Here is a 57671-nt window from a genome sequence, read left to right on the forward strand (position 1 = left end):
ACCGGCCAGCACCGCATCCTCACCGTCGACGGCAGCATCGCACATACGGTGCTCCCACAACCCCCGCGCCGCCAGCACCTTCCGGTGACACGCGACATTCTCGATCCGCCGCGCACTCTCGAGATCGGTCAGGCAACTCTCAGCGCTACCCGGATCACGCGGATCCGGGTAGGCAAGAATGCTCAGCGAGGTCTCGAACACATCTTCGATACTACCCGATAACCCATTACGCCAGAAGCTATTTCACATTCGATATCACCTCGCCAACCGACCCCGACTTCACCGATCCCGAATCGCGCTGCCGCCAGTGGATTCTCAACAGCATCATTCTGGCAACTAATCCGTTGACGCTTACTATTGCCACCACCCTCGATGCCGCAGCCGGGCAAAAGCGGGGTGGACTCAGCCGGAGGAGCGCGACCTGCTGGCGAGTATCACGCCGAAGAGAATGGAGTCGAGCACCGTGATCACCACGCTGTATATCAGTTTCGTCCACTGCCCCAGGGGCATTTCGGCCTTACGATCTCGGCGGGAATGCTCGTTTCAATCGCTATCATCACGTTCGCTGATGTGCTCGAGTCCACGCTGATCCGCCGTAGCGTATTCACGGGTTTGAACGTGCGCCCGCGGCTTACGGTTTCCGCAGGATTCCACCGTATTCGTAGACGATGCTGTGGTGTTCGGTGGCGCCGACGAAGCGGCGGAGTTGTTCGGGGACCGGTTCGAGTGGGGGTTGGCTGGGATCGGGGTGCCAGTCGGCGAGGTTGACGAGGCCGGGGGCGATGGGGTCCAGGCCGTCGAAGAATGCGTCTACTTCGGCGGGGGAGCGGTTCTGCCAAGGGATTCCGGCGCCGTCGATGCTCGCGGCGAAGACGGCGCCGAGTTCGGGGTCGTCGCTGACGACCTGGGAGAAGGCGAGGTGGCTGCCCGGTACGGCGACGGTATCGATGATGTGCCGCACGGCATGTCGCGCGCCGAGTCCGACCTCGTCGACGTCCTTGAGGTGGTGGCCTACCGAAAGGAACAGCACGGCAACCGGTTCGGTGAAATCGATCAGCGCTCCGACATCGGGGTCGGCGAGAACCATTTCGGGGATGCGCATGTCGGCGGTGACGACGGTGGTGGTCGGCCCGTGCCCGGCCAGTAGTGCGCGACCGTGTGCCAGGACGATGGGGTCGATGTCGACGTAGACGACGTGCGCGTCCGGGTTGAACCGCTGGGCGACTTGATGGACGTTGTTGTCGGTCGGCAGCCCGCAGCCCATGTCGAGAAACTGGGTGATGCCCGCTTCCCGAACCAGATAGCGGATCGCGCGATACAGGAACAGGCGGTTCTGGCGGGCGATGTCGACGCATTCGGGGAAGCGGCCGAGCACATAGAGCAGGATGTTCTGGTCGACCGGGTAGACGTCCTGCCCGCCGAGCATCCACCCGTACGCGCGTGCCGAGGTGGGCCGGTCGAACGGACTCGCCGGATCGCCCCTGCCCGAGCTCATCGTGACGTCCTTTCGCCAGCATTCTGCGGCGGGACGGAGGCTCCGACGTGACACCGGCTCCGAGTCATCAGCCGCCGCACACGTCCTCCACGAATATATTCCGGGCTCAGATGTTCTGGACCCGATGCGCCGATATCACCATCCGCCGTTGAAGAAGCCGAGCAGAGCCGACGCCGAATGCACGGCGGCCATCGTGTTCGCCGCCACGACACCGCACATGGCCAGCGACGACAACACCGAGAGAGCGCCGAACGACCCGAACACCCACCGCGCCCGCCTGTCGGACGTGCCCGCGAACCGCTTCCACAGCAGCACGCTCGTGCCGAGGAAGACGACGGCCACGATAGCGGCAATCACCGCCATCGCCACGTGATATCGGGCAAAATCACCGATCATCACATCGAGTGGCCGCCCATCTGACGAGTCGGCCAGCCGCTGCCTGACTTGATCGACCGTCTCGCCGAGCTCACCCTCGGCTTCGCCAACCCCCAGCATCGGCAACAGCGAAGAGAACGGCGCCGCCACCCCCTGAATGTTGGCCATCACCGCCAGCAGCGACAACACCCCCACCGCCGTGACAACAACACCGCCCGACCCGAGCGCGACCTTATCGCCCACCCCGGCGGCCCGGAGAAAACCCCGCCAGAGCAGAACGCCGAGCGCAACAAGCACGATCAACAAGACCGCCGCGATCACGCCCTTGACCACGTGATACCGGAACCAGTAATCGACAACCCGCGCCAAGTCCGGCGGAAAGCCCCGCTCGCCCGCTCGCCAATACCCGATGAACGCGTCACGAAGTGCTCCACGCAGGTTGCTCTCATCGATGGAACCGCCCGACCAGCGCGCCGCCAGCGTGCCAGGGGCGACGACGAAGGCGGCGACAAGTGCCGCGGCGAGCGCGGTGAGTGCGCCACCGGAGATGACTGCGGGTCGTGCCGGGCTGGCCATCATGAAGCAACTGTATGCGCGCACGCACCGGAGTGGCGTCCCTCGGTCCGCACGCAGGAACGACTAGCCCGAAACGCGCTGCCCGCCAACGGGCATCAACTTTCGAGTCTGGTGAGGAAGGCGTTGATGTTTGTGCGTACACGCTCGGCTTTTTGCTCGGTGGTGAGGTCTTCGCGGTATCGGGCGCCGAGGGGTGGGCGGATCTTGTTGCGGGCGTAGAGGGAACAGGCCAGGTCGGTGCAGATGTAGGTGCCGATCGAATTGCCGAGGCGGCCGGACTCGCCGGTTTTGGGCGCGGTCATGAGGGATACGCCGTGGCCGGTGTGGGTGGTCAGGCAGATGGTGCACATCTGGGCGCGGCCGGAACCGCCGGGTTGATAGCGCATGGCCACTCCGGTGAGCCGATCCTGCTGGGGGACAACGAGATAGCAGCGGCCCGGCAGAGATGGGTCGCTCCAGCCGAGGAAATCGAGATCGTCCCAGGGTTTCTCGTTCAGGTTTCGTGGCACGTGTAGTCGCTTGGCGTCTCCTTTGGAGCAGTTGACGAACGACGATCTGATCTCGGGTTCGGTGACGGGATGCATAGCGAGACTCCTTATGGGTGATGGCATGCGGAATGGCCATGCGACAGAGTTCATTTCGTCGCAGAGCAGGCAACATTGATGAGGTACCGCCATGCGGCGGCACGGATATCAGCTGGATTCGGTATAGGACGGCCAGTTCGACAGCGTCAGATGCAACGCGTCGAGGATGTGCGGCCAGGTGACATCGGTCGGGCGGGCGTGCGCGAAGCCGCCCGCGGCCTCGAGTGTGGCGAAACCGTGAAAGGTGCTGCGTAGCAGGCGGGCCGCGTCCAACCCCTCGTCGTCCGCCAACTCGTAGCCGCGGAGCACTGCCGCGGTCACATCGATACTGCGCAACAGCACGGGCTCGTCCGCCATCTCGGCCGGGTCCATCCGGATCTGCGTCGCGGCGTACCGTCCCGGGTGTTCGAGCGCGTACGCACGATAGGCGTCGGCGAACGCGATCAGTGCGTCCTTGCCGGAGCGGCCCGCAATCGCGGTACCGATCCGATCGTTCAACTCCGCACCGGCCAGCAGCGCCACCCGCACCCGCAGGTCGTGCAGATTGCGCACGTGCACATACAGGCTGGGGTCCTTCACGCCGACCTTGCGCGCCACGGCCGACAGTGTCAGCTTCTCGAAGCCGATCTCGTCGGCGAGCGCCGCCGCGGTGGCGACGACCCGCTCCTTGGTCAATCCGACCCGAGGTGACATCCACCCTCCTTCCTGACCCTCTTAAGATAAAACCTAATCTCAATAGGATCAAGTGGGCGTGGACGGTTCAGTCGGCCGTCCATGGCCGCAGCTTCTCCGGATTCCGGATCACCCAGATGCGAGTGATGCGGCCGTCGGCGATGTCGAAGGCGTATACCGACACGATGGTGTCGCCGAGCTGTGCGACCAAGCCGGGCTGGCCGTTCACCGTGCGCTCTGTCAGGGTCAGCTCGGCGCCGCGGGCGGCGATTTCCATCCAGGCGCGGGCGATCTGTTCGCCGCCGGTGATCGGGTCGCGGAAGGCGAGTACCAGGCCGCCGCCGTCGGCCGTCGCGGTCGCCTGCGGGTCGAGCAGGGCGATCAGCGCCTCGATATCGCTTGTCTCCCAGGCTCGTTTGAAGTCACGCACCACCTCGGCGCGTTCGGTGGTGGACGGGCTCCGCGAAGCATCGATGCGGCGGCGGGCGCTGGAGGCGAGCTGGCGGCACGCCGCGGGAGTGCGGCCGACGACCTCGGCGATCTCGGCGAAGGAAAAGCGGAACACGTCGTGCAGGACGAAGGCCACTCGCTCGGCCGGCGTCATCGAATCGAGCACGACGAGAAAGGCCATGCTGATCGACTCGTCGAGGGTGACCCGGTCGGCGGGATCGGCCGGGACGGGACCACCGAACCAATCGGAATGGCCGGGCACCGGCTCCGGAAGCCATTCGCCCACATAGCGTTCCCGCCGGGCGCGCGCCGAGCCGAGCAGATCCAGGCAGATACGGCTGGCGACCGTGGTGAACCACGCGCCGGGCGCGGCCACCTCCCGCCGCTGTCGCTCGGACAGCGCGTACCAGCGCGCGTAGGTCTCCTGCACCACATCCTCGGCCTCGGCCAGCGAGCCGAGCAGCCGGTAGGCGAGATTGATCAGCTGACGGCGTTCGCTGATCACCGCGGGTAGATGCGGGTCGGTCATGGTCGGCTCCTCCGGTCTGTGTATCCCTCACCGAGTCCGACGAATCAGGGCCCCGAAGTGTGAGCGACGCGAAGCGTCTCGATGAGGGGTGGTGGTCGGGCGACGGGCGGGCGAGGCCTGACATTCCCGGCGGCTGTGTCGTCGGAAGGTCGTACACCCGTTCAGCAAAGCAGGAGTTCCGGACATGACCAGAATCGCCATCATCCTCGGCAGCACCCGGCCCAACCGCAAAGGCCCGCAGATCGCCCAGTGGGTGCTGGATTCGGCGGCGCAGCGCGGCGACGCCGAATTCGAGCTGATCGATCTGCGTGACCACCCGCTACCGCATCTGGACGAGCCGACGCCGCCGATGTTCGGCCCCTCGGCCGATGAGCGCGTCCGCGCCTGGGCCGAGCGGATCGCCCCGTTCGACGGCTTCGTCTTCGTGACACCGGAATACAACGGCGGCGCACCAGGAGTGCTGAAGAACGCCATCGATCACCTGTTCACGGAGTGGACCGACAAAGCGGTCGGCTTTGTCTCCTACGGCGTGAGCGGTGGAGTCCGGTCCGTCGTGCAACTGCGGACGGTCTGCGGCACACTCGGCATGGCCGATGTCGGCTATCAGGTCGCGATCTCGCTGCTCACCGATTTCGAGAACCACGCCACCTTCATTCCGCGCGACCACCATGCCGCCGCGCTCGGCAAAACGCTGGATCAGCTCATCGCCTGGAGCACCGCGCTCGCGCCGCTGCGGCGCGGCGCCGAAACCACGCTCGAGTCGGAGGAAGCCGCGCTTCGCGGGCAAATCGAGAAGGTGGTCGAAGGACTACGGGCCAAGGATCTCGAGGCCGTGCGGCGGTTGTACACCACCGATGTCGTGTCCTTCGACGTCGAGCCGCCGCTCCAGCACGTCGGGGCGGCGGCGAAACTCGAGAACTGGGCGAATGTGTTCCTGTTCTTCGAGAGCGTGACCTACGAGATTCGCGACCTGACGTTCACCATCGGCGATGACGTGGCATTCGGGCACGCCTTCGCTCGTCTCAGCGGAACGCTGAAGAACGGGGCGGCGACGAGCGGCATGTGGGTCCGGGTCACCTACGGAATGCGCAAGATTCACGGCACCTGGCTGATCGCGCACGACCAGGTCTCGGTGCCGCTCGACATCACCAGTGGCAGCGGCGTGGTCGATCTCGAGCCGGAACCGGTGCTCACCGCAGGCAGGTGATCCAGTAGTCCCCGTCGGAATCCCGTGCGACGCCGTGGGTTTCGCTGGGGAAGCCGGGGAAGTGGCGGTCGAAGTCCTCCAGGGCGCGCAGGTAGCGGAGGGTGGGGTCGTCGTGGTCGCCGGTGTTCTCACCGGGCATGAGGACCGGGATGCCGGGTGGGGTGGTCACCACCTGGGTGGCCACCGTGCGTTTGGCGAGATCGCCGAGGCGGACGGGTTCGGTGCCGCCCCTGAGCAGTCGCTGGTAGGTCTGCGCCGGGGTGAGTTCGGGCTGGGGCGGGTGGGTGAAGGCCTCCTCGAGCAACGGGATCAGCTCGCTACTGCGGAGCTGCTCGTGCATCTGGTCGCACAACCGGCGCAGCGTGAGGCCCGCGTAACGTTCGGGGAAGGTCTTGACGAGGCCCGGCAGGACTTCGTCGAGGGAGGCGCCGGTGTCGTAGAGGAATTTGAAGTCCATCAGCCCGTCGATGAGCGTGCCCCACTTGCCCTTCGTGATGCCCATGGAGAACAGGATCAGGCAGGTGTAGGCGTCGGTCTTCTCCACGACGATGCGCCGGGTCTCGAGGTATGCCGTGAGAATCTTTGCGGGAATGCCCATTTCGCCTTGGCGCCCGGTGGCGTCGGTGCCGGGGCAGGTGACGCTGACCTTGATCGGGTCGAGCAGGCAGTAGCCGGCCTCCATGCCCGGAAATCCGTGCCAGGCCGCATCGGGTTCGAGGCTCCAGCACGAGGGTTCGGTGCGCAGCAGATCCAGCGGCGCGTCCGCGAAGGGATAGGTTTGCCCGGTGCCCGGATCGGTGACTTCGTCGGGTTGCCATGTGCCGAAGAACCATTCGGGCCGATCGCCCGCCGTGGCGATTCGCCTGCCGATGCGGGCCACCGCCTGACGGAATCGGATCGCCTCGGTGATGGCTTCGTCGGTGAGCCACTGGCCGCCGGGGCCGTCCATCATGCTCGCGGCCACATCGAGTCCGGCGATCATGGGATACAGCGGTGAGGTCGTCGCGTGCATCATGAAGGTTTCGTTGAATTGCCGGTGCTCCACCGGCGACCGCGGCGAATTCTTCACGTGCACCATCGCGCTCTGCGACATCGCCGCGAGGAGTTTGTGCGTGGACTGGGTGGTCAATATCGTCGGCCTGACATCGTCGGGCACCGTGCCCGCGTCCACCGACATGCCGTAGCGGCGGGCGTAGAGGGGGTGGAACCGCGCGTAGGCGAACCACGCTTCATCCAGATGCAGTCGTGGCACGCTGGCGCCGAGCAGTTCGGCGAGGCGCACCGCGTCGTAACAGAGGCCGTCGTAGGTGGAGTTGGTGATCACGGCGTAGACGGGTGACGGGTCCGCCGCGTCCGCGGAAAGTGGGTTGTGCGACAGTGATTCGGCGATCGCGTCGCGGGTGAGCGCCGCCGGTGGGATCGGGCCCATCAGCCCGTAGCCGTTGCGCGTCGGCACCAGATAGGCCGGGCGACCGCCGGTGAGCGTCAGTCCGTGGTAGATCGCTTTGTGGCAGTTCCGGTCGACGAGCACGAGCTCGTCGATGGCGACACTGGCGTGCAGTGCGATCCGGTCGGAGGTCGAATCTCCGTGCAGGACAAAATATGTCAGATCGGCGCCGAAGATTCTGGCCGCGTTGCGTTCGGCGTCGCCGATCGGTCCGGTGTGCTCGAACAGCGAGCCGAGCTCGGCCACGGAGATCGACAGGTCGGTGCGGAACAGTCGTTCTCCGTAATAGTCGAACAGCGCGCGCCCGACCGGCGACTTCAGGAATGCCACACCGCCCGCGTGCGCCGGTGTGTGCCAGGAGTATTCGTGGGTGTCGTCGAAGCGGCGCAACTCCCGGAAGAACGGCGGCAGCAACTCGTCGCGGTAGCGGCGGGCCGCGACGCCGATACGACCCGCGATGAAGCCCGGGGTGTCCTCCAGCAGCCACACATACCCGCACACCACCTCCGACACCCACAGTGGCAGGTCGTCCACCGATACGGCGGTGGTCACCAGGAACACCGGCAACTGCGCGAACCGCGCACCGAGCGCGTGCAATACCGCTTCGGCGGGCCGCTCGCCGTCCGTGCCCTTCAGATCCCAGCTGACCAGTGCGGCCATCAGATCGGCACGGCTCTGCACGAGCGCCAGCGCGTCCTCGTCGGTACGGGCCCTGACCACGTCGTGCCCCTCGCGGGTGAGGTGCTCGCAGATCCGCTCCAGCTGGTCCGCCAGCACCGAACCGGGGGTGATGTCGTTGACCGCCAACAGAATCGTCGACCCGGGCATGGCGAACTCTCCTCCCCGGAGCGTGGGATTCCGCCCCGGCGGCGGATGTGACGTCCGAGCCCGTACCGCTCCAGTCGGTATTCGAGACCGTCGACGTGCCGGATGGAGCCGTGCGCCGCGCTACTGCCGCGCCCGACGCGAGCTTCAGTCGGTGGTCGAGGGTGTCACCTCGCGGAGATAGGTTGCCATGGGGTCGTTTTCGAGGTACTCGGCCCAGCCGAGGGGGGTGGAGTTGTGGTCGGCGTCCTCGATCGTAGGGTCGGCGCCGAGGGCGATGAGGGTACGCACCATGGGTTCGTCGTTGTTCCAGACGGCGGTGTGCAGTGGTGTGGTGCCTCGGCGGTGGTTGACGTCGAATCCGAGTTCGGCGAGTAGGCGGACGGCGGCGAGATTGCCGTGTTCGGTGGCTCGATCGATCAGGCCGGGAGTTTCGGTTCGCACCTTCGCGATCAGTTGCGGGTCGGCGGACAGGACCGAGGTGTCGGCGCGTAGGCAGGCGGCGATGAACGCGTCGGATTCGGTGAGGTCGGCCGAACCATCCTTGGCCGCAAGGAGATTCGCGACTTCGGTGTGGCCGTTGAGTAGCGCCAGCTCGTAAGGGGTGCGTCCGCCGAACAACGGGTGCTCGCCGATTCCGTCGACCTCGGCCCCGTGTTCCAGCAGCAGAGCGGTCCGGCGCGGGCCGCCGCGGAGCGCGGCCGTCGCCAATTCGTCGCGGATCAGCTGTCGGGGCGAGGCGATGGTGTGGCCGAGGCGGGCCCGCCATGGCCCGCCGTCGCCCTGGCCGAGTCCGAAGGCGAGGAGCAGTTCCAGATGGGCGGTGTCGTCGGACCAGGAGCCACCGAGGCCGAGGTTGTACAGCGCCTGACTGTCGTTGGGGTCCGCGCCCGCCTCGAGGAGCAGTCGGGCCAGCGCCATGCCATCGCGATGCGGAGGCTGATCACCTTCCCCGCCGCCGAGCGCCCCGGTGAGGGCCGTGAACGGCGAGGGCAATCCCTCCCAGAGGAAACCGGCGTTCGGGTCGGCGCCGGATTCGAGCAGCAGCCGGGCGGCGTCGAGGTACCGGCCCGGCGTATCGACACGCGAATAGCACAGATAGAGCAGCGGTTCCCAGCCGAAGGGCCCGCCTTGGGTGCGGGCGAGCAGGGGATCGCCGGCGAGCAATGACCGGAGCGCGTCGGCGGATCCGGTCGCCGCCATGGTGAAGACATCGACGGTCGCCGCCGATGTCAGCAGCTTGTCGGCGCCGCGGATTCGTTCGCGGTAGTCGTCACCGTAGGTGAGGCAGGCGAGGCGCAGGAATTCACCCGCCAGGCCGTCACCATGCTGAACCTCGTGTGGTGACCGACTGTATCGATGCACCGTTTCGATGTGCTGTACGAGCTTGGGCCAGCTGCCGAAGCCGTACATGCGCGCCGTCACCAACTGAGCATCCGACAGGCCGAAAACCACGGGCGGATTCGGGTGATACTCGCCGACCAGCGCCACCGATCCCGGCTCGCCCGCTCGAACGCGGCGTCGTAACGCTTTGGCCTGCTTGCGCAGATGCTCGAGATTCGGCTGCTGGGGGAGTCGACGAACAGGCACGATGGCCTCCCTTCCGTATGCGCCTGGTGTCCGCATCATCCGGGCCGGAAAAGAGGATCGGTCAATGATGGTATTCGAATTCAGGTGGGCTGAGCCCTGCCCGCGGACCGGTCGCACCCTGCGTGCGCGCTCCCCAGGCTAGCACCGGTTCACGCGATGCCGGGCCACGCGGTGTGATCGGCGGCCAGCCACGGTTCGGCGGCCGCGGCGGTGGGGGCCGTGCTGGTGAAGGCGCGGACTTCGCGGTGGAGGTGGGATTGGTCGGCGTAGCCGCCGTCGGCCGCCACCCGCGCGGGAGTGTGCCCGTCGGCGAGGCGGTGGATGGCGCGGTCGAAACGGACAAGCATGGCAGCGCGTTTGGGGGTCAGGCCGATCTGTGCGCCGAAGCGTGACCACAGCCGCTGGCGGCTCCATCCGGTCTCGGTGGCGAGGTCGCCGACGCGGCTTCGGCCGTGACTGAGCTGCAGTTGACGCCAGGTCCACGCCACTTCGGGATCGACCGTCCGGCCATTGCGGAGCCGATCCGACAGCGCCGCGTCGACCAGCGCGAAACGCTCCTGCCAAGTCGGCGCGTAGTGCAGTCGCTCCCGCAGGCGTGCCACGTCGCGCGCCCACAGATCCTCGAGCGCGACGATGGTTCCACCCAATTCGGCGGGCGGAACGCCGAGCACGGCGTGCGCGAGCACCGGCGACACGCGCACCTGCACACAGTCGAGGCCGACGGCACGGGCGTTGATGCCGTCGAAGGCGAGTCCGACGGCCAGGCTGCCCGAATGCGTCCGGCCGGACGCGTCGGAGACGGCCAGCGGGTGGCCACCGAACTCGACGACCACGGTGACGGCCGGATGGGGGATGGCCCGCAATTCGGTGACGCTGTCACCACGAATACTGAACCCCGCCATGTCGATACCGGGTGGCACGGTGGTCCGTGCCGGTCGCGCGATCTCCCAGCCGGTAGTGAGATCTGCCTGTCGGCCGGTGGAGCGCACACCACGATTGTATGAGCGGTGTGTGGCACGGCGCGAAACGCGCGATGCCGACATTTCTTCAAGACGCGGTGGGCGGGTTTCCTGGAAGGTGAGGGGAGGACGGATCGACCGCAGGAGGGCCCATGAACGAAATAGCAGTACCACCAGGAAAAGACGGCGACACGGCGGGCGAGCGGATCGTGCGGCTGAGCGATGGCGACATCCACGTCGTGGAAAGCGGGCCGACGAGCGCGACCACGGTGGTGCTGATCCACGGCCTTGCCGGTTCGACCGCGAGCTGGGAGCCGATCATGTTCGCCCTGAAAGACTTTCACGTGGTGCGGGTGGACATGCTCGGGCACGGCGAATCGGCGAAACCCGCCGACGGCTACGGCATCGCCGAGCAGGGGCGCCGGGTCGGTGCCGTGCTCGACCGGCTCGGCGTGCGTCGCGCGATCGTCGTCGGGCATTCCACCGGCGGGTCGGTCGCCACCGCCCTCGCCACCCAGCGCCGCGAGCTGATCACGGCGATCGCACTGATCGACACCGGCCCGCGGATATCCGCGTTCATCGGTAACACCCTGGCAGGCCGCCTGCTCTACGTGCCGGTGGTGGGTCCATTGGCATGGCGGCTGCGCTCCGACAGCACGATTCGTGCCGCCGCGCGCACCGCGGTCACCCGCGATGTGCGGATTCCGGACCAGATCATCGCCGACGTCCGCGGCATGACCTATCGCGCCTTTATCGCGACATCCGATGCGGCGCGCGCATTTCTGGCGGAGCGGCCCGTGCCCGACCGGCTGACCGACCTCGGCCTGCCGGTCCTGGTGATCTTCGGCGCGCAGGACCGGCGATGGCAGCCGTCCTCCGCTGCGGACTATCGTGTGGTCCCGCATGCCCGGGTCGAAATCCTCGACGGCGTCGGTCACACACCGATGCTCGAGGAACCCGAGGTCACCGCGGCTCTACTCCGCGGTTTCGTCGCCGAGTGCCCGCAGTGAGGGTATCGAGCGTCGCGGGGAGCGCAGGAGCACCGCGGGACGCTCACTGCGGATCGCGCGCGGCCAGCGGCCAGCGGTCCACGGTGTGCAGGGGTGAGTCGGCCTGCTGCGCATAGTGTTCGGCGTGCAGGGCGTCGGGGTGCATAGCACGGGCGGTCGCGAGCCAACCGCCTGCTTGGCGCAGGACCTCCGCGCGAGTCAGGGGCGGGTCGAGTAGGAGACCGCCGTGTTCCGGGGCGACGGTCATGGCGGAGCCGAGGTGCTGGAGGCAGCGGGCGATGCCGAGGTCGTCGGCGAGGTCGCGGTAGGCGGTGAGGGCGCGTTGCCAGCAGCGCAGGGCGCGGCGGGGTTCGCCGCGGGTCCACCAGAGAGCGCCGAGGGTTTCGAAGGTCTGGGCGCGGCCTGCGGGGTCGCGGCCGCCTCGGGTGCGGGATTCGGCCAGTTCCAGGCGGTCCTGGGCGGCGTCGAGACGGCCTTGATGCAGATGGACGACGGCCAGGTTGATCAGGGCGCAGACCTCGCCCGCCAGATCGGCGTGGGGCAGTAGCCACCATGCGGCTTCCAGCTGATCCGCCGCGTCGACAAGCACCTGCGGGCTGGGCGAGGAATCCAGCCGCCGCAGCGCGGTGTAGTGCGCCCACCGCGCCGACAGGCTGGTGGACAGCCCGCGCGGGCGATACTTCGGCGGACGCTGTGCGAGCCGCCCGGCCCGCAGCACGGTGACGGCGTCGCGTACCGGGAAGTCGCCCGCCGACTGGTCCATCAACCGCCTGAGCGCTTCGGCCACGCCAGAGGTGTTCTCCAGCAACCCTTTTCGTGCATACCAGATGTCGAGTGCGTCGGCGATGCGCGCGAGTTCATGTACCGCGGCCGCCGGTGGACGCACCGACGGCGCCGGGAACAATGTGCGCAGATACGGTTCCTCCGCGTCGAACCACCGGCGGGCCCCCTTGGCGAATCGATCGGTGTCCAACGCGATCGCCCAGCGGGTGGCGCGGTCGGCGTAGTGGCGCAGCAGCGCGGGCAATGCCGCCTGCCAGTGCGGACCGGCGACGACCTCGGCCGTCGACGGCAGCTTCGGCGTTCTGCGCAGGCAGTACCGGTCGGCCCCGAGATGGCTCACGATGCCGCGCACCTCGAGATCCTCGAGCAGCACCAGCGGGGTGCGCCGTTCCGCCGTCGACTCCGAGGGCAGCCGGGCGGGCGCGTCGAGCATCGCGGAGAGCACGGCGAGCAGTGCGGCCGTTTCGAATTCGTGTGTCGGCAGGTCGCGCAGCGCCGCGAGGAGCGGATCGTGATCGAGCCCGGAAAGCTGTTCCGGCGCCTCGGTACAGTGCCTGTCCTCGGCGGACTGCACCGCTTCCCCCGGCTCGACCAGTTCCGCGATCAGCGCGAGTTCCCTTTCGGTGCGCACTCTTTCGCGAAATCTATCGATGCGGCGGTAGACCGCGTACGCGCCCGCGGTCAGCACGCCGACGACCGCGAGCCCGCGGAGCAGGCCGCCGATCACCTTGACGACATCGCTGTCGCCGAGCGAATTCACCACGATATTGCGACCGAGTTCCAGGACCAGCGCCCAGGCGACCACCTCCGCGGTGCCGAGCACGCCCTCCCAGATCGAGGAGCGCGGCGCGGCCTGCCGCGGCCTTTCGTGTCCGTGTGGCTGGGTCATCGCAACGCTCCGCCGGTCAGGCCGGGCACCAGCCAGCGCCGCCAGGTCGCGAGCACGAGCAGCACGGGCAGCACCGCCGAGAGCAACGCCCCCGCCGCCAATTGCGCGGCGTTCTCGTTGAATTGCCTTGCCTCGCCCCACAACAGCAGCGACCACGGGCTCGCGCCCGCACCGTTCATCATCAGCCCGATGAAGAAGTCGTTCCACACCTGGACGAATTCCAGCACCGCCACCGCCGCCACGGCGGGACCGGCCGAGGTCAGCAGTCGCCGCACGATCGTGCCGGGACTGGCGAGCCCGTGCAGCGCGTCATCGGCCGGACTGCCCGGCGGGGCGAGCATGGCGCCGCGCAGGATGAGGATCGCGATCGGCAGCCCGGCGGCCGCGTGCACGAAGATCAGCGGAATTCTGGTGCCGGACAAGCCGAATGCGTCGATGAACGCATCGAGCGAACCGAGGTAGCTCTGCGCGGGCAGCACCGAAAGAATGACCAGCGCCACCACCGAGATGCGCGCGACCGCCCGATCGGTGCGCAGTGCGGCCAGCCGATGCGCCACCGGCAACGCGGCGGCGACCACGACGATCGTGGCCAGCCCGGCGACAAGCGCCGTGGTCTGCCACGCCTCCTGGAACGCCTGATCATGCCACATGCCGGTGAGCGCCGACAGGCCGAATCCCTGTGGGCTGTCCAGGCATACGGCGATCAGTACCAGGATCGGAATGAGCGCGAAGATCGATACCAGCACGATGCCGATGGCACGGAGCACCCCGATCCGGGTCCTGCCGTCCACCGGCGGCGCCACCGCGGTGGCCGTCCATCCGGTGCGATGCCTGCGGACACCGGTTTGCAGCAGCCAGGCCACGAAACCGACCAGCACCGTGAGCGGCATGGCATATGCCGCCGCGACACCGGAGCCGAGATCGGCGTCGGTGGCCAGCCGCCACCAGTGCACCGTGGCGCTGTCGACCTGGTACTGCATCGAACTCGGCAGCCCGATCAGCACCACATCGAAGACACGGGCCGCCGCGACGCCCACCGCGAGGCCGAGGATCAGCATGACCGGGCGCACCAACTCCAGCAGGCGCAGCACCGGGAGCCGGTGCGGCACACCGTGCAGATAGCCCGCGCGCACCGGATCCGCTTCGATCGCCCGGATGGCGGCGCGGAACAGTCCGGTGAGGAAGCCGAGCCAGGTCCACAGGAATGCCGAACCGAGCATCAGCGCGAACCAGACTCGGTACCAGCCGATGTCGTCGATGCCGAGCCAGTCGGCGAGGTGTTCGAAGATCGATCGGAACGCGACGCCGGAGACGAAGGCCGAGATGCCGAACGGGACGATCAACGGCGCCCACAGCCTGCGTGAATCGCGCGACACCCACGCGATGATCAACGCGGCGAACAGCAGCACCATGGCGAAGCCGACCCACAGCATGGTGCGCAGATAAGCCCACATGCCATCGCTGGTCAGTGCGCCGCCGAGCTGCCAGAGCCCGACGGCGGCGATCGCGGCGAGCGCCACCCGCCGCAGCCGCCGGGCATCGCCGGGCCGCCGGTGCCGGGAGGTTACCGTGAACGCGACGGTGGCCGCGGCAATGACGGTGCAGCAGAGCACGATTCTTGGGCGGGCGGCGATCGCGATCGCCACCGTCCACCCGGTCGGCGCGACCAGCAACGCCGCGATCAGCCCGACCGCGAGCAGACCGGCCCAGCCGAGCCAGCGGTGTGGCCTGCCGCCGGGCACCAGCGGTCCGCGCATCCGCCGGGTGGCGAGTTCGAGACGCAGCCCGTTGGCGCGGAAGTCGGCGACGCCCGTCATCGGCGCCCCTGCTCGAAGGCTTCCAGCGCGGCGATCGCCTGATCGATCGCGGGCTCCGGATGTTCCCGCGCGCCATCGCCGATCGTGGTGAGGAACTCGGTCAGGATGCGCCACAGTCCGTTTCGGCCACCCACCGCCCCGAGCTGATCGGACAGATCGAACGCCCCCCACGACCCCTGCGCCCGCGCGATCGGTGCCATCAGCATCGAATAGCGGGCGGTGGTGCGGAGATTCGGCGCGAGGAACCCGCCGGTGCGCTCGATCCACGGCAGCGGTGCCTCGGGCGCGGCGAGCGCCGCGACCACCTCGTCGGCGCGCCGATCGGCGTTCTTGGTCACCACCATGACATCACCGCCGACGATGTGCGGCCGATCCGCGCCGGGGCCGACCGCGGGAAACGGCACGATGCCCACCGCCTCCTCCGAGCGCCGACCGGCCGCTCGAAGGGCTTCCCGCACAATGGGTTCGGCGAAATCGGGCGCGATCACCATGGCCGCGCGCCTGCGCTCGAACACGTCACGGATGGCATCGGGGAACTGGCGGGTCAGCGCCACCGCGACGCCACCGGCGAAGGTGTGCGGCTGACCCCACAGCCGCACGAGATGTCCGAACGCCGCGTGCACGGCGGGCCGATCCCAGGTCATCGTTCCCCGCGTCGCCGCGACATCGTCGTAGCTGCGCGGTGATTCGCCGCGCAGCACATTCTCGAAGACGTCGGTCAGCACCCAGCCGTCACCGGCGCCGAGGGCGAGCAGCCGAATGGGCGTGCGCGCCAGCACCTCCATTCGGTCGACCCAGTCCGGGATCGTCCACAACGCCGGGTCGCCGAGGTGATAGCGGTCGACCGACTGCCGGTCGTACCAGACCAGCGACTTGTCCGCGGCCTTGAACGGCACCCCATACGGTTTTCCCTTGTGCCGCAACAGCTGACGCCACGGCTCCGGATAGCGCGCCCCCTCGTCGTCGGTCCACAGCGCCTCGGCGACGGGCCGCAGCTTGTCATTGTCGACCAGTGCGCGAACCTGGCCTGCCTGCGGCAGCATGACGATATCCGGCGCGGACTTCCCGCCCGCGGTGAACGCCGTGCCGACATCGTCGCCCATCGGAATCACATCCACCGATCGCCCGAATGCCGTCCGCGCCAGCACCTCCCGGAAGGCCGCGAGCTCCACCCCGCTCCAGGACACGCCGATCCGGACGGTTCCCGAACCGCCCCACAGCAATTCGGGAGCACAGGCGGCCAGCGGCAGGACCATGCCCGCTTGCAGCAGTGCTCTCCTGGTCCGCATGGTCCCCCGGCAATGTGGTCGTGGCGGTCGCCGACGATTCTCCCATCAAACGCGGTGATCGACTCCGCGATTGCGGCTATATCCCGAGTTTGGACCGCCACCGCTGTGCCTGCGCGAGCGCGCGTTCCGCCGCACTGCCGCGCGGCGGCATGATGCCGAGCTGCTGGAGCATTTCGGCGAGATCCCAGGTCGAGCGGCAGCGCGCGATCAGGCCGGAGCGGAACTGCCAGACGTCGACGACGAACAGGTCGATGCGTTTGCCGGTGCCCGCGAATCCCGGCGGATCGATCACGCCCAGGTGGGTGCCGGTCATCCGCCACGGGACGACGGCGATGTTCGATTCGCCCGCGATGGTCGGTGGAAATGGGTTGGTATAGGAAATATCCGGGAAGGTGCGCAGAGTATCGGCGACGAAATCGGCCAGCCCGTCCCGATTCCGGACCGGCCGCCCCATCGAGGGTTCACGCCACAGGACGTCTTCCGTCGCACAGGCTGCCACCGCGTCGGCTGAGCCGGAATTCCAGGCCGCGCTATATCGGTCGATGAATTCATCCAGCCATTGCGGGCTTTCGATCCGGTCGGCGGAGGTATCGATCGTGAATTGCCCGGAGGCGTTGCCGATGGTAACCGTCGCGGGGTCTGATTTCGTCACCGGTTCAGTGTCACCCGGTTCGGTTACTGCGCGGTTATGCGCAATCGTCGGCCCCCGGTGTTCGGGGGGTATGGCGGACGAGTAGTCGATTACTCACGACCCCGCGCGATAACGTGCGCAGACTGATGGCGGATACACCGGGTACCGGCCCGTATGCCGAGTTCGAAACCGCCGCGCACGCGGCGGGTCACGCCGCTCTTCGATCGCAAAAACGATGAAATCAGCAGCCGGTACTCGGTTGCCCTTTCCAAGGGGGGTTCATGGCAGGAGAAGGATCGGACCTCGGGTTCGCTGACCGGACCGACCTGCGCAGCAGCTCTGTCAGATTCGCGGCAGTGCCACACCGCGGCGCCGATGCCGCGCTCTTCGTCAAGTCGTTCGGAATGTCCGATATTCGGCTGCGCGGTGAGCCGATCCTGCGGTGGCCTGCCGGCCGCTCCCGAATTCTTTTCCAGTACCTGATGATTCATATCAATCAACGCGTAACGAGCGACCGTTTGTACGAGGCGCTGTGGCCGGATACCGTCCGAAGCTCCGGGACGAGTTCACTCAAGGTCGCCTGCCACGGATTGCGCAGAACACTGGGTGCGGCACGGGACGGTTCCGCGGATATCCGGCTCCTGTATCGCGATTTCGGCTACATGCTGGAAGCCGATGATGTCTGGTTCGACGTCACCGAGTTCGAGCGTCTGGTCGATTCCGGATTGCGTGCCAAGAAGACGGGGCATGCGCGGATCGCCCGCGCCGATCTCGAGGCGGCCATGCGACTCTACGACGGTGACTTTCTCGAGGGCGATATGACCGATTGGGTGATCGCGCATCGCGAATATTTGAAGTCGCTGGCGCTGTGCGCATTACAGGAACTGCGCGATATCGCCGAACGTGATGCCGATATCGCCGAGGTGATTTCGCTGTGCGTCCGCACGATCGACCTGGACCGCTTCCACGAGGCCAGCTATCGGAAGCTGGTCGCCCTGCACGGTCAGCGTGGTGAATTGGAGCGTGCGCACAGCTGGTTCCGGCTGTGTGTGGTGCGGTTGCGCGAACACCTCGGCGTTGCGCCCGCGCCCGAGACACTGGCGGTGTTCCGGCGCACCCTCGCGCCGTGCGCCGATGCTCAGCCGGTCCGGCGGACCGGCTGAGCGCTAACGGCCGACGGGTACCGGATCGGCGTGTGGCACAGCCGATCCGGTGCCAGGCATCCACCAGTTTGCGCCGCCCATCAGCTTGACAAGCGCGGGTACCAGCAGCATGCGCACGATGGTCGCGTCGACGAAGATGGCCACCGCCATGCCGAGCCCGGTCACCTTGATCAGGCTCACATCGGAGAACGCGACGGCCCCCGTGACGATGATCAGCAGCAGCGCGGCGGCCGTGATGACCCGGCCGGTGCGCGAAACCCCGGCACGCACCGCCTCGTCGATCGTCGCGCCATGCTGGTGTGCCTCCAGCATCCTGGACATGAGGAATACCTCGTAGTCGGTGGACAAGCCGAACACCGCGCCGATCACCACCACCAGCGCTGGAAACGGCAGCGGCGCCACCTCCGCGCCGAGGAACCGGGCGCCGTGGCCGTCCTGGAGGATCCAGATCAGCGGGCCGATCGTCGCGGTGAGGCTGAGCACCGCCATCGCCACCGCCTTGAACGGCAACACCACCGACCGGAACGCCACGAACATCACCACCAGCGTCGCGCCGAGCATGATCGCGAGCATCAGCGGAAAGCTGCGGATGATCGCCGCGTCGCTGTCGGTGCTGATCGCGTTCTGGCCGCCGACCAGGAGGGTGGTGCCTGGCGGCGGCGCGATCTCGCGCAGCGCGGCCACCGTGTCACGGACGCCGAAGGTGAAATCCGGCGTCGTGATCACCGCGTGCACGACGACGATGTCCTCGCCCTGGGCCTCCCGCAGGACGAACCGGACGCCCGCGGTGCGCTGGGCCGCCGACATCACCTCGCCCACGGCCTGCGACGACGGCGGCGCACCGTCCGGCCCGCGCAGCACCAGCGTGACACCGTCTGTCGCATTGGGGAATTCGGTGGTCAGCGTGTGCTGGGCGACACGGACCGGACTGTCGCCGGGCAGGCCGTTGATATCGATGCCGACCGGCTGGATGCCGAGCAGCGGCGTGCTCGACACCAGCAGCACACCGCCCGCCACCACCGCGATCAGCCCGGGGCGGCGCATCACCCGATCCGCCACCGCGCCCCAGAAGCGCACCGCGCGTTCCTCACCGCGCCTGACCGCGCCCCGCCGCCACGGCAGCGCGTTGACGCGCGCGCCGAGCAGCGCGAGCATCGCGGGCACCGCCGTGAGCGACAGCAGCGCCGCGATATCCACCGCCGCCATCGCGCCGAAGCCGAGCGAGCGCAGCATCGAGATCGGCGCGGCGAGCGCACCGGCGAACGCACAGGTCATCAGGAGCGCCGAGAAGGCGATCGAGCGGCCTGCGGTCCGCACGGTGTGCCGTGCGGCCTCGACGGGCGAACGGCCCCGATCGAGTTCCTCGCGGAACCTGCCGACGGTCAGCAGGCCGTAGTCGATGGCCAGGCCGAGGCCGAGCACCGTGGCCACGTTCACCGCGAACGCGCTGACATCGGTGCACATCGAGATCAGCCGCAGCGCGCCGAGGGAACCGAGGATGGTCAGGCCGCCGACGACCACCGGAAACGACGCGGCGACCAGACCGCCGAGCACGAACAGCAGCAGGAGCAGCGTCAACGGGAACGCCACCGTCTCGGCCAGCGCGACGTCACGCAGCGTTTCGTTGTTGTAGTCGTCGGTCAGCGCACTGAATCCGGTGAACTGCGTGCGGATTCCGGGCACGGTGAGCTCCGGCGCCAACCGCTGATAGGCCCGCAGCTGATCGGCGTCGCTGCCGTTGAGGGTCAGCACCGCAAGGGCTTTCGACCCATCGGTGGAGACCATGGCCGAGCGGCGCAGCGGATCCGTTGTCGTCCAATAGGACTCGATCGGTTTGGCCAGCAGCGCCGGATCGACCCGGTCCAGCCGCTCGACGACCCGGGGTCGCAGGTCGTCGAGCGAACTGCCCTGCGGCGCCGTGTAGATCACCACGACATCCGCTGTCCGACGGCCGACACTCGCCTGTATCAGCTCGTCGGCCCGCGCGGACTGACTTCCGGGGTCGATCTGGCCCGCCAGGTTCAGCCGGTCCAGCACCCCGAGACCCCACACACCGCTCAGCAGGACGGCCAGCACCGCGATCGCCACGGTGTACCTCGGCCGAGCGGTGATCAAGTCTGCCCAACGCGTCATCGCCGCATCCCCCTACATCGCGCGGATCACTCGGACGAGCGCCTCGACGCCCGTGGTCAATTGGTCGGTCGTGTGCTCGCTGGTGGCGAAGAACCGCAATCGCTCCTCGCCGTCGGGGACCGCGGGCGCCATGATCGGGCTGACGTTGACGCCCTCCTCGATCAGCTTGGTCGAGGCGAGCGCCGCCCGCCCGCCGCCGCCGAGAATCACCGGGACGATCGGCGTGCCCTGGGCGATACCCGTCTCGAAGCCGTTGTCGGTCACCAGTTTCCAGAGCGTCTTGCCATTGCTCTGGAGCCGTTGGACCCGCTCCGGCTCGGCCTCGAGCACCTCCAGCGCGCCCAGTGCCGCGGCGATCGCGGACGGCGCGGGGCCGCCGGTGAACATGCTCAATCCGGGTCCGGTGTATTTCAGCGCCATCATCAGGTCGCGGTTGCCCGCCAGGAAGCCGCCGCAACTGCCGAGCGCCTTGGACAGCGTGCCCATCCAGATGTCGACGGCATCGCCTGGCAGACCGTACAACTCGCGCACGCCACGCCCGCCCGCGCCGAGGACGCCGAAGGAATGCGCCTCGTCGATCATGACGGCGCAGTCGTATTTCCTTGCTACCTCGATAAGTTCGGGCAGCGGCGGAATATCGCCCTCCATGCTGTAGTGCCCCTCGAGCACCACGAGCGCCCGCTTGGCGGTGCGCCGCGACATCCGCAGCACCGCCTCGAGCGAGGCGGGATCGTTGTGCCGGAAGTTGACCCGCCGGCAGCCCGACCACCGCGTGCCCGAGACCAGGCTGTTGTGCGCGAGCGCGTCGCACACCGCGATGTCCTGCGGGCCGAGCAGGAATCCGAGCACCGCGGCATTGGTGATGTAGCCGCTGGTGGTCACGATCGCGTCCTCGGCGTCGTAGAGCTGCGCGAGTTTGCCCTCGAGCTGGGTGTACAGCGGGATCTCACCGGAGACCACCCGGCTCGCCGACACCGAGGTGCCGTAGGTGTCGATCGCCGCCTTCGCGGCGGCACGCACCCGAGGATGGCCCGCCATGCCCAGATAGCTGTAGCTGCTGAAATTGATCATCTCGCGCCCGTACTTGCGCACCGTAGTCGCGTTGAATCCCTCGTGCGGTTCGAGATACGGGTTCGGCATGCCCAAACTCGCTACGTGCGAGCTGAATTCGAGTCGCTGCCTGGCCATGACGACCTCGGGATGGTCGTCGAACACGGACTTACGGGCTTTCACTTGCTGGTTCATGCGGACTTCGCCTCCGTAGTGTCGAGCTGGGTGGCCAATTTGGCGCCGATGCCGGACAGGCCGAGCCCGAGGCCGCGCGCCATTTCCATCGGCGAGAGTTCGATGCCGATCGCCTTGCCGGTGCGCGCCGCGAACTCGACGGCCATCAGCGAATCCATGCCGAGTTCGAGCAGCGGCGTCTCCACGTCCACCGCGTCCGCGCCGACGCCGAGCACGACCGCCATGACCTCGGCCAGCGCCGCGGTCACCGCCGCGCCGCGCTGGTCGGGTGGCATGGCGAGCAGCTTCGCCCGCAGTGCGGCGGCCTCGTCCTGATCCGCGCTGGTCCCGCTGGCGAATTCGGCGAAGCGCGCGGCATGCCGGACCGCGTAGGTGGTCGCGGCGGCCTTGCTCCAATCCATATCGAGGATCGAGACGTGCGGGACGGCAAGGCACATGGCTTCGGCGAGGTAGTCGGTCGCGAGGTCCATGTCGATGGGCCGCAAGCCGACCATCGCCAGGTACCTGACCGTCTCCTCGTTCGCCTCGGCCATACCGCCGCCCGCCATCGAACCCCAGTCGACGCAGAGCGCCTGTTCGCCGCGGGAGCGGCGGCTGTGCGCCAGCGACTGGAGTGCCGCGTTCGCGGCGCCGTAGACGACCTGCGGGAAGCCGCCGATCAGCGCGCTGATCGAGGACCAGAGGACGAAGTGGTCGAGGTCGATGCCCGCCGCACGCACCGCGCGGTCCAGGTTGATCGCACCGGTCACCTTGGGCGCGAACACCTTCTCGACGGTGTCGGCGCCGATCCGGTCGATGGGCGAGTTGTCGACGACGCCCGCGGCGTGGAAGACACCGCGCAGTGGATACCCCGCCGTCTTCGTCCGCTCGACGGCGGCCGAAATCGCCTGGTAGTCGGAGATATCGAGATGTTCCTCGATGACTTCGACACCCGCGTCGGCGAATTCGCGCAACTGGGCGACAGCCCTATCGCTCGTCGCACCCCGGCGCCCGACCAGGATCAGTCGCCGCGCACCCTTGCGGACCAGCCAGCGGGCGGTGGCCATACCGAACGCGCCGAATCCACCGGAGACCAGATACGCCGCGTCCGAACGGATTCCGGCCGACGGGAGCTGCGGCCGCACCTGCGGAGCGGGCTCGTCGAGATCGAGCACCACCCGCCCGATCCGCTTGGGCCGCACGATCGCCTCGAAGGCCGCGCCGACGTCGTTCATCGAGTACGCGTGGTAGGCCAGGTGGCGGTACACGCCCGCGGCGAGCTTCTCGATCAGCCCCGCGGTCTTGGCCCGCACCGCGGCGGGCCGGAACCGCATCATGCGATCCAGGTCCAGTGCGATGAAGGTTAGGTTGCGGTCGAACGGCCGCAGATCGATGACGCCGCCGCTGTAGATATCGATCTTGCCGATCTCCACGACCCGCCCGAATTCGGCGGCCGCCCTGAGGTTTTGCCGCAGTATCTCGCCCGGTGCGCTGTTCAGGATGACATCGGCGCCGCGGCCGCCGGTGAGCCGCAGGACGTCGTCGACGAAGTTCGTCGACCGCGAATCGATCGCGTGATCCGCCCCGGCCGCGAGCACGTGCGCGCGGCGCTCTTCGCTGCCGGCGGTGGCGATCACCGTCGCGCCGACGTGTTTGGCCACCTGGATCGCCGCGAGGCCGACCCCGCCCGCGCCGCCGTGGATGAGCACCGTATCGGCCGCGCCGATACGCGCGGCATCGATGAGCGCGAGTTCCGCGGTCAGGAACGGGACATTCGAACTCGACCACCCCGGCTCCCAGTGGCTCGGCACCACGGAGGCATCCTGGCTGTCGATGGTGAGGAACCGGCGGACCATTCCGCGCGCGGACACGGTCACCAGATCTCCGACGGCGACATCGGTGACGTCGTCGCCGACCCGCACCACCCGGCCCGCGCCTTCGAGCCCGAGATCGCGGCCGAAAAAGGTTTCGTCCATATCCTTGTCGGCGAGGACGCCGAGCACCTTGAACGCGTCCTTGGGGTTCACGCCGATCGCCTGCATCCGCACCTCGATCTGGTTCGGGCCTGGCGCGACGCGTTCGAGCCTGCGCCAGGCCAGATCCTGGAGCATGCGGGAGCTGGGCGCCTCCAGCTTGAACGAGGCCTCCGGATCGGTGAGCGTGTGCACCTGCTCCCTCGGCGCGAGATGGTCGGCGAGGTTCTTGTGGATGCGCAGGCCCCAGCGCGAACTCATGCGCAGGCAGATCTCGTCCACTTGCGCCTCGCGGCACGGGGATCCGCTCGACACCTCGGCGGCGAGTTCATCATCGGGGGTATCCGCCTCGATGTCGACCAGCCGCCAGCCCGCGATCGACTGCTCGTTCAGCAGCGAGCGCCGTGCGCCGACGAGCGCGGCGTGCGCCATATCGGCATCGACGATGCTGCCCGGCAGGCAGAACGCGTGCTCGGTGACGACGACCGCGTTGATCGTGGCGTGCGGCTCCGACTCGGTATCGCCTTGGTCGAGCACCGCGGCGATGGCGGCCGCGACGCGCGCCACGGCCGCCACATTCGCGGCGGGCGCGAATCCCGCACCGGCGACGACGATCACGTCGGCGCGCTCGTGCTCGTTCGCGGCCAGCCCGTCGCGCAATGCCGCGCCGATCTCATCGGCCAGTTCGGGCAGCAGGGGATCGGTGACCCGGTAAACCGTTGCCCGCGAATACCGTTCGGCAATCGAAGCCGCGCGCGGTGAAGCGGTCTCACCCAAGGCGATTACCAAGCCGAACTCCTCGGCGACCCCGGCCGCCGTTGCCTCGACGCCGTCGTACAGCTCCCAGCTCGGCTCGTAGAACACCTGCCCGAGGCGGTTGAGCACCGAGGTATGCGGGGTGACCGGCCGGAATTCGACCCCGGTCATGGACAGGACCTGATCGCCCTGGGCATCGACGATGTCCACGTCGGCGAGCAGCGGCGCGGTGCCGGTGCGGCGGACGAGCACGGTCGCCGAATCCGGAATCGGCCGGAAGCGTCGCACCGTGAGCACGCCCGCGGGCACGATCGCACCGCCGGACGCCGACTCGGTGCCGTGCGCCAGAGCCGCGACGCATTGCAGCGCGATATCGACGACGGCCGGATGTGCCAGGTGCGCAGACTCTTTCACGATCGAGGTGTCGATCGCGGCCACCACGGTATCGGCGGTGACGCTCGCCGACTCCACGCCCTGGAACGCCGGACCATAGGTCAACCCGTGCGCGGCGAGCGCCGGATACATGTCCGCACCGAGGATGGTCGTCGCGCCCGCCTCCGCGGGCACGTCCACTCGCACCGACCGCACGGGCCCTTCGACCAGTCGCCCGGTCGCGTTGACCGTCCAGTTCGTACCGGCGGCGGGTCGCGAGGCGATGGTGAACCGTTTGGTGGTCTCCTCGACCGTGAGCCGCAGCAGTGGCACGTCGTGTGGATCGATGACCAGCGGGGTGACGAAGCGAACGTCCTCCAGCGCCAGGTCGTCTCGCCCGGTGCGCAGCGCCGCCGCGCTCAATGCCGCATCGAGGTACGCCGCGCCGGGCAGCACGACCAGCCCCTCCACGACGTGGTCGTGCAGCCACGGCAGGGTCGAGACCGACAGCGACGCAGTCCATTCCGATGCCGACGGCGCGGTGCGCTGGCCGAGCATCGGGTAGCGGGTATCGAGCGCCATGCGCTCGCGCACCACGCTCTCGGGCTCGGACCACACCCGGCTCTTCTGCCACGGGTACGCGGGCAGCGCGACATGCGGTGTCACCGCGGGCCCACCGGGAACGACCGAGGTGTCGAGCGCGCCGACCGCGTAGAGCCCGGCGATCGCGCGGCGCAGGCTGACGATATCGCCCTCTTTGCGATTGAGCGTGCCGATCGCCGTGCCGCTCTCGTCGGCGCGCACCAGGATCTCCCGAATGCTGCCGCTCAGTACCGGATTCGGCCCGACCTCGAGGAACACCCGGTGCCCGTCCGCGATCAGGCCGGTCATCGTGTCGGCGAAGCGCACCGGCTCGCGGACATTGCGGCACCAGTACGCCGCATCCCATTCCGCGCCGGTGACCGCGCCCGCGTGCACCGTCGAGTAGAGCGGAACATCCGGTGTCCGCGGTCGCAGATCCGCGAGCACGGCACCGATCTCGTCGAGAATCGGATCCATCAGATGGCTGTGGTAGCCGACCTCGACATTGAGAATCCGTGCGAACGTGCCTGTCTCGGAAACTCTTTCGTACATCCGCCCGATGGCGTCCCGATCACCGGCCAGCGTCACCGCGGTCGGGCTGTTGACGGCCGCCACCGAGATCCGGTCGGCCTCTGGCACCAGCGCCATCGCGTCCTCGGCCGAAAGTCCGACCGCGAGCATCGCGCCGCGCGTGGTGGCCTGCAGCCGCGAGCGGTGGTAGCTGACGCGCAAAGCGTCACGCAGGCTGAGCATTCCGGACACATACGCGGCGCTGACCTCACCGACGCTGTGCCCGACGACGGCCGCGGGGCGCACGCCAAGTGCCGCGAGTTCCGCCACCAGCGCCACCTGCACCAGGAAGTTCGCCGGCTGCGCGACCTCGGTGTCGGTGACGCGCGAATCCTCCTCGGCCCGCGACAGTTCCTCGATGATGGACCATCCGGCGATCGGCACGAATTCCTCGTCGATCATCCGGGCGACCCTGGTGAATTCGCCGTCGGCACGCAGCAATTCACGGCCCATGGCCCACCACTGCGGGCCCATGCCGCTGAAGACGAAGACCGGCGCCGCCGCGTCGGTGGCCAATGTCCGTGCCGGACGCTGCCCTTCGCCGGAGGCGAAGTCGGCCAGCTTGGCCGCCAGCTCAGCGGCATCGGAGAATTCGAACGCGGTGCGGTACTGATGGTGCGCGCGCCGGGCCCACGCCGCCGCGACGAGCGCATCGGTATCCGCGCCGTCTTCCACGGCGGTCGCGAACCGGCCCGCGAGCGCGCGGACCGCCTCCGGGCCGCGCCCCGACAGCGGCAGCACCGGAAAGGCGTGCATCTCCCGCTCGGGCAAGGCGTTCGGCGGCGATTGGAGAATGGCGTGCGCGTTGGTGCCGCCGTAGCCGAAGCTGTTCACCGCGACGACGACCTTCTCGTCGGCCACCGGCCGCGCCTCGGTCGGTATCGCGATATTCAGCTCGTCGAACGGGATATCGGGATTCGGGTGCTCCAGCCAGCCCTGCGGCACGATGGTGCGGTGGTGCACGGTCAGCGCGGCCTTGATGACACCGGCGATACCCGCCGCGGCCTCCAGATGTCCGATCGACGCCTTCACCGACCCGACGGCCAGGGGTACCTGCCGACCCGGCACCGCGCCGTAAACCTTTCCGAGCGCGGACATTTCGAGAGGATCGCCGACCGGTGTCCCGGTGCCGTGCGCCTCGACGTAGGCGACGCGCTCCGGCGCGACACCGGCCTCCAGGCACACCCGCCTGGCCAGGTTCTCCTGCGCCTGCGGGTTGGGCACCGGGATCGCGGGCGTCTTACCGTCCTGATTGACGCCGGTGCCGCGCACCACCGCGTAGATCCGGTCACCGTCGCGCAGTGCCGCGTCGAGCCGTTTGAGTACCACGATGCCCGCGCCCTCGCCGCGGCCATAGCCGTCCGCGGCCGCGTCGAAGGCCTTGCTCCGCCCGTCGGCGGCCAGGAATCGGCCCTTGGACATCGAGACGAAGGTCTCCGGCTGCAGCATCGCGTTCACCCCGCCCGCGAGTGCGAGATCGCATTCACCCGCCGAAATCGCCTGTGCGGCTTGGTGAAGGGCGACCAGCGAGGACGAGCACGCGGTATCGATCGTCATGCTCGGCCCGCTGAGGTTCAGCACATAGGAGATCCGGTTGGACAGCAGTGTGAAGGTGTAGCTCATCGGCGTGTGCCCGGAGATCTCCATCCGCGCGTCCATGCCGACCCGCCCGATGGCGCTGTCGCTGGTGAACGCGCCGACGTAGACGCCGACCGGCTGACCGCTCACCCGCGCGGCCAGTCCGGCGTCGTCCAGCGCCTCCCAGGCGACCTCGAGCAGCATGCGCTGCTGCGGATCCATGATCGATGCTTCCCGCGGTGAGATGCCGAAGAAGTCGGGATCGAAATCCCACAGCGACTCCGTCAGGAACCCGCCGCGACGGGTGTACATCCGGCCCGGTGCGTCCGGGTCCGGGTCGTAATACTTCTCGACGTTCCATCGGTCGGGTGGGATCTCGGTGACGCCGTCCCCCTTGTTCACCAAGAACTCCCAGAAACTCGGCGCGTCGTGGACGCCGCCGGGAAACCGGCAGCCGATTCCGACGATTGCTACTTCGGTCATTCGAATCCCCCTGTTGGCCATGCCTGTGGTTGGTCCGCACGACGCTAGGGACGCGGGGTCATGTCGCGGTTACGAGCGCGTTTGCCAATCGGTCGCTAGGCGCGTGCGAGCCTGCGGCAACAGTGGAGCCGACCCTGCGTTCGGGCCCGTAGCGTCGCGGTCGCCGTCGGTCGCTGTGGCCCCGGAGAACGCCCCTCGGTGACGGCGAGAACCTCGACGCCCCGTCGCGTGAGCGCACCGCTCAACGTGCCGAACCAGCGGCCCTGCCTGGTTCCGACGCCGTGATCCGGGACCACCAGCCGATGGGCCCCGGTCTCGTCCGCCACCGCGATCAACGCGGTCGCGAGCGAGCCGGAGACGACCCGCCGGACTACTCGGCGCACACCGCGCGCCCGCGCGGACTCGGCCGCGACCCGAAGGATCTCTTCCGCGGGTGTGCTGCCGTGCACCAGGTAGGCGTCCGCCCGGAGTACGGCGTCGGCGGTGCGCAGCTCACGGCGGTCGGCGACCGCGAAACTGCCGACGAGCAGCAGATCCGTATCCGCCGCGACGGCGATGGCGGCCGCCCGTGTGACCGCCCGATCCGACAGCGCGGACCCGTCGACGGCGACAACGACAGGGCCACACCGTGTTTCGAGGGTTTCCGAGCGGGACAACGAGTGTTCGACTAATGCGGTCATGGCATAAATCGTGCGCCGCGGCGGTGGTGCGACGGGACGACCGCGCGACTGAATTCCGGGTCAACCGAACGGTGGACACCGGATTCAGGTGTTCAACAGCCCGCGGTTCATGGCGGTGGTCACCGCCGCCGTCCGGTCCGACACGTCGAGCTTGTTGAACGCGCGCAGCAGGTGCGTTTTCACCGTCGCCTCGCTGATATGCAATTCCTGCCCGATCTCGGCATTGGTCCTGCCCTTCGCCACCCAGCGCAGCACCTCGATCTCGCGGGCCGACAGTGCCGGCTGCGCCGGCTCGCGCAGCCGCTGCACCAGGCGATCCGCGACCGACGGCGCCAGCACCGTCGCACCGCGCGCCGCCGCGCGGACCGCGTCGCCCAGTTCGGTGCGCGAGGCGTCCTTCAGCAGGTAGCCGGTCGCGCCCGCCTCCACCGCGCGCAGGATGTCCGCGTCGGTCTCATACGTGGTGACCACCAGGATCTTGGTCTCCGGGCGGATCGCGAGTATCCGCTCGGTCGCGGTCACGCCGTCCATTCCCGGCATGCGCAGATCCATCAGTACGACATCCGGGCACAGCGACGCGGCGAGTTCCACCGCCGCCGCCCCGGAATCGGCCTCGCCGCCGACGGTCAGATCGGGCTCGGCCTCGAGCATGCTGCGCAGGCCCTCCCTGACCATCGGATGGTCGTCGACCAGCATCACCGTGATCATCGCGGAATCTCGACCTCCACCCTGGTGCCACTGCCGCGCGCGCTCGACACCGCGACGGTGCCGCCGGCCTGCTCGACCCGTTCCCGCATGCCGCGCAGCCCGAAGCCGGTGGCGTCGTCCGGCGCGAACCCGATGCCATCGTCGGCCACCGACAGCCTGACCCCGGAATCCGCCGGCGCCAGCTCGACGACCACCGTCCGTGCCTCGGCATGCTTGCGCACGTTGGCGAAGGCCTCCTGCGCCGCGCGCAACAGCACCACCTCGCCCGCGGTGCCGATGTCCGGCAGGTCCGCGGCGACGTCGATCGTGACCGCGATACCGGTCTCCTCGGTCAGCCGATCGCCTTGGCGGCGTACGGAATCGACGAGCGAACCCGCTGCCAGCGCCGAGGGGGTCAGCTCGACCACCATCGACCGTGCCTCCGCCAGATTCTCTCGCGCGGTGGCGCCGATGAAGCCGATATGCCTGCGCGCCGCCGCCGGATCGCTGTCGACCTCCATCTCGGCCGCCTGCGCCAGCGCGACGATGCTGGTGAAGCCCTGCGCCAGCGTGTCGTGGATTTCGCGGGCCAGGCGCGCGCGTTCGGCCGACTGCCCGGCCTCGCGCGAGAGCCGGGCGGCCTCGGCCCGGCTGCGTGCCAGCTCGTCGAGGAGCACCGCCTGCTGTGCGCCTCGCTCGACGGCCACCCTGATCGCCGTGCCGATCACCGGGCTGGAGATCAGGCCGACGCCCGAGATCACCAGGGCCAGTGGCACATCGGGCCCGTGCACGCCCTCGGTCAGCAAGGCGAGCGCACCGGGGAGCACGCTGGCCACCGCCGCCGCGGCCAGCCCGGCGCGCAGCGGCAGCGCCAGATAGACCAGCGAGTAGACGACGGGCAGCACCGCGACCGCCGCACCGGCGAAACCGATCGCCACGGCGAACAGGGCCAGCACGCCGACAACGAATACCTCTGTGCGCCAGGTCAATTCCCGCCACAGGTAGAGCCGGTCCTGACCGTCGGCGCGGCCGCGGGCGAAGGCGAACGTCCAGGCCACGATGCTCGCCAGCGCGAGGATGGCGCCGAATCGGTTCGCCGGGAACTGCCGGTCGAGCAGGAACACCGCACCGGCGGTCGCGGCGCAGCCGATGACGACGAACCAGGCCCACAGCCGATACCAGATATTCGACCGTAGGAAGGATGTGGCCTCGGGACCGATCGTCGGCGCGCGATCCATGTCCCGACCATACCGCCCGGACCGGCGCCGACCTGGTACATCAGGGCGGCGCCGTCGAATACGTGCTCAGACGTGGGCCGGTGCGGTCACCGGCGCGGGGGACGGCATCGACGAGCTCGGGTGCGGCCGTCGCAGGAAGACCGCCCACGCCACGACCGCGCAGAGCACATAGAAGACCATGAACACCCAGAACGCCCTGGTCGCGGAATGCGTTGCGGCGTACGAGGATCGCAGCATCAGGTTGATGGCGACCCCGCCGAGCGCTCCGATCGCGCCGACGAAACCGATCAGCGCGCCCGAGGTGTTCTGCGACCAGGCCGCCTGAACGGCCGGAGTGGCCTGCAGGCTCTTGGATTTCGCGTCGAAGACCGACGGGATGATCTTGGTGACCGCGCCGTTGCCGATGCCGGACACCACGAACAGCGCGATGAACCCGATGACGAGCGCGACCATCACCCCGCCGCTCGGCACGTGCTTGTTGCCGTCGGCGACCGTGCTCGCGGTGGCCACCACGACCGTCGCCGCCATCATCGCCACGAAGCTCCACAGCGCCACCCGGCTGCCACCGAAACGGTCGGCCCATTTGCCGCCGTACGGCCGCGCCAGCGAACCGAGCAGTGGGCCGATGAACGCGATCTGCGCCGCGTGCAGCGCCGCGGCGGCCGCCGTCGCGCCGCCCGCCTTGAAACTGATCTGCAGCACCTGGCCGAAGGCGAAGCTGTAGCCGATGAACGAGCCGAAGGTGCCGATGTACAGGAACGCGATCGCCCACGCCTGCGGCACTTTCAGCGCGGTGACCATGTAGGACAGGTCCGCTTTCTGGTTGCGCACGTTGTCCATGCGCAGCGCGGCGCCGGTGGCCGCGATCACGATGAGCACCAGGTAGACCAGGCACACCGCCGAGGCGTTGCCGGAGGAGCTGCCGAGCACCGCGATGACGGCGAGGCCGATCAGCTGGATCACCGGAACGCCGAGGTTGCCGCCGCCGGCATTGAGCCCGAGCGCCCAGCCCTTGAGCCGCTGCGGATAGAAGACGTTGATATTGGCCATCGATGAGGCGAAGTTGCCGCCACCGAGTCCGGCGAACGCCGCCACGATCAGGAAGGTGGTGTACGAGGTGCCGGGCTGGTTGATGAAATACAGCGCGAGCAGTGCCGGAATCACCAGTGCGGTCGCGCTCACGATGGTCCAGTTGCGCCCGCCGAATTTCGCCGTCGCGACGGTGTAGGGGATGCGGAGCACGCCGCCGACGAGCGTCGGTACCGCACCGAGGAAGAATTTGCCCGCCGGATCGATATGGAACACATCGGTCGGCATGAACAGCACCATCACCGACCAGATCGACCACACCGAGAATCCGACGTGTTCGGCGAAGACCGACCAGACGAGATTGCGGCGGGCTATCTCCTTTCCGCCGTTCTCCCAGGCGTCGACGTCTTCGGCGTTCCAGTTCTCGATGTCGCGATTGCGCATCAGTGTGCTCAACGAGGCCTCCCAGAATTCGGTTGACCTCAAGGTAGGAAACGGGTGTTGCGGTCATGCTTCGCGCAATGTCGTCCGCGTCAATGGTTGCGCACCAATACCTTTCGGCCGATGTGAGATCACATCGCGCGCTTATTCATTGTGAGACAACAGGTTTCGTAATGGTCAGCGTCGAGCCGGCGGTGTGACCGGTGCCTCCCACGCGCGGGAGTAGCGGCGTTTGTCCGGCGGATCGATGGCCTTGGCCCGGTAGACGATGTACGGACGCGTGAGATAGCCGATCGGCGCGCTGAACATGTGCACCAGCCGGGTATACGGCCAAATGCCGATCAGCGTGAGCACGATTATCCCGTGCGCCTGGAAGGTCCAGGGTGTGCCGACCATCAATTCCGGTTCCGGATGCAGCGTGAAAAGGCTGCGGAACCACGGCGATACCGTCTCGCGATAGTTGTAGGTGCCCCACAGCAGATTGCTGCCGACGGTATTCAGCAGACCCGTGACGAGCGCGCCCGTGAGCAGGACGTACATGAGTTTGTCGTTGCGGGTGGTGGCCCGTCGCACCGCGGGCACGGTGCAGCGCCGGTACAGCAGGATCCCGATGCCCGCGACGACCGCGAGCCCGGCGATCGAGCCCGCCGAGACAGCGACCACGTGGTACAGGTGCTCGGAGATGCCGACGGCGTCGGTCCAGGACTGCGGGATGAGCACGCCGAGGACGTGCCCGCCGATCACGCCGAGCATGCCGAAGTGGAACAGCGGGCTGCCCAGCCGAAGCAGCTTGCTCTCGTAGATCTGCGAAGACCGTGTCGTCCAGCCGAATTGGTCGTTGCGGTAGCGCCACAGGTGACCGAGCGCGAACGAGGTGAAGGCGATGTAGGGCAGTATCAGCCACAGGCTCGAGCTCATCGGCGGCCTTCCGATCCGGCGAACAGGGTGGGATCCAGCGCGAAGGGGTCGAGCCCGACCTCTTCCTCGGGCGGGCCCGCCGCGGCGAGTTCGGCGATGCGCCGCCGGTCGGCGGTGGTCACCGGCGGCAGCGTCGCGAGTACCGCGCTGAGCAGGTGCGCGTAGGGAGAGTTGTTGTCCGACAGGGACAATCGCAGCAGCTCGAGCACCGGTACGTGCTCGCCGAGCAGCCGCTCGCCGCCGATCGGGTCGACCGTCGCCGCGAATTCCAGCAGCACCGGCAGATGGTCGGGCAGTTCGCGATCGCCGAGTTCGACGCCCGCGTGCCGATAGGCGTGCTTGAAGCGCAGTAGCGCCATGCCGCGCTTGCGGGTGTCACCGTAGGCGTAGAACGTCAGGTGCAGGCTGCTTCGCCTGCGCATGTCGAAGGTCTCGACATAGCGCGCGGCGAGTTCGATCGGCGCGACGGCGTCCAGATGTGCGAGGAACTCCACTAGCCGCGGCGCCACCGAATCCGGCAGAGCCATTGCGGCACTACGCAGTTCGCCGGTCATCGCCAAGGTCTCCGCCGCCGGATAGTCCAGCAGCAGCGCGGCGAGCCGCCACACCATCCGGCGATCCCGTTCGTCCATCCGCGCCACGGGTTCGACGCGGCGGCTCAGCTTCAGCAGTCCCATCATCGACCGCCGGACAGCGGGGTGGCCGGCTCGGCCGCCGTGCCGTTGGTGTGCGCGGGTGGCGGCAGCAGGCCGTCGGTGGAGTTCCCGTCCCAGTTCAGCAGGTTGATCCGCGTCGACTTCTGCTCCGGCGCCGCGTCATTGGCGTCGGTGAGGTGAAACTTCTCCGCCATGGCGTCGAAAGCCGTCATGCCCGGCCCGCCGTCGGTGTCGAGGCTGCATCCGGTGGCCAGCGAATCCAGTTCGTGCGCACGGGTTCCCGCGCCCGTCGGGATGACGTAGCGATGCTCGTATTTGGCGATGGCGAGCAGCCGGTACATCGCCTCGATCTCCTCCGGCGCCAGCCCGGTCGACGGCGCGATGGCGGGATCGGGCTCCTCGCCCAGATTGACCGACCGCATGAACGAGCGCATCCCCGCAAGCCGCTGCAGCGCGGCGCGCACCGGGCCGATATCGCCCGCCGTGAACAGCTCCGCCAGGTACTCGATCGGGATGCGCAGCGCGTCGATGGCACCGAACAGGTTCGCGGCGTCCTCGCCGTCGTGGCCGGTCTCGGCGAGCACGTCCACCACCGGGGACAGCGGTGGCACGTACCAAACCATCGGCATGGTGCGATACTCCGGATGCAGCGGCAGCGCGATCTGATAGTCGACGATCAGCTTGTAGATCGGCGAATCCTGGGCCGCCTGAATCCAATCCGGCGAGATGCCCGCCTGTTCCGCCGCCGCGACGACCCGCGGATCGTGCGGATTCAGGAACACCCCGAGCTGGGCCGGATACAGATCCTTGTCCTCGGTCACCGAGGCCGCCTCGAGCACCTTGTCCGCGTCGTAGAGCATGACGCCGATGTAGCGCAGCCGCCCGACGCAGGTTTCCGAGCACACCGTGGGAATGCCCGCCTCCACCCGCGGATAGCAGAAGGTGCACTTCTCGGCCTTGCCGGTCTTGTGGTTGAAGTAGATCTTCTTGTACGGGCAGCCGGTCACGCATTGACGCCAGCCACGGCACTTGTCCTGGTCGACGAGCACGATGCCGTCCTCGGCGCGCTTGTAGATCGCGCCGGACGGGCAGGACGCGGCACACGACGGATTCAGGCAGTGCTCGCAGATGCGCGGCAGATAGAACATGAAGGTCTGCTCGAACTCCAGCTTCACCTGCTCGGAGAGCCGGGCGAGCAGCGGATCCTTGCCGACCTGCTCCGGACCCGACCCGAGATCGTCGTCCCAGTTGGCGCCCCAGGTGACCTTGGTGTCCTCGCCCGTGATCAGCGATTTGGGCCTGGCCACCGGGACGGTGTCCATCGGCGGCGCGGACAGCAGGTTGTCGTAGTCGTAGCTCCACGGCTCGTAGTAGTCCGACACCGTCGGCAGGTCCGGATTGGCGAAGATATTGAGCAGCCGCTTCATTCGTGAGCCCGACTTCAGGGTCAGCTTGCCGCGCTTGGTGAGCGTCCAGCCGCCCTTCCACTTCTCCTGATCCTGGTACTGCCGCGGATAGCCCTGTCCAGGACGGGTTTCCACATTGTTGAACCAGACGTATTCGGTGCCGCCGCGATTGGTCCACGCCTGTTTGCAGGTGACGCTGCAGGTGTGACACCCGATGCATTTGTCCAGGTTCATCACCATGGCGAGCTGTGCCATGACACGCATGTCAGTACTCCACTTCCTGCGAGCGGCGGCGAATGGTTGTGACCTCGTCGCGCTGATTTCCGGTGGGGCCGTGGTAGTTCAGCGCGAAGGACTGCTGGGCGTAGCCGCCGATCAGGTGCGAGGGTTTGATCATGATGCGGGTCAGCGCGTTGTGGATGCCGCCGCGTTTGCCGCGCGCGTCGTCTACCTGGGGGCGGCGGTCGGCGGAGCCGACGGGGTGGGTAGGCGCCGCCGTTCCTTCGATGCGCGGCACGTCGACGGCCCGGTCCTGCGCGTGATACATGAACACCGTGCCCTCGGGCATCCGGTGCGACACGATCGCCCGGGCGACGACGATGCCGTTGCGGTTGATCGCCTCGATCCAATCGTTGTCGGCCACACCGATCTTCGCGGCGTCGCGCTCCGACATCCAGATCGACTGACCGCCGCGCGAGAGCGTGAGCATGTGCAAGTTGTCCTGGTAGGCGGAGTGGATCGACCACTTCGAATGCGGGGTCAGATACCGGACGGTGACGCCGTTCTCGCTGACCTGGCCGACGCCGGGCTCGCTGAACAGCGCCGTCATATCCAGTGGCGGACGGAAGATCGGCAGCTGCTCGCCGAGCTCGATCATCCAGTCGTGATCGAGGTAGAAGTGCTGGCGGCCGGTGAGGGTGTGCCACGGCTTGAGCCGCTCGGTGTTGATGGTGAACGGCGAATACCGGCGGCCGCCGGTCTCACTGCCGGACCATTCCGGTGAGGTGATCACCGGCACCGGGCGCGATTGCGTGTCGGCGAAGGTGATTCGCTTGCCCTCGTGTTCGGCGGCCAGATCGGCCAGCCGCGTGCCGGTGCGCCGCTCCAGCGCCTCGAAGCCCTCGACCGCGAGCCTGCCGTTGGTGGTGCCCGACAGCGCGAGAATGGTCTCGGCGGCGTGGGTGTCCTTGGCCAGGGACGGACGACCCTGCGCCACACCGGAAACCACGGTCCCGTTGACACCGGCGAGGTAGCCGACCTCGACATCGGGATGGGTGGTGACACCCTTGGTGGTCACGCCGAGGCTGTCGACGAGCGGGCCGAGCGCCGCCATCTTCTCCGCGATCTTGGCGTAATCACGCTCGACGACAACGAGTTTGGGCATCGTCCGCCCCGGGATCGGCTCGCACTCACCGGCTTTCCAGTCCAGCACCCGGCCGCCTGCCTGCGCGAGCGCGTCCGGCGAATCGTGCTGTAACGGCACCGCGACGACGTCCTTGCGTGTCCCGAGATGCTTCTCGGCCAGCCAGGAGAAGCCGCGCGCGAGGCGGTGGAAGGCGTCGAAATCGGTTCTGGCCTCCCACGGCGGCGCGATGGCGGGGGAGAAGGCGTGTACGAACGGGTGCATATCGGTGGAGGACAGATCGTGCTTCTCGTACCAGGTGGCCGCGGGCAGCACGATATCGGAGAACAGGGTGGTCGAGGTCATCCGGAAGTCCAGCGAGAGCAGCAGATCGAGCTTGCCGGTCGGCGCTTCGTCGCGCCACACCAGTTCCTGCGGCCGCACGCCGGTGGCGTCGGTGGTCTGCAGGTTCGAGTCCGCGCCGAGCAGATGCCGGTGGAAGTACTCGTTGCCCTTGCCGGAGGAACCGAGCAGGTTCGCCCGCCACACGGTGAGCACGCGCGGGAAGTTCTCCGGCGCATCGGGATCCTCGCAGGCGAAGCGCAGCCTGCCCGCCTTCAGTTCGTCGACGATATGGTTCGGCGCCTCCTTGCCCGCGGCCGCGGCCTCGTCGGCCAGATCGAGCGGATTGCGGTCGAACGTCGGATAACTCGGCATCCAGCCGAGCCTGCTTGCCAGCGCGATATTGTCCGCGGCGGTCCGGTTCGCGAACTTGCCGCGGCCGAGCGGTGAGGCGAAGGTCTCGGCGGTGAACGGGTCGTAGCGCCACTGGTCGTTGGTCAGATACCAGAACACGGTGCCCTGCATCTGCCGTGGCGGCCGCTGCCAGTCCAGGCCGAAAGCCAGTGTGGACCAACCGGTTACCGGCCTGCACTTCTCCTGGCCGACGTAATGCGCCCAGCCGCCGCCGTTCACGCCCTGACAGCCGGTGAGCAGCGTGAGGGTGAAGAACGCGCGGTAGATCTGATCGGAATGGAACCAGTGGTTGGTGCCCGCGCCCATCAGGATCATCGACCGGCCGCCGGAACGGTCGGCGTTGTCGGCGAATTCGCGCGCGATCCGCGCGGCCTGCACTGCGGGAACACCCGTGATGGTCTCCTGCCAGGCGGGCGTGTACGGCTCGGCCGCATCGTCGTATCCGCTCGGCCACCGACCGGGCAGCCCGTCGCGCGCGACGCCGTATTGCGCGAGCAGCAGGTCGAATACGGTCGTCACGGTCTTACCCGCGAGCGTCATCGTGGGGACACCGCGCACCACCGTCGCGGGCGCATCGGTGTCGAAGCGCGGCAGCCGCAGCTCGGCAGTGCGGCGGCCGGGCAGGTCGTATACCGACAGCAGCGGATCGACGCCGTCGAGATCGAGGTTCCACTTACCCGCGTCCTCGGCGCCGAATCGGTGGCCGAGTGATCCGTTGGGTACCACCGGATCTCCGGTGGCGTCGAGCAGCACCATCTTGTGCTCGGCGCCCGGCCCGGTGTGGCCGAGATCGGCGGCGGTCAGGAACTTCCCCGGCACGGTGCCGTCACCGCGGTAGTCGCCGTCGGCGGTCCAGCCGCCGTGCTCGTCGAGGCAGATCAGGAACGGCAGATCGGTGTAGCGCTTGATGTAGTCGAGGAACCGCGGTGTCGGCTTGTCGACGAAGAATTCCTTGAGCACCACGTGCCCCATCGACATGGCAAGCGCCGCATCGGTTCCCGGTCGCGCAGGCACCCACTCGTCGGCGAACTTCGTATTGTCGGCGTAGTCGGGGGAGACCACGACCACCTTCTGGCCGCGGTAACGCGCCTCGGTCATGTAGTGCGCATCGGGTGTGCGGGTCACCGGCACGTTCGAGCCCCACATGATCAGATAGCTCGCGTCGAACCAGTCCGCCGATTCCGGCACGTCGGTCTGGTCGCCGAACACCTGCGGCGAGGCGACCGGCAGATCGGCGTACCAGTCGTAGAACGACAGCATCGAGCCGCCGAGCAGCGAGATGAACCGGGCGCCGACGGCATGGCTCACCATCGACATCGCGGGAATGGGGGAGAACCCGGCCACCCGGTCCGGGCCGTACTTCTTGATCGTGTGCACGTGCGCGGCGGCGGCGATCTCGGTCGCCTCCCACCACTCGGCGCGGACGAATCCGCCCTTGCCGCGAGCGGCCTTGTACTGCTTCGCTTTCGCCGGATCCTCGACGATCGACTCCCACGCCAGCACCGGATCCTTGAGCCGCTGCTTGGCTTCCCGGTACATCTCCAGTAGCACCCCGCGCACGTACGGGTAGCGGACCCGTGCGGGGGAGTAGGTGTACCAGGAGAACGAGGCGCCGCGCGGGCAGCCGCGCGGCTCGTATTCGGGCTTGTCCGCGCCGACCGAGGGATAGTCGGTCTGCTGCGACTCCCAGGTGATCACGCCGTCCTTGACGTAGATCTTCCACGAGCACGACCCGGTGCAGTTCACGCCGTGGGTCGAGCGCACCACCTTGTCGTGCGACCAGCGGTCACGGTAGAACTCGTCCGCGGACCGGCCGCCGACCTTGTGCACGCTGCGCTGGTCGGCCGACACCTCGCCACGCTGAAAATATTTCCCGAGACGTAACAGCGCATCGCTGTCGACAGTCGGGTCGCTCGGCGCGGAACCCTGGATTCGCGAAGGCACCATGAGGGGACTGTAAGTAGCCGCGCACGGGTGGCAAAACGGTTGCCTCACAACCCAAAACCGCACGTGGAGAGCAGTGAGGTCGACGCAATCTGGCAGTCATGACCTCGCTGCTCGCCCGTTGCGGCCGCCACGCACTGACGTGGCGATTCACCCGCGGCACCGCTATGAGCAGGGCATTCGGCGGGGTGCTCGCCCGCTGTCTGTGAAGCTTTAGAAACCGCTCGTTCTCTCGCGCTTTACAATTGTTAACACGTCATGCAGGGCCTCGTCGCCGTCGAGTATCGACCGGTGCAATTCCTGGGCCGCGGAACTCGGGTCGAGCCCGAGGTCGTGTTGCAGCCGGGAGCGCAGCACCTGATAGGCCAGCAGCGCGTCGGCCCGGCGACCGCTGCGGAAATAGGCGAGCATCAGCTGGCGATAGAACGCCTCGTGCAGCGGATGCTGGCAGACCAGGCGTTGCAGCGGTCCGGTCAGTTCGCGATGCTGTCCCATCGTCATCATGCTGTCGGCGAGGGTCTCCTTGCAGTCGAGCCGCGTTTCGTCCAGCCAGGTGTAGAGGCTGGTGAGCACGGGACCCTGGACGTACGGCGGTTTGCCGGTGCCCCGTGAGCGGCGTAGTGCGCTGCGCAGCAACGGAATCGCCTTGTCGTGCTGCTGGGCCGCCGCGTATTCGCGCCCGCGCCTGACCTCCTCGCGGAAGTCGTGCAGATCGGTGCGGTCGGCGGGCACGCGGAGCTGATAGCCCGGTTGTACCGTGACGATCGGCTCCGCCGCCGGGTCGAGTGCGCGCAGCCGTTTGCGCAATTGCGAGATGTATACGTGCACAGTCGCATTCGCGCGGATCGGTGGGTCCTGCTGCCATATCTCGGTAGTCAGCCGCTGCACCGAGACGACCTTGCCGACATTCGCCATCAGCGTCAGCAGAACTATTTCCACCTTCGGCGCCGAGAAATACATCGGCTCGCTCGCCGTTGCTTTCCTGATCTGCACACGTCCGAACAATTCAAATCTCACTACGGCACATTCCTTTTCACGCATAAGTCGGCTCTGTGCAGGTATCCGAAGTGGCCGCGATGGGCCGGGTCGACTGCTACACGTGGGAGGCGCCGTCGCGGTCGCCATCGGCGGTGGCCGGGGCCCCGCGGAGGGGCCGAGTGCGCGGATAGTGGCGCGGGCGCCCGGCGGAACGCCGAAACCTGTTCCGGAAGAACGTGATTCGCGCGTCGGCGGCGGCGTTCCTCATACCTGTCCTCTCCGGCGTGCCGACTGGCGATGCGGCATTGTTCTCATCGGCCCTGGCGACAATACTACGGACGGGCCCGAGCGTCACTATTGTGCTGAACCTTATCAGTGCTTCCGCCTGGAATAATCAGGGCGTCACTTTGGCGGGTCTGATATTGTCAACTTTTTGACCAATTGCCGGATGCTTGCTGTGAGCACTGCTGTTTAGTAGCGCTTTAGGTGCGGGGTTGCCGTGCGATATAAACCTCGTCTATCGTCGGATTTCGTCACCGCGACCCCGTCTGTGGGCGCCCTATTGCTGGATTCGAGCGAGTCGGCGGTAGCTGCGCAGCGGTGCGGTCACCTACCGAGACTTAGGGATGGTATGCGAATTCTTCTGCGCGGCGTGCTTGCCGGTGCCGTCGTCCTCGCTGGTCACGCCGCGATCGCGACCGGGCCTGCGCACGCGACGCCCGCGGGCGGGATCACCGCCACCACGCTCACGGCCTTCACCGCGGGCAACACCGACTACACCCTGCGCGAGCTGACGATCGCGCCCGGCGGCAGCACCGGCTGGCACTTCCACGACGGCAACCTCTACGGCGTGATCCGCAGCGGCACGCTGACCCACTACGACTCGTCCTGCAAGGTCGACGGGACGTACGGGCCCGGCGCCACGATCGCGGAGCCGAGCGGGCACGGATACACCCACATGGGCCGCAATATCGGCACCGAGCCGGTCGTGCTCGACGTGCTCTACGTGCTGCCCAAGGGCAGCCCGCTGTTCGAGGACGCGCCGAACCCGGGCTGCCCCTTTGCGTGATCGATGCACCAGTCGTTCGTTCCGGCGGATATCGGCTATGGCGGTGGGGGCGCTGCTGCTGCTCGCGCCGCACGTTCCGGCCGCTGCCACCGAGGGGTCGGCGGCCGGAACGGGAAAGGCGTTCGACGAGACGCGCTTCCTGCCCGATCCCTCGGGTGACCCGTATCTGGATCAGCGATTCACGACGACGAACGCGATGGCCAACGGCACGATTCTGGCGTCCAGGCCGGTCACGATCGGTGCGCCGCTGGCGCTCACCTCGCACTTCTCGGCATGGCAGATCTGGTTCAAATCGACCGACGCCGACGGCGCGCCGATCGCCGCGTTGACCACGGTGCTGAAACCGGCGGGCTGGAACGGCAGGATCGTGAGCAACAACTTCGCGATCGACGGGCTCGGCGCCGCCTGCAATCCCTCCTACCAGCTGACCCACACGTTCTCGATCGAAGCGCCCGATGTGACGAGGCAGCTGCTCGACCGGGGCTACGCGGTGGTGATGACGGACTATCAGGGACCGCGGATGGCGTACGGGCACGGGCCGACCGAAGGCCGGGAGGTGCTCGACGGGATCCGGGCCGCGCTGCGATCGCCGGACGCCGGACTGTCGGGACCCGTCGCGCTGCTCGGGTACAGCGGTGGCGGCATCGCCACCGTGTGGGCGGCGCAGCTGCATCCCACCTATGCCCCCGAGCTCGACCTGGTCGGCGCGGCCGCCGGCGGCGCGCCGACCGATCTCGGACTGCTGCCCGCGACGATGGACGGGAAGCCGCCCGCCTCGGCCTTCTACCTCATGGGTGCGTTCGGCGTCGCGCGCGCGACACCGGAAGCGCTGCGATTGCTGAGCCCGGTCGGCGCGGAGCTGGCGGCCCGGTTCAAGAACTCGTGTGTGCACGCCGGACTGCTGTTCGGTCCGGCGCCGATTCCGATCGGTGCGCTGACCGATGGATCCCCGTATGACACCGATATCGCGAAAGCCATTCTCCGCGATACCCGTGCCGGACAGCAGGCGCCGCGAATACCGATCTATTTCTGGCACGGCATCGATGACGAATTCATTCCGCTGTCGGGTGTGCGGAATCTGGCGCAGGAATGGCGGGCCCGCGGCGTCGACGTGACGTTGGACGAGCTGTCCTGCGGCGGGCATGTGACATGTGCATTCGTGCCGAATGGAATTCAGGCGGTCGACCGCTGGCTGGCCCCGGCGCCTGCCGGATAAATCCGGCAGGGCCGTGGGTGTGGCTATTCGATGGTCGCCAGCCGTTCGAGCCCGGCCAGCGTCTCGGCGCAGGCGCAGGCGAGTTCGGTGCCCTTCTCGGCGAGGTGATCGAGGAAGAAGGCGCGGTGGTCGTTGTGCTCGTGGAAATGGTGCGGCGTGAGCACCCCGGAGAATATCGGTGTGCCGGTGTCGAGTTGCACACGCATGAGGCCGCCGATGACCGCGTCGGCGACGAACTCGTGCCGGTAGATGCCGCCGTCGACGACCAAACCGCAGGCCGCCACCGCCTCGTAGCGCTGTGTCTCGATCAATCGCCTTGCGTGCAAAGGGATTTCGAAGGCGCCGGGAACTCCCCAGACATCGATGCCCGAATATCCCTGCCTGCCCATCTGCTCCACGAACGTCTCGACCATCCGGTCGACGAGTCCGGAGTGCCAGCGCGCGGCCACCACCGCGATCCTCGGTGAATGTGCTGTTTCCATAAGTGATCCAGTCGTTTTCGGCGGTGAATTCTGTGTTGTCGGCGCCGATTGAACCGGAGGATCTCGCCGCTGTCAATCAACGCTTGATAGTTGTATTACGTTGTGCGGCAACCGCTCTTGAGATATTCGGCCTGTCTAAAGGCGCGGCAAAGGCAGCGGTATCGGCGGTTGAATTCGGTGTCGATCGGGATAGTGTGGATGGGTAACCCGGCGCATTCGTGGCCGATGATTTCTTTGGCCCGCAGGGCCGGATAGGATTGGTTCGCCGATGTCGCCGCAGCCCACTGATATTCGGGGGCGGGTACTGGCGATCCGGATCGTTCAGCTCGCGCTCGGTGTCGTGCTGATACTCGGCTGGGAACTGGCGGCGCGTTACGGCGTCGTCGACGAGTTCTTCTTCTCCCGGCCCAGCGATATCGCCGTTCGCCTCGGCGACTGGTTCGGGTCCGGTGCGATCTGGCGGCATCTCGCTGTCACCGCGGTGGAGGCCGCGCTGGCCTTGGGCATCGGCGTCGCATCCGGAATGCTCATCGGATTCGCCTTGGCCCGAACGCGATTCGTCGCCGCGGTGGTCGAACCGTATGTGCGGATGGGCAATGCGCTGCCGCGGGTGGTGCTCGCCCCGATCTTCCTGCTCTGGTTCGGGCTCGGCATCTGGTCGAAGGTCGCGCTCGGCGTTTCGCTGGTCTTCTTCATCGTCTTCTTCAATACCTACCAGGGCGTGCGCGACGTCGAGCGGGTGCTCGTCGACAACGTGCGGATGCTCGGCGCGAACGAGCGGCAGTTGCTCCTGCATGTGCTGCTGCCGAGCGCGCTCACCTGGATCCTCGCCAGCCTGCGGCTCAGTGTCGGCTTCGCGCTGATCGGTGCGGTGATCGGGGAATACCTCGGCGCCTCCCGCGGCGTCGGCTATCTGATCTCGCAGGCGGAGGGGACATTCGACACCACCGGGGTGTTCGCGGGCATGGCCGTGCTGTGCGCCGTCGTGGTGGTGATCGACCTCGCAATCAACCGTGCCGAACGCTATCTCCTTCGCTGGAAGCCCGTCCACGGCACGGCGTCTATGAAAGGGCATTGATCGATGAGAAGGCGCAGATGCGCGGCCGTGCTCGTGGCGGCGGTCCTGGTGCTGGCACTGGGTGGCTGTGTGCGGAAAACCGATGCGGGCCAGCGCATCACCATCGGAGTCGGCGGGCAGACCTTGCCGGTCTACCTGCCGCTGACCTTGGCCGAGCGCCTGGGGTACTTCGGCGAGGAGGGGCTGTGGGTCGACATCCAAGGCCTACAGGGCGGCTCGAAAGCCTTGCAGGCGTTGGAGGGCGGCAGCCTCGACGTCGTCGCGGGCTACTACGACCACACGATTCAGATGCAGGCCAAGCGCCGGGCGCTGACCTCGTTCGTGACGATGCTCAATCGACCCGAGATCGTGCTCGCGGTCTCACCGGCGGCGAGTAAGCCGATCACCTCGATCGCCGACCTCGCCGGTGCGAATGTCGGTGTCAGCGCGCCGGGTTCGTCCACCGACTTCTTTCTGAAGTATGTGCTGAGCAAGCACGGCGTCGCGGCCGACGCGGTCAGCGTGCAGGCGATCGGCACCGCGGCGACCGCCGTCGCGGCGATGGAGCACGGGCGCGTCGACGCGGCGGTGATGGTCGATCCCGCGTTCTCGACGCTGCAGCAGCGTGCGGGCGCGGACAAGGTCACGATCCTGCTGGATTCGCGCAGCGGCGAAGGCGTCGAGCAGACCTTCGGTGTCGCGAAATACCCTGCGTCGGTTCTGTATTCGACGCGCGCGTGGCTCGACGACAACGGTCAGGCCGCCACCAGGCTCGCCACGGCGATCGTGCGGGCGCTGCGCTGGATCCAGCAGCATTCCGCCGAGGAGATCGCCGCGCGGATGCCCGCGGAGTTCGCGCAGGACAACCGGGGGGTCTACGTGGAGACCATCGCCAAGATCAAGTCCGGTTTCTCGGACGACGGCGTGATGTCCGCCGACGGCGCCGAGGCCGTGCGCAAGGTGCTCGCCCAGTTCGACCAGGCCGTCGCAGGCGCCGAGATCGACCTGTCCCGCACCTACTCCAACGACTATCTGCCCGGCGGAGATCGGGGCTGAGAGGGATATATGGAACGGCGTATCTTATTGACCCTGCTCGCCGCGGGTGCGTTCTCGTTGGCGGCCGGTTGTTCGGCCGAGGCCGAGGAGAGCGATCGGCTGACGCCGACTCGGGCGCCGAGTCCGGCCGCGGCCCCGGCCGATCCGGTGATCCGTCACCTGCGTGCCGATCGCCCGGCGCCGACCGGCGTGGTGTCCTCGATTCCCGGCAAGGGCAACAACATCGCGCTCACCATCGACGACGGCACCGACGCGGAAGTCGTTGCGGCCTATGTTCGTTTCGCGAAGGACAGCGGTGCGCGGTTCACCTTCTTCGTGACGGCCTGCTACGACTCGTGGACGGTCAACAAGGCGCTGCTGCGGCCGCTGGTGGACAGCGGCCAGATCCAGCTCGGGAACCACACCTGGGATCACCCCGATCTGACCGGCCTGTCGGCGACAGATGTCGCCGCACAACTCGAGCGGACGAAGACGCTGCTGCGCAACAACTTCGGCGTCGACGGGACACCGTTCTATCGTCCGCCGTACGGATATCGTGACGCCCGTGTCGACGGCATCGCCGCCGATCACGGCTACACCGTGCCGACCATGTGGTACGGCACGCTCGGCGATCACCGCATCATCACCGAGCGGGATCTGGTGGACAACGCCAGAAAGTATTTCACCGCCCAGTCGATCGTCATCGGGCATGCCAATCAGAAGCCGGTCACCCGGGTCTACGACCAGCTGCTACGGATCATCCACGAGCGGAACCTGAAGACGGTCACGCTCGCCGACGTCTTCGGGCCGCGGCATTGAGCGCCGTGGCCTTCGAGGCACAGGGCGTGTCCAAGGCCTTTCTGGCCGGGCGGCAGCCGTTGTGGGCGTTGCGCGATGTGTCACTCGAGGTGGCGCCGGGGTCGTTCACCTGCATCGTCGGGCCGTCGGGATGCGGAAAGTCCACGCTGCTGCGGATATTGGGCGGGCTGGACACCCCGAGCTCGGGGCGGGTGGTGATGCCGGAGGCGAACGGCCGGATTCCGGCCTCGGCGTTCGTGTTCCAGGAGCACGGGGTGTTCGAGTGGTTGAACGTCTTCGACAACATCACCTTCGGCTGCCGGATGGCCGGGATGCGCTGGGCGGAGTACACGGTGCGGGCACGGGAGTGGATCCAGCGGACCGGTCTGCGCGGATTCGAAAGGGCGTACCCGCATCAGTTGTCCGGCGGCATGCGGCAGCGGGTCGCGCTGGCGCGGGCCTTCGCCCTCGACGCACCCGCGCTACTGATGGACGAACCGCTCGGTGCGCTGGACGCGCAGACCCGATTGCTCATGCAGGAACAGCTCGTCGACCTGTGGGAAGCCGAACGCAAGACCGTTGTGCTTGTCACGCACAGCATCGAGGAGGCACTGCTCCTCGGCGATCGGGTCATCCTGATGTCGGCGCGGCCAGGCCGGATCAAAGACGAACTGACGGTTCCCTTTCCGCGCCCGCGGCGGTTGGCGCTCGAGCGGACCCCCGAATTCGGTGCGTTGCGGCATCGGATCTGGGCGGCGCTGCGGGAAGAGGCCGAGATGTCGGCGTTGGCCCGATGAGTACGGGGATCGAGGTCCACCTGGCCGGAGAGCGTCGGCGGCGTCGGCGCGATGTGCTGCTCGCGGTGGGCACGCCGATCGTGGCGCTGGCCGCCTGGCAGCTCGCGGCATGGGCGGATCTCATTGATGCCCAGCTGTTTCCGCCGCCGTCGGCGGTCGTGGCGAAGTGGTTTCAGCTGATGGGCAGCGGCGAGCTGCTCATGCATGTGAACGCCACGATGGGACGGCTGTCGATCGGCTACCTCTGCGGTGCGCTGGGTGGTGTCGCCGTCGGTGCGGCCATGGGGTGCTGGCGTCCGGTCGCCGCGGCGCTCGGGCCGCTGTTCTCCGCCTTGTACGCGCTGCCGAAGGTGGCCGTACTCCCGCTGCTGCTCCTGATTTTCGGGTTGACGGAGACACCGAAGATTCTGTCGGTGGCGATCACGGTGTTCTTCGTGCTCCAGATCAACACGCTGGCCGGTGTGCGCCAGATCGATCCTCGCACAAGGGAAGCGGCCAGGGCCTATCGGGCGACGGGCTGGCGTTCGCTGTGTTTCGTGCTGCTTCCCGCCTGCCTGCCCGCGATATTCACCGGCCTGCGGGTCGCGGCCGGTCTCGGGATCGCGGTCGTCATCGCGGTCGAATTCGTCGCGGCCAACAGCGGTATCGGTTATTTGATCTGGAACTCATGGCAGCTGTTCCAGCCCGAACGCATGTATGCCGGGCTGCTGACCGCCGCGCTGCTCGGCGCGGGGATCACCGGTTTTCTCGCCGCCCTGGAGTTCCTCGCCATGCCGTGGCGCCATGGGCAAGCCAAGTAAGTATTCGCTCGAGATCAGAGGAATGATCGTGAAACGTTTTCTTTCCGTGCTTATTCCGGTCTTCGCGTTGATCGTCGCCGGTTGCGGCGGTAAGACGCAGGAGACCGGCTCGGCGACCAGGGTGACCGTCGCCCACGTCCCGTCCACCTTGTTCGCGCCGCTGTATGTGGCCCAGGCGAAGGGATATTTTGCCGAGGAGGGGATCGACGTCGATCTGCAAACCATCAAGGCGGGCCAGGATGCCGTCCCTTTGGCGGCGGCCGGCAAGGTCGACGTGGTCGTTGCCGGGTTTTCGGCCGGGCTGTTCAACGCCGTGCACAGCGGCTTGTCGCTGAAGGTGGTGGGGTCCATGGGCATTGCAACCGGGGACCCGAAGGCTTCGCCTACCGCACTGGAGGTGTCGAAGAAGCTGGTGGACGCGGGCGAGGTGCGGTCGGTGACCGATCTGCGCGGGCGCAAGGTGGCGGTGTCCGGCGGCCCGGCCGCGGCGGGCGGCTACCAGTTGGCGACGGTGCTCGCGCAGTCCGGGCTTTCGCTGCGCGATGTGCAGATCGTCAATATCGCCATACCGGATCAGCGGACCGCGCTGGCCAACGGCGGTGTGGACGCCGCGCTGGCGCCCGCGCCGTTCACGACCAAGATGGAGCAGGCCGGTGTCGCGGTGCCGCTGGCGGTACCGGCCGATGGCACCTCGGCGACGGGCGTCATCTTCGGTGGAAGATTCGCCGAATCCGATGCGGCGCAACCGTTCTTCCACGCGCTACAGCGGGCGAGCCGGGATCTGCAAGGCGCGGCGGCCACCTCCCCGGAGAACCTGACCATCCTCGCGAAGGCCACCGGCCAAGACCTCGCGGTGCTCGAATCCGTCCCCTCGTACCGGTGGCGACCGGACCTGAGCCCGGACACCGCCCAGCTGACCGCGCAACAGCAGATCTACCGCGACGCCGGTCTCCTCGACTACACCGATCTCATCCCGGCGGATACCTACGTCTCGACCACTTTCTCCGGGACCTAGCCGCCGTAGAGGCGAATGAAGTCCTGGGTCGGGTCGACGGCGGGCACGGTGTAGCTCGACGAGCTACCGTCGACGTGGGTTTCCTCGACGTAGTGGGTGGGCTCGGCGGGCAGGTGGCGCCATCGGGCGCGTGGATCATCAACCTGCTCTCGGTCACTGTTCGACGACATGATGCCCCCTCCGGAATCGTGTCACCACACCATACCGATCGAAGGCATTCTCGGCCACGGGTGGGCATTCCGGGTGTTCTCGGTGCACGGCGCCCGTGCGGCTCAGGGCTGGCCACCGTTGAGCCATTGGCGTTTCAGGCGCCAGTGGTTGTCCCACCAGGCGTTGACGATCGCGGGGTCGGCGTTGAGCGGAGGTGGTGGTGATTCGCCGGGGAAGAGCCAATTGCTGTCCGGCGCACCGATTGTCGTCGGGGTGGGTGGTGGGCTCGATGGCTCGGGCTTGGTCTGTTCGGTGGGGGTTTCCTCCGTCGAGGGTGACGGGGTCGGTCGAACAGGTGCGGGGGTGTGCTTTGCCGGGGTCGGCCGGACAACCGGTGCGGGTGGGTCGGCCGGTGGGTCCGGTTCGGGCTCGCTTTCGCTGGCTATCGGTGCCGGTGCCGGTGCCGGCGGCGGTGCCGGCGGCGGTGCAGGCGGCGGTGGAGAGGTTGTTGTCGGATCGGCGGGTGGTGCGATGACCGAAGCCGGTGCGGGACGGGCGGCTTCGGGAGCAGCCGGGCCGGTGTGGTGCTGCGCCAGCAGGAAACCGGATGCGCCGAACAGCACGGTGACGGCCGCCGCGCTCAATAGTCGTCCCGTGCGCCGACTTTCGATCGGGGCCCGCGGTGGCTCGGTCCGGCCCGCGACCGCCAGCGCCGCGCCCCGTGTGGCCGCGCTGACGGTATCGGGGACCACCGTCACCGGCGCGTCGAATCCCCGGTGGAGTACCGCCGCGATATCGGGGTGATCCGCCGAGGCACCGCACAGGAGGACCGCGTCGGGACGCGCGGCGTTCGGTTCCAGCATCAGCCGGATGCGGACGACGGCCTGCTCCGCGGTTTCGGTGTCGACGATGCCGAACGGCCAGGAGTCCGATGTCAGGATGCCGGTGCGGCGCCGGTCGACCACCAGGTACGAGGTGTGGTGCTCGACGGCATCCAGCACGAGCACGGTGCCGTCGAGCCCGGTCAGCTCCCGAAGGACGGCGAGCAATGCCTGGCGGACCGAAACAAGCGATGCCGCGGCCCAGGTGCCCGTGGCGAGATGCGCGATGGCCGACCGGCGTTCGGCGACCGTGCGATACATGACGCCGACGTCGTCGACGGTGGTATCCGGTGGCGCCGCGGCGGTGAGCTCGTCGAGTACGTCCGTGATCGCCTCGATGGGCACACCGCCGTCGACCCGTCGTGCGGCTGCACCGATAACCGTTGCGTGCCGCGCGCCCGGTGTCGAGAGCAGCACCCCGCGCACCACTGTCCGCTCCACGGAAACTCCGGCAGTGGCCATGGTGCCCCACCTCTGCTAGACAACACCTTCACCACTTGTTCGTAGCGAACGAGCCCAGCGATTGAGCAAACGTCCAATTAGTTTGTTGTCACCCGAGTTTGACGACGACGATGGGAGTACTGGTCGGCTGTGGCGAGCCGCCGGACGGCTCGATGGTCATGGCCAGCGCGTCGGCCGGGTCGAACCGCGTCACCACCGGCGCACCGGAGCCCGGCAGGTCGGCGAGTACTCCCGCGGAGCGCGGCGATCCGGTCTGCGGCACCAGCCACAGCTGGTAGGAACGCCCGGCCGTCGGCGCGGGCACCGAGGCGAACGAGACTGCGGCAGCGCGCAATCCGGCCGAGGTGTACACCGTCATCGTGCCGCCGCCCGCGATCGGTTCGGACAGCGTCCTGGTATCGGGCTGTTCCAGCACCTGCTGCGCGGTCAGCTGTGACGCGGGGTGCTCGGTGGACCTGACGACGACCACCGCGACGCCGATGCCGATGGCGGCGAGTACCGCGGCGGCGGCCGCGAGCCACCGCGTCCGCCTCGGTATCCGGCGGAACCGTTGTGCGGTACCGGGTTCCGACTCGTCGATAGCGCGCAGGATCGCCGCTTCGACCTCGGGCGGTGGTGCGATGGAGTCGAATACCGTGACGGCGACCATGGTTTCGTGGATATCGCGGACGGCGTCGGTGAACTCGGCGTTCGCCTCGGGCTCGGCGGCCTGCAGGCGCACTTCGATGGCATCGCGTTCGGTGTCCGTCACCGCGTCGAGCGCATAGGGAACGGCCAGGTCGAGCAGCTCATCACCGGTTGGCTCGGTCATCAGTTCGCACCCCCGCCCAGACAGGTCGCGAGCCGTTTGAGCCCGTCACGGATCCGGGTCTTGATCGTCGAGAGCGGCACCTCGAGGTGATCGGCCACCTCGCTGTAGGTGCGGCTGCCGTAGTAGGTGAGCGCGACGGCCTCGCGCTGGAGCGCGGTCAACGTCGTCAAACAGCGGATCACCGATTGTTCCTCGAGTCGCTGGGTGACCTCTTCGGACACCATGTCGTGGTCGCGCCCCAAATGCGTGTGCCCGTACATGATCTCGCGGTCGGTCGCCGACTGCTGGGCACGCACCCGGTCCACCGCCCGGCGATGGCTCAGCATCAGCAGCCAGGCGATCGGGCTCAGCCGCGTGCTGTCGTACCGGTCGGCGATCGACCACACCTGCAGGTACACCTCCTGGGTGACCTCCTCGGCCGCGGGCTGATTGCGGACGATGCGCCTGGCCAGGCCGAAAACGCGGTGGCTCGTCTCGCGATAGAACTCGGTGAATGCCTCGCGGTCGCCCGTGGCCGCCGCTTCGATCAACTCGACGAGCCGTTCACTCGACTCGATCGTGTCGTGGTAGTTCCGCTCATCAGTCATTCGGCACGCCTCGAGACCGGTCGGTAACGAAAACTGTTCCGGGTGAGTGTATCTCGGGCAAATCGCGCCCGTAGATCATTTCATGATCAGACCAAACCGGGCCGGTGACCGTCACGAACTCCGTTGCATTGCTCACTGCAGGACCTGACGGCCGTCTCTATGGAAGCGATAGGCGCCATCCGTGTCATGGAACTGAGGACCCGGCATGACATTTCACCCGGAACCGAGCTCGATCCGTCCGCATTTCGACGGGATTTCACCGGCTACGACAGCCGCTCGCACACGAAGATCAATGGAATTGCTCGCCGCGGTGGCCGCGAAGGACCGCGACGCGTTCACCGAGTTCTATCGCGACACCAGCCACCGCGTATTCGGCCTGGCCGTGCACATATTGCGCAATCGCCTGATGGCCGAGGAGATCACCCAGGAGGTATATCTGCAGGTGTGGACGACCGCCGACCGCTACAACAAGACCATGTCCTCCCCGCTGGGCTGGCTGCTGATGCTGACCCACCGGCGCGCGGTCGACCGGGTACGTGCCGAGCAGGCCGCGGCGAGCCGTGACACCGTATGGGGCTACACCTCGGTCGGCATCGATTGCGACACCGTTGTCGAAGAGGTCGACCAGCACCTCGACGAACAGGCCGTCACCGCATCGCTGTCGGTGCTGACAGCGATACAGCGAGAGGCCATCGCGCTGGTCTACTACGGTGGCCGCACCTACCCCGAGGCCGCCGCGTACCTCGGGGTGCCGTTACCGACCGTCAAGAGCCGCATCCGCGGTGGCCTCAAACGACTCCAGACCTGCCTCACCCAGATGTAAGACGTCGGCGTCAGGTGACGATGCGGAGAGGGGTCTCCAGGAGTTCCTTCAGGTGGGAGAGGAACTGGGCGGCGACGGCGCCGTCGATGGCGCGGTGATCCGCGGACAGGGTGACGCGCAGGATCTTCCGGGTCACGATCTCGCCGTTGTCGAGGCGCAATTCGTCGGCCGCCGCGCCGACCGCGAGGATCGCGGACTCCGGCGGGTTGATGACGGCCGTGAAGTGCTCGATGCCGAACATGCCGAGATTCGAGATGGTGAAGGTGCCGCCGGACATCTCGTCGGCGCGCAGCTTGCGGTCGCGGGCGCGGGTCGCCTTGTCGCGGCCCTCGGTCGCGATCGCGGAGACGCTCTTGCCGTCGGCGTCGCGGATCACCGGGACCAGCAGACCGGCCGGGGTGGCGACCGCGATGCCGAGGTGGATTCCCTTGTGGCGCAGCAGCTTGTCACCCGCGAAACTGACGTTGACCGAGGGGTTCTTGCGCAGGGTGGTGGCGACCGCCTTCACGAGCAGGTCGTTCACGCTGACCTTGCCCTCGCCCGCCGCCTCCAGGGTCTGGTTGATCTGTGCGCGGAAGGCGAGCAGGTCGGTCACATCGATCGCGCTGGTCAGATAGATATGCGGCGCCTGCTGCTTGCTCTCGGTGAGGCGGGTCGCGGAGAGGCGCTGGATGGTGGTGAGGGGGATTTCCTCGTAGTCGTCCGAGGCCGGGATGCTTTGCGGGGCAGGGGTGCCGGCCGATGACGCCGGAGCCGCTGCGGTGCTTGTGGCCGAGGGTGCGGGCGCAGCCGCCGCGGCAGGCATATTGCGGTGCGCCGCTTCGACATCCTGCCGGGTGATCCGCCCCGCGGGGCCGGTGCCGACCACGGTGGCGATGTCGACGCCGAGCTCACGGGCGATCTTGCGCGCCAGCGGCGACGACTTCTTCCGCTCGCCAGGCTGGGCGTCCTGCTCGATATCCGCCGAAGCGGCGTGTGTCCCAGCCGTTCCGGACACCGGGTCGGCGGCCACGGGAGCTGCCTCAGCGGCAGGCGACGCGGAGCCGGCCGAGGTCGGCTGCGTCGCGGGCGTCGCCGCGCTCGCACCGCTACCGTCGCCGACGATCGCGATCGGCTCACCGATCGGCACGCGCGCGCCCGGCTCGGCGATGATCCGCTCGAGCACACCGTCCTCGTACGCCTCGAGCTCCATGAGCGCCTTGTCGGTCTCGATCTCGGCGAGCACCTCACCGCGGGTGACCTTGTCGCCGACCTGCTTCATCCAGGCGGAGACGACCCCGTCCTCCATGGTGTCGGAGAGCCGGGGCATCGTGATTTCGGGCATTGATCTATGTCCTCCTGTTCCCGGATCTCAGCGCCGACGACCCACGGCCGCAAGGGTTTCCACGGCGGCGGTGTAGAGCGAGTCGGCGGACGGCAGTGCGAGCTTCTCCAGCGGCTTGGCGTAGGGGAGTGGCACCTCGGCCATGGCGACGCGGCGCACCGGCGCGTCGAGGTAGTCGAACGCGCCGTCGGAGATGGAGGCCGCGACCTCCGCGCCGATACCGTAGGTCAGCCAGTCGTCCTCGCCGATCACGGCGCAGCCGGTCTTGCGCACGGAGGCGACGAAGGTGTCGCGATCGAGCGGCCGCAGGCTGCGCAGGTCGATCACCTCGGCGGAAATGCCCTCGGCGGCAAGGCGTTCGGCCACCTGGGTGGCGACGGTGGCCATGCGGGAGTAGCCGATCAGCGTGATGTCGGTGCCCTCCCGGGTGACCGCCGCCTTGCCGATCTCGGCGGCCGGAAGATCCTCGGGCACTTCGCCCTTGGTGTTGTAGAGGGAGAGGTTCTCCAGGAACAGCACCGGATCGTCGTCCTCGATCGCGGCCTTGAGCAGTGCCCGCGCGTCGGCGGGCGTACTGGGCGCAACCACTTTCAGGCCGGGCACGAAGGCGTAGTACAGCTCGATGTTCTGCGAATGCGTCGCACCGAGCTGCTGGCCGCCGCCGCCCGGCGTGCGGATGACCATCGGCACGCTGGTCTGCCCGCCGAACATGCCGTAGATCTTGGCGGCGTGGTTGACGATCTGATCCAGCGCGAGCAGCGAGAAGTTGATCGTCATGATCTCCACGACCGGGCGCAGCCCGAGCATGGCGGCGCCGATGGCGGCACCGACGAAACCCTCTTCGGCGATCGGGGTGTCGCGCACCCGCTTCTCCCCGAATTCGGTGAGCAGTCCGGCGGTGATCTTGTAGGAGCCCTCGAAGACGCCGATCTCTTCCCCGATGAGGAAGACGTCGTCGTCGCGGCGCATCTCCTCGCGCAGGGTTTCGCGCAGCGCTTCGCGATAGGTCATGACAGGCACAGTTCGTCCTCAGGCGGTGAAGAGCGGATCGGCGGGCAGTCGGCGGGAATCGCCGGGCACCGGGGTGGCGTAGTTGTAGTCGAACAGGCTCGACGGCTCCGGATGCGGGCTCGAATCGGCGAATTCGACGGCGGCGGCGACACTGTCGGTCACCTCGCGCTCGATGTCGGCCAGTGCCTCCGCGGAGAGCACGCCGGCGTCCAGCAATCGGTTGTGCCACAGCACGATCGGATCGTGTTCCTTGGCCGTGGACACCGCGTCGGAGCTGCGGTACTTGGCCGGGTCGACCACCGAATGACCCTTGAGCCGGTAGCTCACGGCCTCGAGCAGCGCCGGTTTCCCTTCGCGGCGAGCGGTTTCGATGAGTTCGGACGCCATATCGCGTACGGCGAGCACGTCGGTACCGTCCACCCGCTCACCGCGCATGCGGTAGGCGGCGGCGCGCTTCCACAGATCCGGTTCGGCCGAGGACTTCTCGACCGTGGTGCCCATACCGGTCTGGTTGTTGATCACCAGGAACACCACGGGCAGCCGCCACAGCGCCGCGATATTCAGCGACTCGTGGAACGCGCCGATATTCGTGGTGCCCTCACCCATCTGGCACACCACAACGTCGTCACCGCCGCGATAGTCGATGGCGAGCGCCGCGCCGATGGCGAGCGGAACCTGGCCGCCCACAATGGCGTAGCCGCCGAGCAGGCGGGTCGCGGTGTCGTACATGTGCATCGACCCGCCCCAGCCCTTCGAGGTGCCGGTGGAGCGGCCGTAGAGCTCGGCCATCACCCGGCCCGGCTCGATGCCCTTGGCCAGCGCGTAGCCGTGCTCGCGGTAGTTGGTGAACAGGTAGTCGGTGGGGCGCATCGCCGCGCCGAGGCCGACGACGGTGGCCTCCTCGCCGAGGTTGAGGTGGCAGTAGCCGCCGATCTTGGCCTGCTGATAGCTCTGCGCGGTGCGCTCCTCGAAGCGGCGGACGAAGAGCATGTCGCGGTAGAGACCACGCAGGGTCGCCGAATCCGCCGCCTCGAACGCGGATTCGGCGACGGGCTCGCTCTTGGCCGCGGGCTTGCGGGTGGTCTTGCGCGGTGCGGTGGTTGTTGTCACGGTCGGACTCCTCAGCGCTTGCGCGGCGCGATGTGTACCGGCAGTCCGAGCCCGGCCAGCGCCGTCTCCATGCCGATCTCGCCGAGAGTGGGGTGGGCGTGAATGGTGTCGGCCAGCTCGTCGAGCGTCGCCTCCAGCGAAATCGCCAGCGCGCCTTCGGTGATCAGATCACTGGCCGACGGGCCGATGATGTGCACGCCGAGTACTTCCCCATGCTGTTGCCCGGCAACGATTTTCAGGAACCCCTCGGTCTCGCCGAAGGTCTTGGCCCGGCCGAGCGCCGCGAACGGGAACTTGGCGGTCGTCACCTCGTGGCCCGCCGCGCGTGCGGCGTCCTCGGTGAGGCCGACGCTCGCGATCTCGGGGTGGGTGAAGGTCGCGGCCGGGATGACCGCGTAGTCGATATGCGCGTCGTGCCCGGCGATCACATCGGCCGCGGTGAGGCCCTGGTGCGAGGCGACGTGGGCGAGCAGCGCGCGGCCGGTCACGTCGCCGATGGCGTACACGTGCTCGACCCCGGTGCGCAACTGATCGTCGACCTCGATGAAACCGCGTGCGTCCGTGGCGATTCCGGCGACATCCAGGCCGAGGTCGGCGGTGTTCGGGCGCCTGCCGACGCCGACGAGCACCACATCGGCGTCCAGCTCGCGCGCCTGCGCGCCGCCCACCGAGACGCGCAACCCGTCAGCCTGCGCGATGGCGGTGACGGTGGCGCCGGTCAGCACCTCGATGCCGCGCTTGCGGAAGGATCGGCCGAGTGCCGCGCCGATCTCCTTGTCCTCCAACGGAACCAGGCGATCCTGCATCTCCACGACGGTGACCTTGCTGCCGAACGTGGCGAACAGGCTCGCCCATTCCGCGCCGACCGCGCTGCCGCCGATCACCACCAGCCGCTTGGGCACCTCGGTCAGCCCGAAGGCGCCGTCGGAGGTGACCACGCCGGGCAGATCCGCGCCGGGAATCGGCAGCCGCGCGGGCACCGAACCGGTCGCGACGATCACGTCTCGCGCGCTGACCTGCCGCAACGCTGCTCCTGGGGCCGCGGCATAGCGCGGGCCGCCCTCGAAGACCGGCGACGCGCCGGTCTCGTGCACCTCGACCGTGGTCGGGCCGATGAACCGGGCATGGCCCTCGATCACCGTCACGCCGTTGGTCTTCAACAGGTTCGCGACGCCGTCGGTCAGCTCCTTGACGATGCCGTCCTTGCGCTGGCGCACCGCGCCGAAGTCGTAGCGCACGTTATCGGCGTAGACGCCGAATTCGGCGGCGGCGGTGAGGGTGTGGAAAACCTCCGCCGAACGCAACATCGCCTTGGTCGGGATACAACCCCAGTTCAGGCACACGCCGCCCGCGCGCTCCTTCTCGACCAAGCCGACGCGCAGGCCGCGCTGCGCGGCCCGGATGGCGGCCACATATCCGCCAGGGCCACCGCCGATCACCAATAGATCGAATTCCGGCACTCGTGGTGCTCCTCATCTCGACGATTCCGGCCCATGCCGGGTTATGGCATGGGTCATACCGTCGAGTCTCGCGGGCCGAAATTGCACAAGCAATCTGCCGCGAGCCCAGATATCGGGGTGTGAAAATGGGCGCAGCGCCCAATCGGAAGCGGCCCGGACCGATCAATCCGCGGTCGGTGTGCCCAGCTCCAGTGCGGCAAGAGCCAGCGAAAGCTCCACGTAGGAGCGCTGGCCCTCCAGCGGCCTGCCGAGCAGCGCCGAGATCCGCTGCAGCCGGTTGATCACCGTGTTGCGATGGCAGTGCAGCAGCGGCGCGGCGTTGGCGGCCGAGCAGTTCTCGGCGAGCCAGACGGTCAGCGTGCGCAGCAGGATCTCGCGTTCCTTGTCCGGCAGCGCCAGTACCGGTCCGAGTGTGCGGGCCACCATCAGCTCGGTCAGATCGGGGGAGCGCAGCAGCATGGCCTCCGGGTAGCGCTCCTCGAGCAGCACCAAACCCTTTGTGTCCGTGGGCAAGGTCTCCAGTGCGAGCATGGCGAGCGCGTGCGCGGTATCGATCTGCGCCAGTCCCGGGACCGTCGGCGACGCCGCGGCCCGGCCCCGGATGCGCGGCCGGATCTGTGGCAGCACAGCGGAACTGTCCTGCCGCTCGAGTGAAACCAGCCCGACCGTGGAGTCCACCCGGTCGTGCCACACCGAGCGGATACCCAAGGCCGCCAACGTCGTCTCCGTACCCACCTGCACCGCCG

At 67.9% G+C, this 57671-nt stretch carries 47 protein-coding genes (2 of these 47 only partly in view); 12 read left to right on the forward strand and 35 right to left on the reverse strand.

The window, feature by feature from the left end; genetic code table 11:
• The 6 genes from ACIG5A_RS25320 to sigJ all read right to left on the reverse strand — a co-directional run.
• Window positions 1-201 carry the 5' end (the start) of a hypothetical protein gene (locus tag ACIG5A_RS25320; RefSeq protein WP_397244153.1) on the reverse strand. 1932 nt of this gene lie to the left of the window's left edge, so the window shows 201 of its 2133 coding nt (coding positions 1-201); the start codon lies at window positions 199-201; the stop codon falls past the left edge of the window.
• 430 nt (window positions 202-631) lie between these two features.
• Window positions 632-1495: an SAM-dependent methyltransferase gene (locus tag ACIG5A_RS25325; protein WP_397244155.1), complete on the reverse strand. Its 864-nt coding sequence runs from the start codon at window positions 1493-1495 to the stop codon at window positions 632-634.
• Between the two features lie 135 nt (window positions 1496-1630).
• Window positions 1631-2449, reverse strand: coding sequence for a hypothetical protein (locus tag ACIG5A_RS25330; RefSeq protein WP_397244157.1), 819 nt, complete (start codon window positions 2447-2449; stop codon window positions 1631-1633).
• Window positions 2450-2541: 92 nt separating this feature from the next.
• Entirely contained in the window at window positions 2542-3030 is a 489-nt protein-coding gene (locus ACIG5A_RS25335) for an FBP domain-containing protein (RefSeq protein WP_397244159.1), read from the reverse strand.
• Between the two features lie 108 nt (window positions 3031-3138).
• Window positions 3139-3723, reverse strand: a complete 585-nt coding sequence (locus ACIG5A_RS25340) for a TetR/AcrR family transcriptional regulator (RefSeq protein ID WP_397244161.1) — start codon at window positions 3721-3723, stop codon at window positions 3139-3141.
• A 67-nt stretch (window positions 3724-3790) separates the two neighbouring features.
• Window positions 3791-4681: an RNA polymerase sigma factor SigJ gene (sigJ, locus tag ACIG5A_RS25345; RefSeq protein WP_397244163.1), complete on the reverse strand. Its 891-nt coding sequence runs from the start codon at window positions 4679-4681 to the stop codon at window positions 3791-3793.
• A 184-nt stretch (window positions 4682-4865) separates the two neighbouring features.
• Between sigJ and ACIG5A_RS25350 the strand changes: the two genes are divergently transcribed.
• Window positions 4866-5888, forward strand: coding sequence for an NAD(P)H-dependent oxidoreductase (locus ACIG5A_RS25350; RefSeq protein WP_397244165.1), 1023 nt, complete (start codon window positions 4866-4868; stop codon window positions 5886-5888).
• On the opposite strand, the gene ACIG5A_RS25355 is transcribed toward ACIG5A_RS25350, so the two are convergent.
• The 3 genes from ACIG5A_RS25355 to ACIG5A_RS25365 all read right to left on the reverse strand — a co-directional run bounded on the left by ACIG5A_RS25355 (window position 5872) and on the right by ACIG5A_RS25365 (window position 10739).
• On the reverse strand, window positions 5872-8163 hold the full coding sequence (locus tag ACIG5A_RS25355; protein ID WP_397244167.1) for an Orn/Lys/Arg decarboxylase N-terminal domain-containing protein: 2292 nt from the start codon (window positions 8161-8163) through the stop codon (window positions 5872-5874). The genes ACIG5A_RS25350 and ACIG5A_RS25355 overlap by 17 nt on opposite strands.
• Window positions 8164-8307: 144 nt before the next feature.
• Window positions 8308-9750: an ankyrin repeat domain-containing protein gene (locus tag ACIG5A_RS25360; RefSeq protein WP_397244169.1), complete on the reverse strand. Its 1443-nt coding sequence runs from the start codon at window positions 9748-9750 to the stop codon at window positions 8308-8310.
• Between the two features lie 149 nt (window positions 9751-9899).
• A complete protein-coding gene (locus tag ACIG5A_RS25365) occupies window positions 9900-10739 on the reverse strand; it encodes a helix-turn-helix domain-containing protein (protein ID WP_397244171.1) in 840 nt (279 codons plus the stop codon).
• A 122-nt stretch (window positions 10740-10861) separates the two neighbouring features.
• Here ACIG5A_RS25365 and ACIG5A_RS25370 point away from each other — a divergent pair, with 122 nt between their 5' ends.
• Window positions 10862-11719 (forward strand): alpha/beta fold hydrolase, encoded by an 858-nt coding sequence (locus tag ACIG5A_RS25370; protein WP_397244173.1) that lies wholly within the window; start codon window positions 10862-10864, stop codon window positions 11717-11719.
• 43 nt (window positions 11720-11762) lie between these two features.
• On the opposite strand, the gene ACIG5A_RS25375 is transcribed toward ACIG5A_RS25370, so the two are convergent.
• The 4 genes from ACIG5A_RS25375 to ACIG5A_RS25390 form a co-directional block, all read right to left on the reverse strand.
• Window positions 11763-13391: a hypothetical protein gene (locus ACIG5A_RS25375; protein WP_397244175.1), complete on the reverse strand. Its 1629-nt coding sequence runs from the start codon at window positions 13389-13391 to the stop codon at window positions 11763-11765.
• Window positions 13388-15208, reverse strand: coding sequence for a hypothetical protein (locus tag ACIG5A_RS25380; protein ID WP_397244177.1), 1821 nt, complete (start codon window positions 15206-15208; stop codon window positions 13388-13390). Before ACIG5A_RS25380 ends, ACIG5A_RS25375 begins: the two co-directional genes overlap by 4 nt.
• Window positions 15205-16497, reverse strand: coding sequence for an ABC transporter substrate-binding protein (locus tag ACIG5A_RS25385; RefSeq protein WP_397244179.1), 1293 nt, complete (start codon window positions 16495-16497; stop codon window positions 15205-15207). Before ACIG5A_RS25385 ends, ACIG5A_RS25380 begins: the two co-directional genes overlap by 4 nt.
• A 76-nt stretch (window positions 16498-16573) precedes the next feature.
• Entirely contained in the window at window positions 16574-17149 is a 576-nt protein-coding gene (locus ACIG5A_RS25390; protein WP_397244181.1) for an ester cyclase, read from the reverse strand.
• Between the two features lie 335 nt (window positions 17150-17484).
• Between ACIG5A_RS25390 and ACIG5A_RS25395 the strand changes: the two genes are divergently transcribed.
• Window positions 17485-18291, forward strand: coding sequence for a BTAD domain-containing putative transcriptional regulator (locus ACIG5A_RS25395; RefSeq protein ID WP_397244183.1), 807 nt, complete (start codon window positions 17485-17487; stop codon window positions 18289-18291).
• A 3-nt stretch (window positions 18292-18294) separates the two neighbouring features.
• Here the strand turns inward: ACIG5A_RS25395 and ACIG5A_RS25400 are convergent, their stop codons facing one another.
• The 12 genes from ACIG5A_RS25400 to ACIG5A_RS25455 form a co-directional block, all read right to left on the reverse strand.
• Window positions 18295-20424, reverse strand: coding sequence for an MMPL family transporter (locus ACIG5A_RS25400; RefSeq protein ID WP_397244185.1), 2130 nt, complete (start codon window positions 20422-20424; stop codon window positions 18295-18297).
• 12 nt (window positions 20425-20436) lie between these two features.
• A complete protein-coding gene (locus tag ACIG5A_RS25405; protein ID WP_397244187.1) occupies window positions 20437-21669 on the reverse strand; it encodes an aminotransferase class I/II-fold pyridoxal phosphate-dependent enzyme in 1233 nt (410 codons plus the stop codon).
• Window positions 21666-27962: an SDR family NAD(P)-dependent oxidoreductase gene (locus tag ACIG5A_RS25410; protein ID WP_397244189.1), complete on the reverse strand. Its 6297-nt coding sequence runs from the start codon at window positions 27960-27962 to the stop codon at window positions 21666-21668. Before ACIG5A_RS25410 ends, ACIG5A_RS25405 begins: the two co-directional genes overlap by 4 nt.
• 95 nt (window positions 27963-28057) lie before the next feature.
• On the reverse strand, window positions 28058-28642 hold the full coding sequence (locus ACIG5A_RS25415; protein WP_397244191.1) for a universal stress protein: 585 nt from the start codon (window positions 28640-28642) through the stop codon (window positions 28058-28060).
• 84 nt (window positions 28643-28726) lie between these two features.
• Window positions 28727-29350, reverse strand: a complete 624-nt coding sequence (locus ACIG5A_RS25420) for a response regulator (RefSeq protein ID WP_397244193.1) — start codon at window positions 29348-29350, stop codon at window positions 28727-28729.
• Complete coding sequence (locus tag ACIG5A_RS25425; RefSeq protein ID WP_397244195.1) at window positions 29347-30567, reverse strand: sensor histidine kinase; 1221 nt, start codon at window positions 30565-30567, stop codon at window positions 29347-29349. Before ACIG5A_RS25425 ends, ACIG5A_RS25420 begins: the two co-directional genes overlap by 4 nt.
• 66 nt (window positions 30568-30633) lie before the next feature.
• Complete coding sequence (locus ACIG5A_RS25430; protein ID WP_397245886.1) at window positions 30634-32040, reverse strand: MFS transporter; 1407 nt, start codon at window positions 32038-32040, stop codon at window positions 30634-30636.
• A gap of 174 nt (window positions 32041-32214) precedes the next feature.
• Window positions 32215-32955 carry a respiratory nitrate reductase subunit gamma gene (gene narI, locus ACIG5A_RS25435; protein ID WP_397244197.1) on the reverse strand — a complete coding sequence of 247 codons (741 nt, stop codon included), beginning with the start codon at window positions 32953-32955 and terminating at the stop codon, window positions 32215-32217.
• Window positions 32952-33632: a nitrate reductase molybdenum cofactor assembly chaperone gene (gene narJ / locus ACIG5A_RS25440; protein ID WP_397245888.1), complete on the reverse strand. Its 681-nt coding sequence runs from the start codon at window positions 33630-33632 to the stop codon at window positions 32952-32954. The genes narI and narJ overlap by 4 nt, the downstream gene beginning before the upstream one ends.
• Window positions 33632-35272: a nitrate reductase subunit beta gene (narH, locus tag ACIG5A_RS25445; protein ID WP_397245890.1), complete on the reverse strand. Its 1641-nt coding sequence runs from the start codon at window positions 35270-35272 to the stop codon at window positions 33632-33634. The genes narJ and narH overlap by 1 nt, the downstream gene beginning before the upstream one ends.
• A 10-nt stretch (window positions 35273-35282) precedes the next feature.
• Window positions 35283-39062 (reverse strand): nitrate reductase subunit alpha, encoded by a 3780-nt coding sequence (locus tag ACIG5A_RS25450; RefSeq protein WP_397244199.1) that lies wholly within the window; start codon window positions 39060-39062, stop codon window positions 35283-35285.
• 210 nt (window positions 39063-39272) lie between these two features.
• Window positions 39273-40076, reverse strand: a complete 804-nt coding sequence (locus ACIG5A_RS25455) for a BTAD domain-containing putative transcriptional regulator (protein ID WP_397244201.1) — start codon at window positions 40074-40076, stop codon at window positions 39273-39275.
• A gap of 592 nt (window positions 40077-40668) precedes the next feature.
• Between ACIG5A_RS25455 and ACIG5A_RS25460 the strand changes: the two genes are divergently transcribed.
• Window positions 40669-41106, forward strand: coding sequence for a cupin domain-containing protein (locus tag ACIG5A_RS25460; protein WP_397244203.1), 438 nt, complete (start codon window positions 40669-40671; stop codon window positions 41104-41106).
• 37 nt (window positions 41107-41143) lie between these two features.
• Complete coding sequence (locus ACIG5A_RS25465) at window positions 41144-42322, forward strand: lipase family protein (protein ID WP_397244205.1); 1179 nt, start codon at window positions 41144-41146, stop codon at window positions 42320-42322.
• Window positions 42323-42345: 23 nt separating this feature from the next.
• On the opposite strand, the gene ACIG5A_RS25470 is transcribed toward ACIG5A_RS25465, so the two are convergent.
• Window positions 42346-42804, reverse strand: a complete 459-nt coding sequence (locus ACIG5A_RS25470; RefSeq protein ID WP_397244207.1) for a 6,7-dimethyl-8-ribityllumazine synthase — start codon at window positions 42802-42804, stop codon at window positions 42346-42348.
• A gap of 268 nt (window positions 42805-43072) precedes the next feature.
• On the opposite strand from ACIG5A_RS25470, the gene ACIG5A_RS25475 reads away from it, so the two are divergent.
• From ACIG5A_RS25475 to ACIG5A_RS25500, 6 genes are read left to right on the forward strand one after another with little or no spacing between them, the layout of a single operon-like run.
• The gene (locus ACIG5A_RS25475; RefSeq protein ID WP_397244209.1) at window positions 43073-43882 is read left to right on the forward strand and encodes an ABC transporter permease; all 810 of its coding nucleotides are present in this window, start codon (window positions 43073-43075) and stop codon (window positions 43880-43882) included.
• A 3-nt stretch (window positions 43883-43885) separates the two neighbouring features.
• Entirely contained in the window at window positions 43886-44917 is a 1032-nt protein-coding gene (locus ACIG5A_RS25480) for an ABC transporter substrate-binding protein (RefSeq protein ID WP_397244211.1), read from the forward strand.
• Window positions 44918-44926: 9 nt separating this feature from the next.
• Window positions 44927-45715, forward strand: a complete 789-nt coding sequence (locus ACIG5A_RS25485; RefSeq protein ID WP_397244213.1) for a polysaccharide deacetylase family protein — start codon at window positions 44927-44929, stop codon at window positions 45713-45715.
• Between the two features lie 26 nt (window positions 45716-45741).
• Window positions 45742-46491 (forward strand): ABC transporter ATP-binding protein, encoded by a 750-nt coding sequence (locus tag ACIG5A_RS25490; RefSeq protein WP_397244215.1) that lies wholly within the window; start codon window positions 45742-45744, stop codon window positions 46489-46491.
• Window positions 46488-47291, forward strand: coding sequence for an ABC transporter permease (locus ACIG5A_RS25495; RefSeq protein ID WP_397244217.1), 804 nt, complete (start codon window positions 46488-46490; stop codon window positions 47289-47291). Before ACIG5A_RS25490 ends, ACIG5A_RS25495 begins: the two co-directional genes overlap by 4 nt.
• Before the next feature lie 28 nt (window positions 47292-47319).
• Window positions 47320-48306 (forward strand): ABC transporter substrate-binding protein, encoded by a 987-nt coding sequence (locus ACIG5A_RS25500; protein WP_397244219.1) that lies wholly within the window; start codon window positions 47320-47322, stop codon window positions 48304-48306.
• Here the strand turns inward: ACIG5A_RS25500 and ACIG5A_RS25505 are convergent.
• The 4 genes from ACIG5A_RS25505 to sigK all read right to left on the reverse strand — a co-directional run bounded on the left by ACIG5A_RS25505 (window position 48303) and on the right by sigK (window position 51197).
• Window positions 48303-48476: a hypothetical protein gene (locus tag ACIG5A_RS25505; RefSeq protein WP_397244221.1), complete on the reverse strand. Its 174-nt coding sequence runs from the start codon at window positions 48474-48476 to the stop codon at window positions 48303-48305. The two genes, ACIG5A_RS25500 and ACIG5A_RS25505, sit on opposite strands and share 4 nt — an antisense overlap.
• Before the next feature lie 102 nt (window positions 48477-48578).
• Window positions 48579-49799, reverse strand: coding sequence for a hypothetical protein (locus ACIG5A_RS25510; RefSeq protein WP_397244224.1), 1221 nt, complete (start codon window positions 49797-49799; stop codon window positions 48579-48581).
• Between the two features lie 88 nt (window positions 49800-49887).
• Complete coding sequence (locus ACIG5A_RS25515; RefSeq protein ID WP_397244226.1) at window positions 49888-50610, reverse strand: anti-sigma factor domain-containing protein; 723 nt, start codon at window positions 50608-50610, stop codon at window positions 49888-49890.
• Window positions 50610-51197 (reverse strand): ECF RNA polymerase sigma factor SigK, encoded by a 588-nt coding sequence (sigK, locus tag ACIG5A_RS25520; protein WP_397244229.1) that lies wholly within the window; start codon window positions 51195-51197, stop codon window positions 50610-50612. Before sigK ends, ACIG5A_RS25515 begins: the two co-directional genes overlap by 1 nt.
• A gap of 292 nt (window positions 51198-51489) precedes the next feature.
• On the opposite strand from sigK, the gene ACIG5A_RS25525 reads away from it, so the two are divergent.
• Window positions 51490-52020 carry a sigma-70 family RNA polymerase sigma factor gene (locus ACIG5A_RS25525; protein ID WP_397244231.1) on the forward strand — a complete coding sequence of 177 codons (531 nt, stop codon included), beginning with the start codon at window positions 51490-51492 and terminating at the stop codon, window positions 52018-52020.
• Window positions 52021-52030: 10 nt separating this feature from the next.
• On the opposite strand, the gene ACIG5A_RS25530 is transcribed toward ACIG5A_RS25525, so the two are convergent.
• The 5 genes from ACIG5A_RS25530 to ACIG5A_RS25550 form a co-directional block, all read right to left on the reverse strand.
• The gene (locus ACIG5A_RS25530; RefSeq protein ID WP_397244233.1) at window positions 52031-53344 is read right to left on the reverse strand and encodes a dihydrolipoamide acetyltransferase family protein; all 1314 of its coding nucleotides are present in this window, start codon (window positions 53342-53344) and stop codon (window positions 52031-52033) included.
• 27 nt (window positions 53345-53371) lie between these two features.
• Window positions 53372-54355 carry an alpha-ketoacid dehydrogenase subunit beta gene (locus ACIG5A_RS25535; RefSeq protein ID WP_397244235.1) on the reverse strand — a complete coding sequence of 328 codons (984 nt, stop codon included), beginning with the start codon at window positions 54353-54355 and terminating at the stop codon, window positions 53372-53374.
• An 18-nt stretch (window positions 54356-54373) separates the two neighbouring features.
• Entirely contained in the window at window positions 54374-55465 is a 1092-nt protein-coding gene (gene pdhA / locus ACIG5A_RS25540; RefSeq protein WP_397244237.1) for a pyruvate dehydrogenase (acetyl-transferring) E1 component subunit alpha, read from the reverse strand.
• 11 nt (window positions 55466-55476) lie between these two features.
• Window positions 55477-56925 carry a dihydrolipoyl dehydrogenase gene (lpdA, locus tag ACIG5A_RS25545; protein ID WP_397244240.1) on the reverse strand — a complete coding sequence of 483 codons (1449 nt, stop codon included), beginning with the start codon at window positions 56923-56925 and terminating at the stop codon, window positions 55477-55479.
• Window positions 56926-57087: 162 nt separating this feature from the next.
• On the reverse strand, window positions 57088-57671 hold the 3' end of the coding sequence (locus ACIG5A_RS25550; protein ID WP_397244242.1) for a PucR family transcriptional regulator. The gene runs 613 nt beyond the window's last position; only the last 584 of its 1197 coding nucleotides appear in the window; its start codon lies off the right edge, out of view — the gene reads right to left on this strand; its stop codon occupies window positions 57088-57090.

The sequence above is a fragment of the Nocardia sp. NPDC052566 genome (assembly GCF_044547285.1).
Classification (GTDB): domain Bacteria; phylum Actinomycetota; class Actinomycetes; order Mycobacteriales; family Mycobacteriaceae; genus Nocardia.

What these genes read in the sequence shown, in the direction of transcription:
- ACIG5A_RS25325 (WP_397244155.1), bottom strand. Translation starts at nt 1,495, where the DNA reads ATGAGCTCGGGCAGGGGCGATCCGGCGAGTCCGTTCGACCGGCCCACC.
- ACIG5A_RS25330 (WP_397244157.1), bottom strand. Translation starts at nt 2,449, where the DNA reads ATGATGGCCAGCCCGGCACGACCCGCAGTCATCTCCGGTGGCGCACTC.
- ACIG5A_RS25335 (WP_397244159.1), bottom strand. Translation starts at nt 3,030, where the DNA reads ATGCATCCCGTCACCGAACCCGAGATCAGATCGTCGTTCGTCAACTGC.
- ACIG5A_RS25340 (WP_397244161.1), bottom strand. Translation starts at nt 3,723, where the DNA reads ATGTCACCTCGGGTCGGATTGACCAAGGAGCGGGTCGTCGCCACCGCG.
- sigJ (WP_397244163.1), bottom strand. Translation starts at nt 4,681, where the DNA reads ATGACCGACCCGCATCTACCCGCGGTGATCAGCGAACGCCGTCAGCTG.
- ACIG5A_RS25350 (WP_397244165.1), top strand. Translation starts at nt 4,866, where the DNA reads ATGACCAGAATCGCCATCATCCTCGGCAGCACCCGGCCCAACCGCAAA.
- ACIG5A_RS25355 (WP_397244167.1), bottom strand. Translation starts at nt 8,163, where the DNA reads ATGCCCGGGTCGACGATTCTGTTGGCGGTCAACGACATCACCCCCGGT.
- ACIG5A_RS25370 (WP_397244173.1), top strand. Translation starts at nt 10,862, where the DNA reads ATGAACGAAATAGCAGTACCACCAGGAAAAGACGGCGACACGGCGGGC.
- ACIG5A_RS25375 (WP_397244175.1), bottom strand. Translation starts at nt 13,391, where the DNA reads ATGACCCAGCCACACGGACACGAAAGGCCGCGGCAGGCCGCGCCGCGC.
- ACIG5A_RS25380 (WP_397244177.1), bottom strand. Translation starts at nt 15,208, where the DNA reads ATGACGGGCGTCGCCGACTTCCGCGCCAACGGGCTGCGTCTCGAACTC.
- ACIG5A_RS25385 (WP_397244179.1), bottom strand. Translation starts at nt 16,497, where the DNA reads ATGCGGACCAGGAGAGCACTGCTGCAAGCGGGCATGGTCCTGCCGCTG.
- ACIG5A_RS25400 (WP_397244185.1), bottom strand. Translation starts at nt 20,424, where the DNA reads ATGACGCGTTGGGCAGACTTGATCACCGCTCGGCCGAGGTACACCGTG.
- ACIG5A_RS25405 (WP_397244187.1), bottom strand. Translation starts at nt 21,669, where the DNA reads ATGAACCAGCAAGTGAAAGCCCGTAAGTCCGTGTTCGACGACCATCCC.
- ACIG5A_RS25410 (WP_397244189.1), bottom strand. Translation starts at nt 27,962, where the DNA reads ATGACCGAAGTAGCAATCGTCGGAATCGGCTGCCGGTTTCCCGGCGGC.
- ACIG5A_RS25415 (WP_397244191.1), bottom strand. Translation starts at nt 28,642, where the DNA reads ATGACCGCATTAGTCGAACACTCGTTGTCCCGCTCGGAAACCCTCGAA.
- ACIG5A_RS25420 (WP_397244193.1), bottom strand. Translation starts at nt 29,350, where the DNA reads ATGATCACGGTGATGCTGGTCGACGACCATCCGATGGTCAGGGAGGGC.
- ACIG5A_RS25425 (WP_397244195.1), bottom strand. Translation starts at nt 30,567, where the DNA reads ATGGATCGCGCGCCGACGATCGGTCCCGAGGCCACATCCTTCCTACGG.
- ACIG5A_RS25430 (WP_397245886.1), bottom strand. Translation starts at nt 32,040, where the DNA reads ATGCGCAATCGCGACATCGAGAACTGGAACGCCGAAGACGTCGACGCC.
- narI (WP_397244197.1), bottom strand. Translation starts at nt 32,955, where the DNA reads ATGAGCTCGAGCCTGTGGCTGATACTGCCCTACATCGCCTTCACCTCG.
- narJ (WP_397245888.1), bottom strand. Translation starts at nt 33,632, where the DNA reads ATGGGACTGCTGAAGCTGAGCCGCCGCGTCGAACCCGTGGCGCGGATG.
- narH (WP_397245890.1), bottom strand. Translation starts at nt 35,272, where the DNA reads ATGGCACAGCTCGCCATGGTGATGAACCTGGACAAATGCATCGGGTGT.
- ACIG5A_RS25450 (WP_397244199.1), bottom strand. Translation starts at nt 39,062, where the DNA reads ATGGTGCCTTCGCGAATCCAGGGTTCCGCGCCGAGCGACCCGACTGTC.
- ACIG5A_RS25460 (WP_397244203.1), top strand. Translation starts at nt 40,669, where the DNA reads ATGCGAATTCTTCTGCGCGGCGTGCTTGCCGGTGCCGTCGTCCTCGCT.
- ACIG5A_RS25465 (WP_397244205.1), top strand. Translation starts at nt 41,144, where the DNA reads ATGGCGGTGGGGGCGCTGCTGCTGCTCGCGCCGCACGTTCCGGCCGCT.
- ACIG5A_RS25470 (WP_397244207.1), bottom strand. Translation starts at nt 42,804, where the DNA reads ATGGAAACAGCACATTCACCGAGGATCGCGGTGGTGGCCGCGCGCTGG.
- ACIG5A_RS25475 (WP_397244209.1), top strand. Translation starts at nt 43,073, where the DNA reads ATGTCGCCGCAGCCCACTGATATTCGGGGGCGGGTACTGGCGATCCGG.
- ACIG5A_RS25480 (WP_397244211.1), top strand. Translation starts at nt 43,886, where the DNA reads ATGAGAAGGCGCAGATGCGCGGCCGTGCTCGTGGCGGCGGTCCTGGTG.
- ACIG5A_RS25485 (WP_397244213.1), top strand. Translation starts at nt 44,927, where the DNA reads ATGGAACGGCGTATCTTATTGACCCTGCTCGCCGCGGGTGCGTTCTCG.
- ACIG5A_RS25495 (WP_397244217.1), top strand. Translation starts at nt 46,488, where the DNA reads ATGAGTACGGGGATCGAGGTCCACCTGGCCGGAGAGCGTCGGCGGCGT.
- ACIG5A_RS25505 (WP_397244221.1), bottom strand. Translation starts at nt 48,476, where the DNA reads ATGTCGTCGAACAGTGACCGAGAGCAGGTTGATGATCCACGCGCCCGA.
- ACIG5A_RS25510 (WP_397244224.1), bottom strand. Translation starts at nt 49,799, where the DNA reads ATGGCCACTGCCGGAGTTTCCGTGGAGCGGACAGTGGTGCGCGGGGTG.
- ACIG5A_RS25515 (WP_397244226.1), bottom strand. Translation starts at nt 50,610, where the DNA reads ATGACCGAGCCAACCGGTGATGAGCTGCTCGACCTGGCCGTTCCCTAT.
- sigK (WP_397244229.1), bottom strand. Translation starts at nt 51,197, where the DNA reads ATGACTGATGAGCGGAACTACCACGACACGATCGAGTCGAGTGAACGG.
- ACIG5A_RS25525 (WP_397244231.1), top strand. Translation starts at nt 51,490, where the DNA reads ATGGAATTGCTCGCCGCGGTGGCCGCGAAGGACCGCGACGCGTTCACC.
- ACIG5A_RS25530 (WP_397244233.1), bottom strand. Translation starts at nt 53,344, where the DNA reads ATGCCCGAAATCACGATGCCCCGGCTCTCCGACACCATGGAGGACGGG.
- ACIG5A_RS25535 (WP_397244235.1), bottom strand. Translation starts at nt 54,355, where the DNA reads ATGACCTATCGCGAAGCGCTGCGCGAAACCCTGCGCGAGGAGATGCGC.